We start from the raw sequence: 51,386 nt of genomic DNA, 5'->3' as shown, positions 1-51,386 counted from the left end.
GGTACACAGCATGCTGCGCGAATCGGGCACCCCGATGCGCAGCCGCGGTGGGCCCAACCACCGCACCCGGTCCCGGGTCCGGTAGTCCGGAACACTCGTCGCGACAATTCAGCCCTGGCGTACCGAGCCCTCGACCAAGTCGAGGACGGCGCTGAGGCGCTGTGGGTCTTCACCCGAGGCCACCCGAGCGACCAAGCCGTCGAGAACCAAGTCCAGGTAGCACACCAGTACGTCGCTGGGGATGTCGTCGCGCACCCGGCCGGCCTGCTTCTGTCGACGCAGCCGATCGATCGTGGCTTCCGTCAGCTCCGCCGAGCGCTCCGCCCACCCCTGACTGAACGCAGGGTCGTGGCGCAGCTTGCGGGCGATCTCCAAACGCGTGGCGAGCCAGTCGAACTGGTCGGGCGCGGTGAGCATGTCGCGCATCACCTGGATGAGACCCTCCCGCGACGCGACCGCGGCCATCCGTTCGGCGTCCTCGCGGGCCAGCTCGAAGAACAACGTGTCCTTGTCGCGGAAATGGTGGAAGATCGCACCCCGCGACAAGCCGATCGCTTGTTCCAGGCGGCGCACCGTCGCCTGCTCATAGCCGTATTCGGCGAAGCAGCGACGGGCACCGTCGAGGATCTGACGGCGACGGGCCGCCAGATGGTCCTGGCTGACCTTGGGCACAGGCGTTCCGCTAGTTCGATCGGAGCATGTTGCGCAGCACGTACTGCAGGATGCCGCCGTTGCGGTAGTAGTCGGCTTCACCCGGCGTGTCGATCCGTACCACGGCGTCGAACTCCACCGCCTCCTTGCCATCCCCAGCGGCCTTGACATGCACGGTCTTTGGCGTCTTGCCGTCGTTGAGCGCCTCGATGCCGGTGATGTCGAATACCTCAGTGCCGTCGAGACCCAACGATTCGGCGGTCTTGGCTTGAGGGAATTGCAGCGGGATCACGCCCATGCCGATCAGGTTGGACCGGTGGATGCGCTCAAACGACTCGGCGATCACCGCCCGCACACCCAGCAGCCGGGTGCCCTTGGCCGCCCAGTCGCGCGACGAGCCCGATCCGTATTCCTTGCCACCCAGCACGACCAGCGGAATGTCTTGAGCCGCATAGTTTTGCGCAGCGTCGTAGATAAACGCCTGCGGCGCGTCGGGCTGGGTGAAGTCGCGCGTGTACCCACCCGAGACATCGTCGAGCAGCAGGTTGCGCAATCGGATGTTGGCGAACGTGCCACGGATCATCACCTCGTGGTTGCCGCGCCGCGACCCAAAGGAGTTGTAGTCCTTGCGCTCGACGCCGTGCTCGTCGAGGTACTGCGCTGCTGGGGTGCCCGGCTTGATGCTGCCAGCGGGCGAGATGTGGTCGGTGGTCACCGAGTCGCCGAGCAACGCCAGCACCCGCGCACCGGCGATGTCGCTGACCGGCTCTGGGTCGGCGGGCATCCCGTCGAAGTACGGCGGCTTGCGCACATAGGTCGAGTCGGCGGCCCAGTCAAAGGTGTTGCCGCTGGGGGTGGGCAGGTTGCGCCACCGCTCGTCGCCCTTGAACACATCGGCATAGTTCGTGATGAACATCTCTTGGTTGATCGCCGTCGCGATGGTGTCCGAGACGTCTTTCTGCGACGGCCAGATGTCTTTGAGGAAGACGTCCTTGCCTTCATCGTCCTTGCCCAGCGGTTGCGACTCGAAATCGAAGTCCATCGAGCCAGCCAGCGCGTAGGCGACCACCAGCGGCGGCGAAGCCAGATAGTTCATCTTCACGTCCGGGTTGATCCGACCCTCGAAATTGCGGTTGCCGGACAGCACCGCGGCCACCGATAGGTCGTTGTCGTTGACCGCCTTCGAGATCTCGTCGGGCAGCGGTCCGGAGTTGCCGATGCAGGTGGTGCAGCCGTAGCCGACAAGGTAGAAGCCGAGCTTCTCCAAATACGGCCACACCCCGGCCTTTTCGTAGTAGTCGCTGACGACTTGTGAGCCCGGCGCCATCGTGGTCTTCACCCAGGGCTTGGAGGTCAGCCCCTTCTCGACGGCATTGCGTGCCAGCAGCGCCGCGCCGAGCATCACTTCGGGGTTGGAGGTGTTGGTGCACGACGTGACCGCAGCGATCACCACCGCGCCATGGTCGAGTACGAATTCGCCGAGTTCATCGGATTTCACCGTCACGGGGCTGCTCACCCGGCCCTTGGCGTGCTTTGCGGCCGACTGGACCGGTTTGTGGTCGTCGGCGTGGCCGTTGCTCAGTGCACCCGGGTCGCTGGCCGGGAACGTCTCGTCGACCGCCTCGTCGAGCTTGGAGTAGTCCGTCTTGTCCGGGTCGTCGCCGACGTAAGTGGGGATCTGCTCGCGGAACGTGGACTTGGCTTCTACCAACGGGATCCGGTCCTGCGGCCGCTTCGGTCCCGCGATCGAGGGGACCACCTCGGATAGGTCGAGCTCCAGATACTCGGAGAACTCCGGCTCGTGCTCGGCGTCGTGCCACAAGCCCTGTTCTTTGGCGTAGGCCTCGACCAAAGCGAGTTGCTCCTCTTTGCGGCCGGTGAATCGCAGGTAGTCGATCGTTTCCTGGTCAATCGGGAAAATCGCCGCGGTGGAACCGAATTCGGGACTCATGTTGCCCAGCGTCGCGCGGTTCGCCAGCGGTACTTCAGCCACACCCTTGCCGTAGAACTCAACGAACTTGCCGACCACACCGTGCTTGCGCAGCATCTCGGTGACGGTGAGCACCACGTCGGTGGCCGTCACACCGGGCTGGATCTCACCGGTGAGCTTGAAGCCGACCACCCGCGGGATGAGCATCGACACCGGCTGACCGAGCATCGCGGCTTCGGCTTCGATTCCGCCGACGCCCCAACCCAATACGCCAAGGCCGTTGACCATCGTGGTGTGCGAGTCGGTACCGACACAAGTGTCCGGGTATGCCACGCCGTCGCGTTCCATGACCACATGTGCCAGGTATTCGATGTTGACCTGGTGCACGATGCCGGTGCCCGGAGGCACCACTTTGAAGTCGGCGAAGGCGCCCTGCCCCCATCGGAGGAATTGGTAGCGCTCGCCATTGCGCTGGTATTCGATCTCGACATTGCGCTCGAATGCGTCGGCGCGGCCGAAGAGATCCGCGATCACCGAGTGATCGATCACCAGGTCGGCCGGCGCCAATGGGTTGACCTTCTCGGCATCGCCGCCCAGATCCCCGATGGCCTCCCGCATGGTGGCCAAGTCGACGATGCATGGCACGCCGGTGAAGTCCTGCATGACGACACGGGCAGGCGTGTACTGGATTTCGATGCTGGGCTCGGCCGACGCGTCCCAGTTCGCGATCGCCTGGATGTGGTCCTTGGTGATGTTGCTGCCGTCCTCGTTGCGCAGCAGGTTTTCGGCGAGCACTTTGAGGCTGTAGGGGAGTTTCTCCGTGCCGGGCACGGCGTCAAGGCGATAGATCTGGTAGCTGTTGTCGCCGACCGTCAGGGTGTTGCGCGCTCCGAATGAATTCACCGAATCTTTGTTGGTCACATCAACTCCCGAGATGTAGTTGCGCTCGCCGACGGGCCGTGTCGACGGAGCCAGTCTAACAGTACGCTTGTCCTGTATTTCAGCCAGCCCACCCTATGCCTCGCGAGACTGCAACCATTGCGACGGGCCTCGGCGTGTTGTCGCAGCCGTCGCAATGTCGTGGTGATGCGGCCCGGGCACGGCCCGCGTCCTTGCCGCGGTACCGTCTTGGACCGTGACCACCCTGCACGCGCCGCTCTATATCCCGGGCGAGATTTGCGGCGCCATCGGTGCCGATCCGGCGACGCCGCCCGAGCAATGCCTGGCGACCGTGCAAGACCAGGTCACCGCGCACAACATCAGCGCGCCGCCCGCCGTCACTCCGGCGCTACTGAAGGTGATCGAGCAAGCGCACAAGGATGGAATCGACCTCAAGATCGTCGTCCTCGACCACAATCCCGGAAACGACACACCGCTTCGCGACATCGCGACCAGGGTTGGCGCCCAACACACCGATGCCACCGTGTTGGTGCTCAGTCCGAACTTCGTCGGCACCTACAGCACGCACTTCCCGCGGGCCACGCTGGAGATCGGCGAAGACCACGCCAAGACCGGCAACCCAGTGGTGTCGGCGCAGAATTTCTTGCACCAGCTCGACACGCCGCAGTTTCCCTGGACCGCTTTTACGATCGTCCTGCTTATCGGAGTGCTGGCGGCGGTCATCGGCACCCGAATCGTGCAACTGCGGATGAGGCGGTCAGCAACATCTGCAAATGACGCTGAAGCACCCGCCGAAGAAGCTGGCCAAAGCGTCTAACTCGCAATATTCGGCTCGTGTTGCATAGCGGCGTCACCGCTACTGCCGCTACGGGCAAACCAGCGATGTCACTGTTGGGTCACAGTTGTCGGAAGAACACACTTGTAATTTGTTACTAAAGTTTCCATTGGGTCAGATGTGACTTACGGTGCAAAGGATGCTTTTGATTTAAATCGCGCTTCCAGTGATTACTGGGGCCGACGCCGTCCGCCCGCGTTGAGCCATAGGAGATCCAAGTCGTATGAGACGCAACTGCCGCGGCTCGTCTGTTCGACTGGCCGCCAGGCTCACCCGGCGCGTCGTTCCGGTCGCGCTGAGCGTGGCAATGGCGCTGTGCATCCCCGGGCTCGCGAATGCCGACCCCGGCGCCGAGCCGAACACTATGGCCAAACTGATCGCCGACGTCGCTTTGGCCAACCAGCGTCTGCAGGACCTCGGCGCCCGAATTCAGACCGAGGAGGAGAGCGTCAACAAGGCTGTCGTCGATGTCGAAACCGCGCGCGACAATGCCGCGGCCGCACAACAGAACGTTGAGGCCAGCCAACAGGCGGTCAGGGACGCCAATGCCGCAATCGCTGTCGCCCAGAAGCGATTTGATCGTTTCGCGGTTGCCAGCTACGTCAACGGTCCGTCAGACAGCTACCTCAAAGCGACCAGCCCCGAGGACATCATCGCGACCGCTGCCGCGGGCCAGACCCTGGCGGTCAGTTCTCGGCAGGCGATGGACAACTTGCAGCGGTCCCGCACCGAGCAGGTGAATAAGGAGTCCGCCGCGCGGCTGGCCAAGCAGAAAGCCGACAAGGCTGTCCTCGACGCCCAATCCAGCCAGAACGCAGCGGTGGCGGCCTTGACCGACGTGCATCGCAAATTTGGCGAACAGCAACAAGAAATCACCCGACTGGCCGACGAACGTCATGCGGCCCAAGCCAGACTCGACGCCGCCCGCAATTGGTCGGCACCCGCGGGCGGACCGGGTGCCGGGCCGCGGGCGGCGTCGTCCTCAGGCGACCGGTGGGATCCGGCGGCCCCCGGGGCGCCCAGCCGGCCGCAGGGCAACGGCGGCAATTGGGACGGCGAATGGGACCCCACCCTGCCGATGGTGCCCAGCGCCAACGTTCCGGGTGACCCGATCGCGGTCCTCAACAAGGTCCTCGGGATTTCGGCGACCTCCTCGCAGGTCACCGCCAACATGGGGCATAAGTTCCTGCAGCAGATAGGCCTCATCGCGCCCGACGCCCCCGATTCGGGCATCACCAACGGCCGGATCCCCCGGGTGTATGGCCGCCAAGCATCGGAGTATGTGATTCGTCGCGGGCTTTCGCAGTTGGGTGTGCCGTATTCGTGGGGTGGGGGCAATGCCGCCGGACCGAGTAACGGGATTGGATCCGGCTCCGGCACAAACGGTTTCGACTGCTCGGGTCTGGTGCTCTATTCGTTCGCCGGGGTGGGGATCAAGTTGCCGCACTACTCGGGTTCGCAGTACAACATGGGCCGCAAGATCCCGTCGTCGCAGATGCGCCGGGGTGACGTGATCTTTTACGGCCCCGGCGGCAGCCAGCACGTGACGATCTACCTCGGTCAGGGGCAGATGCTCGAGGCGCCCGACGTCGGGTTGAAAGTCCGGGTCGCACCGGTTCGCACCAGCGGTATGACGCCCTATGTAGTCCGCTACATCGAGTACTGACGCGTGAAGGGATCTATGCGCCGCTGGTTGATAAATGCCAGGGGGTTACGCCGGGCCGGTCCGGTCTGGCCGGTTCTTGCTGCGGTCGCTCTGTTGATCGGTCTGGCTGGTCCGGCGAATGCCGAGGACGGCGGGTGGGATCCCACCCTGCCGCCGCTGGTCAGTGCGGGTGCACCGGGCGACCCGGTCGCCATCGCTAACCAATCGCTGCAGGCCACCGCCAACGCCACCCAGACCACGCTTGATTTAGGACGCCAGTTCCTCGGCGGCCTCGGCATCAACCTCGGAGGTGGCGGCGCCGGCGCCGGCGCCAGTGCCAACGGCATACCGCGGGTCTACGGGCGCCAAGCCGTCGAGTACGTGATCCGTCGGGGATCGTCACAGATGGGCGTGCCGTATTCGTGGGGCGGCGGCACCCTGAATGGCCCCAGCAAAGGCGTGGACTCCGGTGCCGGCACCGTCGGCTTCGACTGCTCGGGACTGGTTCGGTACAGCTTCGCCGGGGCCGGCGTGCTGATTCCGAGGTTCTCGGGTGACCAGTACAACGCCGGTCGCCACATACCTCCGTCGCAGGCCAAGCGCGGTGACCTCATCTTCTACGGCCCGGGCGGCAGCCAGCACGTCACCATCTACTTGGGCAACGGTCAGATGCTGGAGGCGTCAGGCAGCGCCGGCAAAGTCACCGTCAGCCCGGTGCGGAAAGCCGGGATGACGCCCATGTTGACCCGGATCATTGAATACTGACGCGTGGCCTGCGTCGTCGCTAAGCGGTAGTCACGTCGACGGAATCCCAGTGGCCTGGAATAGTTGAGCCAGGGCACGCCGCTGCCCCGCGATGTTCGTCGTGCGAGCAGTCGTTTTTGATCGAACTTTGGAGGATTGAGCCGTGGAGGGTAATCGATGACATCAGCAGGCGGGCCGCCCCCGGGCGCCGGCGATTACTCGGGTCCGGGCGGCCACCCGACCGCCCCTGCGCACGCCTCGCCGTCCGGCGGCGGCAATGGGCTGGCTGCCGAGGTGCACACCCTGGAACGCGCCATCTTCGAAGTCAAGCGGATCATCGTGGGCCAAGACCAGCTCGTGGAGCGGATGCTCGTCGGCCTGCTGTCGAAGGGCCATGTGCTGCTCGAGGGTGTGCCCGGCGTGGCCAAGACGCTGGCCGTGGAAACGTTCGCGCGGGTGGTCGGCGGGACGTTCGCACGCATCCAGTTCACGCCTGACCTGGTGCCCACCGATATCGTCGGTACCCGCATCTACCGGCAGGGCAAGGAGGAGTTCGACACCGAGCTCGGCCCTGTGGTGGTCAACTTCCTGCTCGCCGACGAAATCAACCGGGCCCCTGCGAAGGTGCAGTCGGCGCTGCTGGAGGTCATGCAGGAGCGCCAGGTCTCGATCGGCGGCAAGAGATTCCCGCTGCCCAACCCGTTCCTGGTGATGGCGACGCAGAACCCGATCGAGCATGAGGGTGTCTACCCGCTGCCGGAGGCACAGCGGGACCGCTTCCTGTTCAAGATCAATGTCGGCTACCCCACTCCCGAAGAGGAGCGGGAGATCATCTACCGGATGGGCGTGCGGCCGCCGGAGCCCAAGCAGATCCTCAACACCGGTGATCTGCTGCGGCTGCAGGACATCGCCGCGAACAACTTCGTTCACCACGCGCTGGTGGACTATGTGGTGCGCGTCGTCACCGCGACCCGTCATCCCGAGCAGCTCGGTATGAACGACGTCAAGAGCTGGGTCTCGTTCGGTGCTTCGCCTCGCGCGTCGCTGGGCATCATCGCCGGCGCGCGCTCGCTGGCGTTGGTGCGCGGCCGCGACTACGTGATCCCCCAAGACATTGTTGAGGTCATTCCCGACGTGCTACGGCACCGGTTGGTGCTGACCTATGACGCGCTGGCCGACGAAGTCTCACCGGAGATGATCATCACCCGGATCCTGCAGACCGTCGGGATGCCGCAGGTGAATGCCGTTCCGCAACAGGGTCATTCGGTACCTCCGGTGATGCAAACCGCGGCGGCGGCCAGCGGTCGGTGACCGATTTAGATTCGGCCGCGGAGAAGCCCGCGGGCACGCACCCGCCGTCGTTTCAGCGTGGGCAGATCGATGACCCGAAGCTGTCGGCGGCGCTGCGCCAACTGGAGCTCACGGTCAAACGCAAGCTCGACGGTGTGCTGCACGGCGATCACCTCGGCCTGATCCCGGGTCCGGGATCTGAGCCGGGGGAGTCCCGCGAGTACCAGCCCGGCGACGACGTCCGCCGGATGGACTGGGCTGTCACCGCGCGCACGATGCACCCGCACGTCCGGCAGATGATCGCCGACCGCGAGCTGGAGACCTGGATGGTGGTCGACATGTCGGCCAGCTTGGACTTCGGTACGACGGTCTGTGAGAAGCGCGACCTAGCGGTGGCGGCCGCGGCCGCGATCACGTTCCTCAACAGCGGTGGTGGAAACCGGCTCGGCGCCTTGATTGCCAACGGCGAGAAGATAACTCGTGTCCCAGCCCGCTCTGGACGCCAGCACGAGCAGACGATGTTGCGCACCATCGCCACCATGCCCAAGGCGCCGGTAGGGGTGCGCGGCGACTTGGCGGTGGCCATCGATGCGCTGCGCCGTCCGGAACGCCGCCGCGGCATGGCCGTGATCATCAGCGACTTCCTCGGCCCGATCAACTGGATGCGTCCGTTGCGGGCGATCGCTGCGCGCCATGAGGTGCTGGGCATCGAGGTGCTCGATCCCCGTGACGTCGAGTTGCCCGACGTCGGCGACGTGGTCTTGCAAGACGCCGAATCCGGTGTCACCCGCGAGTTCACCATCGACGAGCAGCTGCGTGACGACTTCGCCAAGGCGGCCGCGGCTCATCGCGCCGACGTGGACCGCACCATGCGCAGCTGCGGAGCGCCGCTGTTGTCGCTGCGCACCGACCGGGATTGGATTGCCGACATCGTCCGCTTCGTCGAATCCCGCCGGCGCGGGGCACTGGCGGGTCGCCAGTGACCTCAGCGCCCACACAAATCAAGACGGGTCGCCTATGACACTGCCGTTGCTCGGGCCGATGACGCTGTCGGGTTTCGCCCACGCATGGTTTTTTCTGTTCCTGCTTGTCGTATTGGCGCTGCTGGCGCTGTACATCATCGTCCAGGTGGCCCGGCATCGCCGGATGCTGCGGTTCGCCAACATGGAACTGTTGGAAAGTGTGGCGCCCAAGCAGCCCACCCGGTGGCGTCACCTTTCGGCTATCTTGCTGCTGTCGGCGCTGGTGCTGTTCACGATCGCGATGGCTGGACCCACCCACGATGTGCGAATCCCGCGCAACCGTGCGGTCGTCATGCTGGTCATCGACGTCTCGCAGTCCATGCGGGCCACCGACGTCGAACCCAACCGGATGGCCGCCGCCGAAGCGGCTGCCAAGGAGTTCGCGGGGGAGCTGACCCCGGGCATCAACCTCGGGTTGATTGCCTACGCCGGAACGGCGACGGTTCTGGTGCAGCCGACGACCAACCGGGACGCGACCAAAGCGGCTCTGGGCAAGTTGCAGTTTGCTGACCGCACCGCTACGGGGGAGGGCATTTTCACGGCGCTGCAGGCCATCGCCACCGTGGGCGCGGTGATCGGCGGCGGCGACACTCCGCCGCCGGCGCGGATCGTGTTGTTCTCCGACGGTAAGGAGACAATGCCGACCAACCCGGACAACCCCAAGGGTGCCTTCACTGCGGCGCGCACTGCCAAGGACCAAGGTGTGCCGATCTCCACGATCTCGTTCGGTACCCCATATGGCTTCGTGGAAATTAACGGCCAACGCCAGCCGGTGCCCGTCGACGACAGCACGATGAAGAAGGTGGCCGAGCTGTCTGGCGGCAACCATTACGGCGCTTCCAATCTGCAGGAGCTCAAGCAGGTCTACGCGTCGCTGCAGCAGCAGATCGGTTACGAGACGATCCGCGGCGACGCCAGCGTGGGATGGCTGCGGCTGGGTTCGCTGGTCTTGGCGCTGGCCGGCCTCGCGGCTCTGCTGATCAACCGGCGCCTGCCGACCTGATCCTTGCGTTTGTCCGCGAGCGGAACGCCAGGGCGAAAATCCGACTCGGGTTTTCGCCGTGGCGTTACAGTCGTCGCGCTCGTGCGGCGGCTACGCGGCGGATGACGTCGTCGGGATGGTCCTCGCTGACGACCCGGACCACGAGCCAGCCATACCGCTGATCCAGCATCTCGAGCCGGCGGATGTCTTTCACGTATTGGTAGCGGCTCGACCGATGTTGATCACCGTCATACTCGACTGCCACCTTGATGTCCTCCCAACCCATGTCCAAATACGCTTCCACCCAACCCCATTCGTTCCGAACCGCGATCTGGGTGTGCGGCCGCGGAAACCCCGCGCGCAGCAGCAAGAGGCGCAGCCAGGTCTCCTTCGGCGACTGCGCCCCGCCGTCCACCAGCTCGACGGCGGTTCGGGCGGCCCTGATGCCTCGGCGGCCCTGATAGCGATCGACCAGTAACTCAACGTCGGCCGGCTTCAACTCGGTCGCCTGGGCGAGCGCATCGACCGCGGCAACGGCGACGCCCAACGGGTATCGCCTGGCCAGGTCCAGCGCAGTCCTGGCCGGTGTGGTGAGGGGCATGCCGTCCACGACGCCGATCTCGTCGTCAGCGATGCGCTCCGCCCAGACCCGTACGCCCGCGGCGGGACGGCGGTTGGCATCGATGATTGTGGCGGGCAGGGCCGGATCGATCCATTTGGCACCATGCATAGCAGCGGCGGAGAAGCCGGCGAGGACACCGCGGCGTCGTGAGCGCAGCCAACACGCTTTGGCACGCAACACCGGCGTCAGCTGCGCATCTCTAGATACATACACGTCCTGGTGCAGCGCGATGTAGCGACTTCGTAGCTCATAACGGGATAGCTGGTGCGCGGCCAGGGCCTCAGTACCGCGGAACGGGTCGGTCATGACGGAAGTCTGCCGAAGCACCCCGACAACGACCGTGAGCGTAACGCCAGGGCGCAATCCGGCCGGGTTTTTCGCCGTGGCGTTACGCTCGTCACCCGTAGCTCGGGGCAGATTTCAGCCCCGCCGCACCTAGGCGATAAGTTGGCCGGGTGACTGACGTAGCCACCGAGCCCGCCGCCGACGGCGGCAAACCCGCGTTCGTATCCCGATCTGTCCTGGTGACGGGCGGAAACCGGGGGATCGGTCTGGCGATCGCACAGCGGCTGGCCGCCGACGGCCACAAGGTAGCTGTCACGCACCGCGGATCCGGGGCGCCCGAAGGGCTGTTCGGTGTCGAGTGTGACGTCACCGACAACGAAGCCGTCGACCGAGCGTTCAAAGCCGTCGAGGAGCACCAGGGTGCGGTCGAGGTGGTGGTGTCCAACGCCGGCGTTTCCGCAGACGCGTTTCTCATCCGGATGACAGAAGAGAGATTCGAAAAGGTCATCAACGCCAACCTCACCGGGGCGTTTAGGGTGGTCCAGCGCGCATCGCGCAGCATGCAGCGAAAGCGGTTCGGCCGGCTGATCTTCATCGGTTCGGTGTCGGGCACCTGGGGCATCGGCAACCAGGCCAACTACGCAGCCTCCAAGGCTGGTGTGATCGGCATGGCCCGTTCGATCGCCCGGGAGCTGTCCAAGGTCAACGTGACCGCGAATGTGGTGGCCCCGGGCTACATCGACACCGATATGACCCGTGCGCTGGATGACCGGATTCAGGCGGGGGCACTGGAATTCATTCCGGCGAAGCGGGTGGGCACCGCCGCCGAGGTCGCCGGCGTGGTCAGCTTCCTGGCGTCCGAGGATGCCTCCTACATCTCCGGTGCGGTCATCCCGGTCGACGGCGGCATGGGTATGGGCCACTGATTTCAACCACGGCATAAAGGACGGACATGGCAGGACTGCTCGACGGCAAACGGATTCTGGTCAGCGGGATCATCACCGACTCGTCGATTGCGTTTCACATCGCCAAGGCGGCCCAGGAAGCGGGGGCGCAGTTGGTGCTGACCGGATTTGACCGGTTGCGCTTGATTCAGCGCATCGCCGACCGGCTGCCGGAGAAGGCGCCGCTGATCGAACTCGACGTGCAGAACGAGGAGCATCTGAATTCGCTCGCCGAGCGGGTGACGGCCGAGATCGGCGCGGGCAACAAGCTCGACGGTGTAGTGCACTCGATCGGCTTCATGCCGCAGACGGGAATGGGCATCAACCCGTTCTTCGATGCACCGTATGAGGATGTCTCCAAAGGCATTCACATCTCGGCGTATTCGTACGCCTCGCTGGCGAAGGCGCTGCTGCCGATCATGAACTCCGGCGGCTCGATTGTTGGTATGGATTTCGACCCGACCCGGGCGATGCCCGCCTACAACTGGATGACGGTGGCCAAGAGCGCGCTGGAATCGGTTAACCGGTTCGTGGCGCGCGAGGCCGGCAAGTTCGGCGTCCGCTCCAATCTGGTTGCCGCGGGCCCGATCCGGACGCTGGCGATGAGCGCGATTGTGGGTGGCGCGCTCGGCGACGAGGCCGGCGCCCAGATGCAGCTGCTCGAAGAGGGCTGGGATCAGCGTGCCCCGATCGGCTGGAATATGAAGGATCCCACACCGGTCGCCAAGACGGTGTGTGCCCTGCTGTCGGAATGGCTGCCGGCGACCACCGGGACGATCATCTACGCCGATGGCGGCGCTAGCACCCAATTACTCTAGACGGCAATGGAATTCGACGCGGTCCTGCTGCTGTCGTTCGGTGGGCCGGAAGGGCCTGAGCAGGTAAGGCCTTTCCTGGAGAACGTCACTCGCGGTCGCAATGTGCCACCCGAGCGCCTTGATGCCGTCGCCGAGCACTACCTGCATTTCGGCGGGGTGTCGCCGATCAACAGGATAAACCGGGCGCTGGTCGCCCAACTGCAAGCGGAGTCGGAATTGCCAGTCTATTTCGGCAACCGCAACTGGGAACCGTACGTCGAAGACACCGTCGCGACCATGCGCGACAACGGTGTTCAACGCGCGGCGGTGTTCACTACGTCGGCGTGGAGCGGTTATTCAAGCTGCACCCAGTACGTCGAGGACATCGCCCGGGCGCGCCGAGCGGTCGGCCCTGGTGCGCCCGAACTGGTCAAACTGCGGCCCTACTTCGATCACCCGAGCTTCGTACAGATTTTCGCTGACACCATCGGCGCGGCCTCCGGCGCCCTGCCCGCCGAGCTGTCCGCCGACGCGCGGCTGGTATTCACCGCGCATTCCGTCCCGGTGGCCGCCGACCAGCGCTGCGGTCCGCAGCTGTACAGCCGCCAAGTCGCTTACGCCGCACGGCTGGTCGCAGCGGAAGCCGGGTACCACGATTTCGACCTGGCCTGGCAGTCGCGATCGGGTCCGCCGCAAGTTCCATGGCTGGAACCCGATGTCGCCGACCATCTTTCAGCATTGGTCGCAACGGGGGTCAAAGCCGTGATCGTCTGCCCGATAGGGTTTGTTGCCGATCACATCGAGGTGGTGTGGGATCTCGATCAGGAGTTGCGATCTCAGGCCGAGGCGGCAGGCATTGTGTTGGTACGGGCTGCAACGCCTAATGCGCACCCGCGCTTCGCGCGGATGGCGGTGGACCTGATCGACGAATTGCGGTATGGCCGAGCGCCTGCCCGGGTCAGCGGACCCGATCCGGTGCCGGGCTGCGCGGCCAGCACCAACGGCGAGCCGTGCGGTCCGCCGCACTGTGTCGCCGAGGAACCCACTGACCGATCGGTGAGCTAGCCGCGCCAGGCGGCGCACAGAATCGCGCTGAGCGCGGCCATTCTCGCCGATCGCACCACAGCGGCCAGCGGACGCAGCGCGTCGGTGGCGATCTGGGCCTCCGACAACGACTGCGTCCCGATCCGGGTCAGCCCCGCGCTGACCGTGATGATCGCGTCGACGTGTGCGGCGTTCTCCAGCACCCGCAAGGCACGCGACGGCGCAGGCTCGGGAACTTGGTGGTGTCGCGTGGATTCCAACAGCTGCTCGACCAGCCCGCGCGGATCGTCGATGTCGGCGCCGGTGGACCCCAGCCCGATTGCGGTGAGCGCGTCGGCGGCTGAACGCACCGCAAGCCGGAGGGCGTATTCGGCCTGGCCCAGCTCGGTATCGTCGACGACCGGAGCCTCCGGCAGTGAATAGACGGTCCAGGACAGCGCACATAATTCGGGCACCACGTGTTCGTCGTCAGAGTCGTCGTACCCGAATTCGGGCACCAGCCCGACGGCGACGTCGGGATCGTCCGGATTGCTGACAATCACCGCTTCGCCCGCGGCCAACGCGTCACGTTCGAACTGGGTGCCCGCCGCCAGCCCGCGGACATCGCCGGGAACCGGCAACACCACCTTGATCGAAGGTGCGCCCCTCGACGGCCGACCGGCAGCGGTGCGCAGCGTCTGTAGCAGCGACACCACGCCCGCGTCGTTCACGTCCGGCCACGGCAAGCCGGTGTGGCCCGCGGCGACAGAATCGTACGCGGTAACCGATTGTATTGGCGCCCAACAAGATAACGCGTCGAGGACGTCGTCGGGCGCGGCCTTGCCGGCAAGCCAGGCGTTGGCCCAGACCGAGAGCGTTGCGCTGGGGCACCACATGGTTTCGCAGTCTAGTTGTTCGCCGTGAGCAAGGCTGATCACGCGATATCCTGACGGCATGTCTGCGGCTGTGATCTGGTTGATCGTGGCGTTCGGGCTGGCCGGCGCGGAGGCGCTGACCGGCGACATGTTCATGCTGATGCTCAGCGGGGGTGCGCTGGCTGCGGCCGGATCAAGTTGGCTGCTGGACTTGCCGATATGGACCGATGGGGCCGTGTTCCTGGTAGTTTCGGTGCTTCTGCTGGTACTGGTCCGGCCCGCGTTGCGGCGGCGTCTGACCCCTGCGAAGGGCCTTCCGACGGGTGTTAAGGCGCTGGAGGGCAAGAGCGCACTGGTCCTCGACCGGGTCGCCCGAGATGAGGGTCAGGTGAAAGTGGACGGCCAGGTTTGGACGGCGCGGCCGATGAATGAAGGCGACGTCTTTGAACCCGGCGATCGGGTGACCGTCATGCATATCGACGGTGCCACCGCGGTGGTCTGGAAAAACACGTAAGCCCTCTTGAGCAATAGGAGGAACTGTGGTTGCTGGTCTGGTATTTCTTGCTGTTCTGGTGGTGTTCGCGGTCATCGTGGTGGCCAAGTCGGTGGCGCTGATCCCACAGGCGGAAGCGGCGGTGATCGAACGGCTGGGCCGATATAGCCGCACAATCAGCGGGCAGCTAACCCTGCTGATTCCGTTCATAGACCGGGTCCGCGCCCGGGTGGATTTGCGCGAACGCGTGGTGTCATTTCCGCCGCAGCCGGTGATCACCGAGGATAACCTGACCCTCAACATCGACACCGTGGTCTATTTCCAGGTCACCAGCCCGCAGGCCGCGGTCTACGAGATCAGCAACTACATCGTGGGTGTCGAGCAGCTCACCACCACCACGCTGCGCAACGTCGTCGGTGGGATGACTTTGGAGCAGACCCTGACGTCCCGCGACCAGATCAACCAACAACTGCGCGGTGTGCTCGATGAGGCCACTGGCCGTTGGGGACTGCGGGTGGCACGCGTCGAGCTGCGCAGTATCGACCCGCCGCCGTCGATCCAGGCGTCGATGGAAAAGCAGATGAAGGCCGACCGGGAGAAGCGGGCGATAATCTTGACCGCCGAGGGCGCCCGGCAGGCGGCGATCACACAGGCCGAGGGGGAGAAGCAGTCGCAGATCCTCGCCGCCGAAGGCGCCAAGCAGGCTGCGATCCTGGCGGCCGAGGCCGACCGGCAGTCCCGGATGTTGCGGGCGCAGGGCGAACGGGCCGCGGCCTACTTCCAGGCGCAGGGCCAGGCCAAGGCGATCGAGAAGACGTTCGCCGCGATCAAGGCCGGCCGGCCCACCCCGGAGATGCTGGCTTACCAGTACCTGCAGGTCTTGCCGCAGATGGCGCAGGGCGAAGCCAACAAGGTGTGGCTGGTGCCCAGCGACTTCGGCACGGCGTTGCAGGGATTCACCAAGCTGCTGGGCGCTCCCGGCTCCGACGGGGTGTTCAGGTATCAGCCATCGCCGGTCGATGACGCGCCCAAGCACTCCGCCGACGATGACGACGCCGAGGTCGCCGACTGGTTCTCCACTGAAACCGACCCGGCGATTCTCCAGGCGGTGGCCAAGGCCGAGGCAGACGCGCGCACGCCGGTCGAGGGCACCTTGCCGCCACCGTCGCAGCTGAATCAGTGACGTGGGCGCATTGACTTCGCCGAAAACCTATGCGGCGCTTGCCGCTTTTCAGGCCGGTGATGCGGTCGCCTGCGCGATCCCGCTGCCGCAAATCACCAAAGCCCTTGACCAGTACGGTGTTCCACCGAACATCCGGTGGATCCTTCCGGTCGCAAAGGCCGCCTCGGTGATCGGCTTACTGTCGGCTGGCCGAATTCCGGCATTGGCGCGATTGACTACGGCGATGCTGACGGTGTACTTCGTGCTCGCAGTGGGCGCCCACATTCGCGTCCGCGACCGAATCGTCAATACCCTTCCGGCGGCGTCATTTCTGGCCACCTACGCGGTGCTGACAGCCAAGGGCCCGAACGACGATTAACTACAGTCGCAGCTCGACGATCGGCAGCGGTGTATCGGTCTCGGTGATCGGGCTGCCGAGGGTGCGCTCCAGCACGGGCCGAAATCGCTCCCAGGCCTGCGGATGCGCTGCGATGTACGCGCCAAGCGCGCGGTCTGCTTCTGGCGGGTTCAGAATCCGCGCGGTGGCCGGCACGGGCGCGCGGCTTCCGGTATAGACCCGTACCCGCGGGTTGGCCTTGATGTTGCGGAACCACTGGGCTTTGGCGCCGAAGCCGGACGCGACGACGTAGCTGTCCGGCGTGGGATGGTCGACGACCTCGAGGACGACATGGCGCCGGACGCCGGATTTGCGGCCGATGTGCTCCAACATCAGCAGTCGCGAACCGAACACTGCACCAGCGCGCGCTTTAAAGATCCAGATCGGAGCCCGCATCAGCGGGCGCGAACGCAGGATGCGCGCGCCCACTGCGGCGAGCCGCGACGGCGGACGTGTGGTGGACATAATGCCTCCTTGTTGTCGGTGCTTCTCGCGGGATTGATGACTCAAGCATTGCCGCGTGGACGTAGTGGGTATGTCCCCTCCCGATGAACAATGCACGCGGCGGAACAGGTACCCGCCGCGGTCGCCGCCGCAAATGGACTCGCGCCGACATTCGGGTCGTCGACGCAGGCGTGGCGCGCCATGCAATCGCGGGTACCGCGGTCGGCAACTTCATGGAGTGGTACGACTTCGGGGTCTACGGCTATATCGCCACCACGATTGCGCAGGTGTTCTATCCCGGCAACAGCGTCAGCGCCGTTCACCTCATCGCCACGTTCGGGACGTTGGCGGCGGCATACGTCGTGCGTCCGCTCGGCGGGTTCATCTTCGGTCCGCTCGGTGACCGCATCGGGCGCAAGCGGGTGCTGATGATCACGATCATGTTGATGACGGTAGGCACCACGACGAGCGGTCTGCTGCCCGGCTACAGCGTCATCGGCATCTGGGCGCCGATCCTGCTTGTCGTCGCGCGGGTCTTCCAAGGCCTGTCGACCGGCGGTGAGTACGTCGGGGCGATGACCTACTTGGGTGAGCAGGTCCCCGACCGCAAGCGGGGCATGATGGTCGGGTTCTTGCCGATGGGCAACCTGGTTGGGTTCGTGCTTGCCGGGCTAATGGTGACCGGGCTGCAAACCTGGCTGCCGAGCCACGACATGCTGATGTGGGGCTGGCGGATTCCGCTCTTGCTCAGCGCGCCATTCGGCGTTGTGGCCATCTATCTACGGCTGCGCCTCGCGGAATCCGCGGCCTACCAGAACGTCGGCGTCGGCGCGGGTGCACCGAATCGGCATGGCCTGCAACCGTTTTGGCGTACGCTGGTCCAGCAGTGGAAAGCCATGCTGATTTGCGCGGCTCTGGTGGTCACGTCCAGCTCGGCGGACTTCATGCTCACCGGATACTTGCCGACCTACCTCAAGGTGGTCGTGCGCGTCGGCCACGCCGCCGCGCTCGTGATGATTACCGCAACGTTGATGTTTCTCATGGTCGTTCTGGTGTTCGTCGCCTGGCTGTCCGACCACATCGGCGTCAAACCGATAATGTGGACCGGCTGCGGCCTGCTGATAGCGGCATCGATTCCGGCATTCCTGCTCATCCATTCCGGCGGCGGCTATCTGGTGATCTTCATCGGTGTGCTGTTGATCGGGTTGATGGAACTGTGCTTCGACGCAACTTCCCCGGCCATGCTGCCGGCGCTGTTTCCCACCGAGGTGCGCTACGGGGCGCTGGCCATTGCCTACAACATCTCCTTATCGGCGGTTGGCGGCTCCACCCCGCTGATCGCCCAATCGCTAGTGTCCGGGACCGGCAACGCGATGATGCCGGCATACATGCTGATCGTCGCGGGGCTGGTGGGGGCGGTGACGCTCCCGTTCACGCCAGAGGTGGCAGGTCGGCGGCTACCGGGATCAGCGCCCGCGGTGGAGACGGACCAGGAGGCCCGCGAATTGGTTGCCGACGACTAGCGACATCAGGGCTTCGGGGTTGCCGGGTGGCACTGCGGTGGGTATGCCGGTTGTCCGCCGCCGCCTCTGGGACTGCCGGGTCCGACGCGCCCGTATGGCCAGCATGGCCGATGGGCCGGCGCCGGCGGCTGAGTCGGAGTTGGTTGGCAGTCCGCGCATGGCGGGGTCGGGTCCAACGGGACGGCCCCGGCTGGTGCGGACGTCAGCGCAGAGATGCTGAGCCCGGCGGCGACGGCGACCGCGGCGGCCAGGCCTCTCAGGTACATCTCGTCGCCTCCCAGGCTTTCACCACGCGGACGCCGGCTCCGCGGCTGTATCGGTTTCCGCTACGGGTGCACCCTTATGCCGCCGGTGGTGCCAGATCTCGTAAGCCAATAGTGCAATCCCGACGATGCCGGTGCCCAGCGACACCAGAAGCAGCAGCGGGCTGACGTGGCCGGTGAGCGCGTCGCCGAGGATCACCACGGCCGCGGTGCCGGGCAGCACACCGGCCAGTGTCGCCAATGAGTAGGGCAACACCCGGATCGCCGACGCGCCGGCGGCATAGTTCAGCACTGAGAACGGCACCGCGGGAATCAATCGAAGCGACATCACCGAAATCCAGCCGCGGTCGCGCAGCCGGGCGTCGACGGTCTCCACTGCCTGGTGGCGGACCAGGGGACTGAGTTGCCAGCCGGCGGCACGGACCAACACCAGCGCGAGCACGGCGCTGGCCGTGCTGGCCACCACCGCCAGCGTTACGCCGAGCACCGGGCCGAACAGCAGACCGGCGGCCAACGTGAAAGCAGTCCGTGGGAATGGCAACACCGTCACCATGATGTGGGCAGCCAGAAAGGCCAGCGGGAACCATGGACCCGTCTTCGTCGCCCAGTCCCGCAGCTGTACCGCCGTGGGCAGCGGAACCAGTAGCGCCACCGCGACCAAGACCGCCGCTACCGATGCGGTCACCACCATCCGCCGCTTGGACACCTGGTGTGCCGTCGCAACGACTGCAGCGGCCAGGCCGCGCAGCGCGTCAGCAAATCTCCCGGTGGCGTGCGTCGTCACAAGGCTCAAGAGTACGGGTCGCGGCCTCCGGCGACGTCTACCGCAGTGACAGAAATCTCAACGGACAAATAACGACAACAGCTTCTTGCCCAACGGCATTGCCGCGCTATTTTCGGTGCAAACCGTGACGTGTGGGCCGGCCCGCCGGCGCAGTTCTCGCTGCAGCCTGTCATGCAGGGTGGAGCTCGCCGCCGCGCAACCATGGCAGGCGCCCAACATCCGAACGGTCACGGTGTGACCGACCACCGACACCAACTCGATGGACCCACCGTGCGATTCGGCAAGCGCGCCGATTGGTCCAGCGAGCAGCTCTGCGGCGATCGCGGCCAGCTGGCCGGTGTCGTCCGAGGCGTCGACCCGCCAACCCGCCGGGTCCAGCAGTGCGTCGGTGAGCGCTTCGCGGACGTCATCGCCGAGCTCGCGCCAACGGTTGCCGGCGCTGAGTGTGATCAGCGCTTCGCCTGTGCGGATGACGATCTCGTCGATCACCCCGCCGTCCAGCAAGGCGCCGAGGCGTCCAGGGGCCTGGCGGACGGGGCCGGCGGGCGGCAGCCGGTCGGCGGCGATCACCCAGCGCAGCTGTTGGGGGTCGGCGGTGGCCGTGGCTTGAATCGGGATCATGCGCCTAGGCCTACCGCAATCGACCGGGCAACAAACGCCATCACCCACGCCAGCGCAAACATGTAGGAAAACGCGAAGGCCGGCCACCGCCACGAGTTGGTTTCGCGGCGCATCACCGCGACCGTCGACATGCACTGCAACGCAAACATGAAATAGACCATCAGCGCGATGACGGTCGGCGCCGTGAACACCCGATGGCCGTGATCGTCCGTCATGGTTGCCAACGCTTCGCGCGGGTTGGCCGGGTTGGTGGCCGCCGACACCTGGCCCAGGGTGGAGACGAACACTTCGCGCGCCGAAAGCGAGCCGACCAACGCGACATTGGTGCGCCAATCGAAGCCCAGCGGTTGGAACACCGGTGCAACAGCTTTGCCGACATCGGCGCCGTAACTGTGGTTCATGACGTAGGCGCCTGCATCGGTCGAGGACAGGCCCTGGGTCTCGGCCTCGCGGAGCGGCAGATTGAGCAGCGCCCACAAGATCAAGGAAGTGCCCAGGATGATGGTCCCCGCCTTGCGCAAGAACACCTTGGCCGCACCCCACATCGCGGCCAGCAGCACCGTCGGCGACGGGAATCGATAGGGCGGCAGCTCCATCGTGAACGGCAACAGATCACCACGCAGAATCGTCGACTTGACCAGCGACGCGGCGATCAGCGAAGAGGCGCCGCCGCCCAGATAGAGCAGAAACATCGTGACACCCTGGGCGCTCAGCCCCCACCAGTGCGTTTGCGGTGACACCAGCAGACCGACCAACAGCGTGTACACCGGCAGCCGCGCCGAGCACGTCATCAACGGCGCCGTGACGATGGTGGCAATCCGGTCGCGCGACGACGGCAACGTCCGGGTGGCCATAATCCCCGGGATCGCGCAGGCGAAGGACGACAGCATCGCGACGAAGGCGCGGCCCTCCAGCCCCGTCTTGGCCATCACCCGATCCATCAAGAACGCTGCCCGCGACATGTAGCCGATGTTCTCCAGCAGCGCGATCAGCAAGAACAGCAACACGATCTGCGGGATGAACTGCAGCACAGTGCCGACCCCGCCGATAATCCCCTGGCCAAGCAGCCCGCGGAGGACGGGATTACCGATGTGCTCGGCCACCTGCTGGCCCAGCCAGGTCAGCCCGCCGCTGATGCCGTCCCGCAGCGGCGCAGCGATGGTGAACAGGGCTTGGAAGAAGCAGAACATCACCGCAAAAAACGCCACCGTGCCCCAGAGCGGGTGCAGCAGCACCCGGTCGATCCGGGCGGTGCGCCGATCCGGTTGCGGCGCAACGTAGTCGGCCGCGTCAAGCACCGACCGTCCCCAGGCGTCGACGGCGTCTTGGTCGGCTGGGGGGAGCACCGGCGGGCGTTGCCACCGGTCGAAGGCCCCCAACTGTGCCCGCAGCGCGTCGATGCCCGAACCGCGGTGCGCGACGACTGCCGCTACCGGGATGCCCAGTGCCGTCGACAACGCGTCGGCGTCGATACTGCCGCCGCGAGAAGCTAATTCGTCGCTCATGGTCAGCGCCAGCAAGCACGGCAGATCTAGCCGTAGCACCTGGCCCACCAGCATGATCGAGCGACGCAGTGTGGTGGCGTCAGTGACCAGGATCAGGGCGTCGGGGCGGTCGACCTCGGCGTATTCGCCGGTCAGCAGGTCGGTCACCACCTGCTCGTCGGGGCTGATCGGGTCGAGGCTGTAGGTGCCAGGCAGATCTTCCACGGCGATCGTCACGCCGTCGACTTTGGTGGCGCCGACGCTGCGCCCGACGGTGACGCCCGGATAGTTGCCGGTCTTGGCGCGCAACCCGGTCAGGTGATTAAAAACACTGGTCTTGCCGGCGTTCGGGCTGCCGACCAGGGCCACCCGCCGAGCACCGGCGACGGCGACCGGTGTGGCAGCGGCGTCATGGCATGCGGTCATCGGTCCGGTTCGGGGACGACAACGATCAGTTGCGCTTCCCGGCGGCGCAGGCACAGTTCGGTATCTTGAACCCGGTAAATGGTTGGATCGCCCAGCGGCGCGCGACGGATCACGTCGACTTGGGCCGAAGCTCGAAAACCTAACTGCCCCAGCCGATTTGCTATTACAGCAGTGGTATGTGGCAGCGTGCCCACTACCGTTGCCCGCTGGCCGGGCGGCAACTGGGCAAGCACGATCTCCGACGTGGATTGATCGCGTGTGCGCCGGGTCCGAGTCCGCATTATCGACCTAACGTTAACCGCTCTTACCGAAGTAAGGTACACCTAACTTACGCAGGCCGTCGGTGCTTCCCGGGCGTCCACCGGTCGCCTTTTGGGCGTCGCTGGACGTCAATTAGCCTGGTGATCACGTGGCAGGCCCAGCGTTGGAGCCGCCACATGCTGCGACAAAGGAGCCGCCGGTGTCAGTCGATGTGTCCGCTGCGCCCGCCGACCCCGCCCAGGGGCGCGCCCGATGGCGCACGGCGGTGGCCGGGGTGCTGGCCAAGAGCAAGAAGGGGGACGCCAGGGACATAGAGGCGCTGGGGCCCGAACCCGAGCAGCTGCTCGACAGCCCGACATATGAGGGCTTCGCGATCCGCCCGCTCTACACCGCCCTGGACGAACTGCCGGAGCCACCGCTGCCGGGCGAGTGGCCCTACCTGCGCGGTGGCGATGCGCTGCGGGACGTCAAGTCCGGATGGAAGGTCGCCGAGGCGCTTCCGGCCACCCCGGTAGCTGGAGTCGCAGCAAAAGACGTCAACGCAGCGGTGCTTGCCGGGCTGGCCGAAGGGGTCGGCGCGCTGCTGATTCGAGTGGGGGAGTCCGGTGTGGCCCCCGGGCAACTGGCGAAGGTGCTCGACGGCGTCTATCTGAGCATGGCGCCGGTGATCCTCGACGCCGGTGTCGACTACCAGGCGGCGTGCGACGCCCTGCTGGCGTTGGTGGCCGAGGTGGAGCCCGACCAGCGCGCGACGCTTTCCGTCGACCTGGGTGCAGACCCGCTGACCGCCTCGCTCAGCGACCGTCCGACCCCTCCGCTGCGGGAAGTCGTCGGCGTCGCCAAGCGGGTGGCCGGCAGCCGTGGTGTGCGGGCAATCACCGTCGACGGGCCCGCCTTCCACAATCTGGGAGCCAACGCCACGTGGGAACTCGCCGGCAGTGTCGCGGCCGCGGTGGCCTACCTTCGGGTGCTCACCGAGTCAGGCCTACCGGTCGCCCACGCTCTGCGTCAGATCAGTTTCCGCCTGGCTGCCGACGACGACCAGTTCATGACGACAGCCAAAGTGCGGGCCTTGCGCCAACTGTGGGCGCGGGTTGCTGAGGTCGCCGGCGAGCCAGAAGGCGGCGCGGCGGTCGTGCACGCCGAGACGTCGTTGCCGATGATGACCCAGCGCGACCCGTGGGTGAACATGCTGCGAACCACATTGGCCGCGTTCGGCGCTGGCGTCGGCGGCGCCGACACCGTGCTGGTGTTCCCGTTCGATGTGGCAATTCCAGACGGCTTCCCGGGCATGGCGACCAGTTTCGCGCGCCGGATGGCCCGCAACATTCAGCTGCTGCTGCTCGAAGAGGCGCACGTCGGCCGGATTCTGGATCCGGCGGGCGGATCGTGGTTCGTCGAGGACCTGACCGAACAGCTGGCCCAGCAGGCCTGGCAGCATTTCCAGGCCATCGAAAAGCACGGCGGGTTCGTCGACGCGCGCGACTACATCGCCGACCAGATCGGCGAGATCGCGGCACGGCGCGCCGACGACGTCGCGCATCGTCAGACTGCCATCACCGGCGTCAACGAATACCCGAACTTGAGCGAACCTGCGCTGCCGCAAAATAATTCGCAGCATTCACCGCTCGCGGCCGGCCATCTGATGCGCTATGCCGCCGCGATCGAAGCGCTGCGGGACCGCTCCGATGCCTACCTGGCCCGCACCGGTTCACGACCGCAGGTGCTGCTGTTGCCGCTGGGCCCGCTGGCCGAGCACAACATCAGGGCCACGTTCGCGGCGAACCTGTTGGCTTCCGGCGGCATTGAGGCGGTCAACCCGGGAACAGTCGACGCCAACGGTGTTGCTAAGGCGGTTGCTGATGCCGGTTCGCCCGCGGTGGCGGTTATCTGCGGCACCGACAACCGCTACCACAGCGAGGCGGCGGTGATCGTCGAGGCGGCCCGCCGCGAAGGAATCTCACGCATCTGCCTGGCCGGCCCGCAAAAAGCGGTAGCGGAGACAGACGCCAACCAGCAACCCGACGAGTTTCTGACCATGAAAATCAATGCGGTAGAAACTCTTTCCAGCCTGCTAACCCGGTTAGGGGCGTAGCGACAATGACGACCAGCGCGCCTGCTGTTGGCAGCTTCTCCGATATCCCATTGCACAGCGAACGCACCGTGCCGGCGTCGACCGAAGCCGCAGTCGAAAAGTACGTTGCCGCAGCGGCGGCCGCGCACGGGTACACGCCCGACCAGCTGGTCTGGCACACGCCGGAGGACATTGCGGTCAAACCGGTGTACATCGCCGCCGATCGCTCCGCTGTCGAGGCTGAAGGCTATCCGCTGAACACATTTCCCGGCGAGCCGCCGTTCCTGCGCGGGCCTTACCCGACGATGTATGTCAACCAGCCGTGGACAATCCGCCAGTACGCAGGTTTTTCCACTGCCGCGGAGTCCAACGCGTTCTACCGTCGCAACCTCGCCGCCGGGCAGAAGGGTCTGTCGGTCGCCTTCGACCTGGCTACCCACCGCGGCTACGACTCCGACCATCCTCGCGTTCAAGGTGACGTCGGAATGGCAGGTGTGGCAATCGATTCCATTCTCGATATGCGGCAGCTGTTCGACGGCATCGACTTGTCCACGGTATCGGTGTCGATGACCATGAACGGCGCTGTACTGCCGATCCTGGCGCTGTACGTCGTCGCCGCCGAGGAGCAGGGGGTGCCGCCGGAAAAACTGGCCGGCACCATCCAGAACGACATCCTCAAAGAGTTCATGGTGCGCAACACCTATATCTATCCGCCTAAGCCGTCGATGCGCATCATCTCCGACATCTTTGCCTACACCAGTGCAAAGATGCCGAAATTCAATTCCATCTCCATTTCCGGTTATCACATCCAAGAAGCAGGTGCCACGGCGGATCTGGAGCTGGCCTACACCTTGGCCGACGGTGTCGACTACATCAGGGCTGGGCTGGACGCCGAGCTGGACATCGACAAGTTCGCGCCGCGGCTGTCCTTCTTCTGGGGCATCGGGATGAACTTCTTTATGGAAGTGGCCAAACTGCGGGCAGGTCGGCTGCTGTGGAGCGAGCTGGTCGCTCAATTCAACCCGAAGAGCCCCAAATCCCTGTCGCTGCGCACACATTCGCAGACCTCCGGCTGGTCGCTAACCGCTCAAGACGCCTTCAACAACGTCGCTCGCACCTGCATCGAGGCGATGGCCGCAACCCAGGGCCACACCCAGTCGCTGCACACCAACGCACTCGACGAGGCGCTGGCGCTACCCACCGACTTCTCCGCCCGTATTGCCCGCAACACCCAGCTCGTACTGCAGCAAGAGTCGGGCACCACCAGGCCAATTGACCCCTGGGCCGGCTCCTATTACGTCGAGTGGCTGACCTACCAGCTCGCGCAACGAGCACGTGCCCATATCGCCGAGGTCGCCGAGCACGGTGGTATGGCGCAGGCCATCAGCGACGGTATTCCCAAGCTGCGCATCGAGGAAGCGGCCGCGCGTACTCAGGCCCGCATCGACTCCGGGACCCAACCCGTGATCGGGGTGAACAAATACCAGGTCGAAGAGGATCAAGAGGTCGAGGTACTCAAGGTCGAGAACAGCCGGGTGCGTGCCGAGCAGCTGGCCAAACTCCAAGAGCTGCGGGCAAACCGGGACAAACAGGCCGTCGAGTCCGCGCTGGCCGAGTTGTCCCGGGCTGCTGCTGCGCACGGGCGCGCCGGGGCGGACGGGCTGGCCAACAACCTGCTGGCGCTGGCTATCAACGCCGCACGGGCCAAGGCCACGGTCGGCGAGATCTCCGATGCACTCGAGAAGGTATACGGGCGACACCAAGCCGAGATCCGTACCATCGCCGGGGTCTACCGCGACGAAGCTGGAAAGGCCGGCAACATGGTCACCGCGACTGAACTCGTCGAGAAGTTCGCCGAGGCCGACGGCCGTCGTCCCAGAATTCTGGTGGCCAAGATGGGCCAGGACGGCCACGATCGCGGGCAGAAGGTGATCGCAACGGCGTTCGCCGACATCGGCTTTGACGTCGACGTCGGGTCGTTGTTCTCGACGCCCGACGAGGTAGCACGCCAGGCCGCCGACAACGACGTGCACGTGGTCGGGGTGTCCTCGTTGGCAGCCGGCCACCTGACCCTGGTTCCCGCGCTGCGAGACGCACTGGCCGGAGTAGGTCGGCCCGACATCATGATCGTGGTGGGCGGAGTCATCCCGCCTGGCGACTTCGACGAGCTGTACGCCGCCGGCGCCACCGCGATCTTCCCGCCTGGCACCGTGATCGCTGACGCCGCAATCGATCTGCTGAAGAAGCTGGCAGAGCGCCGCGGGTACACCCTCTAGCCACATGGAGACTGAGAACGGCGACAGCGTTGACGAACTCGCCGCAGCTGTTTGCGGCGGCGACCGTGCGGCGCTGCCGCGCGCCATCACGCTGGTCGAATCCACCCGCGCCGACCATCGCGAGCTGGCACAGCAGCTGCTACTGGCGCTGATGCCGGCGGCCGGAAACGCCCATCACGTGGGCATCACCGGGGTGCCCGGCGTCGGCAAATCGACCACCATCGAGGCGCTCGGCATGGACCTGATCGGTCGTGGCCATCGGGTGGCGGTGCTGGCCGTCGACCCGTCGTCGACTCGCACCGGCGGATCGATCTTGGGCGACAAGACCCGGATGCCGCAGCTGGCAAGCCATCCCGACGCCTACATCCGCCCGTCGCCGACATCGGGCACACTCGGCGGAGTGGCCAAAGCCACCCGGGAAACCATCGTGTTGTTGGAGGCCGCCGGGTTCGACGTGATCCTGGTGGAGACTGTCGGTGTCGGCCAATCCGAGGTGGCGGTGTCCAACATGGTCGACACCTTCATCTTCCTGACGCTGGCGCGCACCGGTGATCAATTGCAGGGCATCAAGAAAGGCGTCCTGGAACTCGCCGACATCGTCGTGGTGAACAAAGCCGACGGCGAGCACCTTGGTGAGGCACGCTCGGCCGCGCGCGAACTTTCCGGAGCGATCCGGCTAATCTATCCGCGCGAAACACTCTGGCGTCCACCGGTTCTTACCATGAGCGCGTTGGAAGGTACTGGATTAGAAGAGCTATGGGAAACCGTCGAGCGACATCGGAAGGTGCTCAGCGAGGCGGGTGAGTTCGAGGCGCGCCGGCGTACCCAGCAGGTCGACTGGACGTGGCAGATGGTCCGGGACACAGTCCTGGACCGGGTACTCTCCAACCCCGCGGTGCGCAAAGCCCGCGCGGAGGTCGAGCGCCAGGTCCTGGCTGGGGAATTGACGCCGGCACTGGCGGCTCAGCAAATACTTAGGCTCAGCTCGATAACGGATAGGTAAATCTTGAGTTGTTTGCGAGCGGCAACGGTAAATTCGACAGTATGACCCTCGAAGTGGTGGGCAATCGCCGGTCGGTGCTGCCGCGCGGTGTTCATGGCGCAGCCGATCCGCACTTTGCTTGCGCGGTGCGCAGCTTCGCCGGGCTGTTCCCGGGACGCCGATTCGGTGGCGGTGCGATGGCGGTCTATCTCCACGGCGAACCGGTGGTGGACGTCTGGACCGGATGGGCGGATCGGCGCGGACGGGTGCCATGGTCGGCAGACACCGCCGCCACGGTGTTCTCGGCGACAAAAGGCATGGCGTCGACCGTTATTCATCGGCTCGTTGACCGCGGATTGATCGACTACGACGCGCCGGTCGCCGAGTACTGGCGGGAGTTCGGTGCCAATGGCAAAGCGAACATCACCGTCCGCCAGGTGATGCGGCACCGAGCCGGTCTGTCGGCGTTGCACGGCGCCAGCAAGGAAGACTTGCTGAATCACGAAGTGATGGAAGAGCGTCTTGCGGCAGCACCGGCGGGATACTCGTTCGACAAACCGGCGTATCACGCGCTGACTTACGGCTGGCTGATGTCGGGCCTGGCCCGGGCGGTCACCGGCCAGGGTATGCGCGAGCTGATCCGCCAGGAGCTGGCGGAGCCGCTGGACACCGACGGCTTGCATCTGGGCCGTCCGCCCGTCGAATCACCAACCCGCCCAGCGCAGATCATCATGCCGCAGAGCGCGATCGCCAATCCGATATTCAACGCGGTAGCACCGAAAATCGCTGCGCTGCCACTGTCTGGCGGATTCGGCTCCATGTATTTCCCGGGCATGAAAGCCTTTGTGCAAGGCGATATCCCGATGATGGACGCTGAGATGCCGGCCGCCAACGGAGTGGCGACCGCGCGTGGACTGGCTCGGATGTACGGCGCGATCGCCAACGGCGGCCAAATCGACGGTACCCAGTTCCTGTCCCGTGAGCTGGTGGCAGGCCTGACGGGACGAAAGAGCCTGCGGCTGGACCGTAACATCTTGGTGCCGATGGCCTTTCACCTCGGGTATCACAGCGTGCCGTTCAACGCGATGCCTGGATTCGGTCATATCGGGCTAGGCGGCTCGCTCGGTTGGGCCGATCCCGCAAGCGGCCTGGCGGTCGGATACGTGCACAACCGGCTGCTGTCGCCGCTCGTTTTGGTCGATCACGCGGGATTCGTCTTGACGAACAGCTTGATCCGGCGGGCCGCCACCGAGGCCCGGAATCACGGGCTGGAAAGGGTGGCCGACTTCGGCTCGCCCTACCCCGAGCCCGGAGCCGTTGCCGGCTAACCGGTTTACCAAGCACTCTTCAGCTGGAAACCGACCTTCAAGGTCACCTGGAAATGCGTGCGGCCCGGCCCTGGCGAACCGTTGCAAGCCGGGCCGCGTCGTTACGACATCGCAGCACTACAATTCATTGGGAACTCAACATTTGGCGGGCGCAGCGGCGACCAATGAAGGTAAAGAGATACCTGTGAGCGGTTCTTTCATTTCGGATGTGCTGCGTGAGCGTGCCGGTTTCAGGCCGAATGGCACTGCCTTCACGTTCGTTGACTACGAGCAGGATTGGGCCGGTGTTACCAAAAGCCTTACCTGGTCTCAGGCGTATCGGCGAACCTTAAACGTTGCACATGAGCTCGGCCTTCGCGCGTCGACTGGCGACCGGGCGGTGATATTGGCACCACAGGGGCTCGACTACATCGCCGCGTTTCTGGGAGCGTTGCAGGCCGGGCTCATCGCAGTTCCGCTTTCGGCTCCTATGAGCGGCGCCCACGATGAGCGGGTTGATTCGATCCTGCATGACACATCGCCGTCGGTCATTTTAACGACCTCCTCGGTCGTCAGCGATGTCCGCAAGTACGCCCAACCACACAACGGTGAATCCGGTCCATCAGTCATCGAGGTTGATTCGCTGGACCTGGACTACTCCCGAGCAGCGCCGCGCAGGCTCAATACTCCACCCGCTACTGCCTACTTGCAATACACGTCTGGGTCGACCCGTCGGCCCGCCGGGGTCATGATCTCGCACCGGAATCTTCTGGCCAACTTTAAACAGATCATGTCCGACTACTTTCTGGAGTATGGAAAGGTTGCTCCGCCGGGCACCGCTACTGTGTCGTGGCTGCCGTTCTATCATGATCTGGGTTTGATCTTAGGAATTTGCGCACCGATTCTGGCCGGCGTCCCGGGTGTGTTCACGAGTCCAGTGGCGTTTTTGCAGCGTCCAGCCCGTTGGATGCAATTGGTTGCCAGCAGTGGTCATGTGTTTTCCGCGGCGCCGAACTTCGCTTTCGACTTGGCGGCACGGAAAACCACCGACGAGGACATGGCCGGGCTGGATCTCGGGGACGTGCTAATCATCCAAAACGGTGCCGAGCGAGTGCAGCCCACGACGCTGCGGCGCTTTACTGAGCGGTTCGCCAAGTTCAATCTCCGCGACACGGTGATACGGCCATCGTATGGGCTTGCAGAAGCAACGGTCTACGTGGCGACCCGGGCACCGGCTCAGCCGCCACGAATCGTGCACTTCGAATCGGACAAACTGTCCGCCGGCCGCGCGAAGCGCTGCGAAAGCGGAGACGGTAGGCCGCTCATCAGTTACGGCGCACCGCGGTCGCAGACAATCCGCATCGTCGATCCCGATACCTGTATCGAGTGTCCCCCAGAAACCGTCGGTGAGATCTGGGTGCATGGCGCGAACGTCGCGACGGGCTATTGGCAGAGACCTCAAGAGACGGAAAGCACCTTCGGCGCAAGGCTTCTCACTTCGTCCACTGGCACGCCGCAAGAGCCATGGCTACGTACCGGGGACTCGGGCTTCTTCTTCGATGGCGAGTTGTTCATCATCGGCCGCAACAAGGACCTGTTGATCGTCTATGGGCGCAACCACTCTCCTGACGACATCGAAGCGACGGTCTGGGAGATCACGCGGGGACGTTGCGCGGCGATATCGGTCACGGATGAGGACACGGAGAAGCTGGTCGCGATCATCGAGTTCACGATGCGTGCGGACTCCGACGAGGTCGCGATGGACAAGCTCGTCAGCGTCAAAGGCGAAGTTAGCTCGGCGATTTCAAACTTGCACGGTCTCGCTGTCGCGGATCTCGTTCTGGTAGCACCTGGTTCGATTCCTATCACCACCAGTGGCAAGGTCAGGCGGGCTGCGTGCGCCGAGCAGTACCGGCAAAATCAATTCACCCGCTTGGATGCTTAAGCGCGCCGCGAATAAGGCTTCCGCGAGGAAACTTGCCTGGCAAGTTGTGCAAGTCGCGTTGATGTCGAGCCCCGCGCCAACCACTTAGTCAAAAGATGTAGCCGCCGACAGCCCATGCCCGTTTCGCCGGTCGCTCAATCACCTTGGTGGGCTTGCCGTCCTTAAATAGGGCGTCCTGGCGCACCACACCCCTGCGGACCGCGTCGCCCCACGCCCTCGCCGGCCCAATGCCGTAGGAACGCCAGGGGCACAGATCATCCATGATTACCACCGTTTCGCGGGTGCATAGCGCGCACACGTTGGCCAGGTCAGCCACGGCGACCTCGTACTCATGCCCGCCGTCGATGAACACCAGATCGAACCGCGAATCGGGATTGCGACGGGCGTATTCCGGCACGCTCTCGCGGGAGTCTCCGTAGATCAGCGTATGCCGGCCGGGGAATTTGCTGTCGATCAACTTCTTAGCCGTCCGCACCGACGCATGCTCGTTCAGGTCAAACGCAACGACATGGGTGTGGGGGTGGGCGTTGAGGAAGGCGTAGCTTGAGGTGCCGGTATTGAATCCGATTTCTGCAATCCGGCGCGCGTTTGTGCGCTGCACGATGGACATCAGGAAGCGCAGTTGTCGTGCGGAACTCGTTCCCTCCATCGGGAATCGCCCTCGCAGCCACAGATACCGCAGGATCTCCCACTGAATCCCTCGCGCGCCCTGCACTGACGTTAACCTCTCTCCAGCCGTGACCGAGCAGCAAGCAAATCAACGATTAAAGTCTCGGTCATCCGTTCCGTCCCTAGCTTCACCGAGTCGGCCTCGCTTAGACGCTGTTGGCGCCGGGGAGAATTCGTCAATCGATCTCGCCCGCCAGGCCGAACTCAGCCAGCATATGCGCGGCAACCTCACGCAAAGGGGGCTTTATGTTCTCGACACCAGGTTGATAGCCGATGATGGTGGCGGCGATCTTGCCGTCCACCTCAGATGCTTCCTATCCCGCTGGTCAGTAGGAAGACTCCCGTCACCGCGGCGATGGCGGGGGGGAGCTGCCGACGGTGAGCACGCATCCAGTCGTGTGCGTGCAGCATGACCGCGTAGGTCCTCTCCGGTGTCACCAGGTGGCTGACGAGCGGGATCTCGACGGCTGCAAGCACCACAACGGTGAACATCATTGCTGCGCTGATCTGCGTAACCATAGGGGCGCCCGAGGTCAGGATGGCGGCGATTGCGATCTGATACTCGACGTGCGGCGGCGCTGATCCGAAGCCGGCCACAAACGGCACCCACAGACACCCGCCTACCAGCGCACCGCGGGCGCGCGTCGACAGCCGGGAAAATGCGTTCGCTGGGCTCGGCTCCGATACCAGAACCGGCGAATCACCGCTGGGTATCGCCACCGTCGCTCGCTGACGCAATCGCGCGGACAGTAGCGCGGCGATCAGCAGCGCGCACGCACCAATGACGATTCCGACATACCCGCTCTTAAGGGCTGCAAACGCAGACGCCACGTGTTGGGTAACCATAAGTGCGAAGTCGTGCAGCAGCATTACTGAACCGAGGGCGATGGCGGTGCCCGATGCCATACCGCCGAGCCAGAACACGAGCAAGTTGACCAGGGGCCGTGGCCGCGAAATCAAGAGTGCGACGATGGCGAGGCGCGTTGGGTCTGGCGCCACCACAAGCGCAAGCGCCAGCACCGTACCCCATATCATCGGCGGAGCCCGTCTTCTAGTAGATCGGCGGCGGTGGTAACGCTGGCGGCGGGTTTGGTCATGTGGGTCGCGACCTCGCGGGCTCGGGTGAGGTATTGCGGGGCGAGGATGGCGCGGAGGTCGGCAACCAGGGTCTCCCGGGTGGTGCTCGACAATCGCCGAGCGGAGCCGACTTTCAGCCGTTTGATTTGCGCTGCCCAGATTGGTTGATCGGCCCCCATCCACAGGATCAGGGTGGGGATTCCGGCGCGTATTCCGGCGGCGGTGGTGCCCGCGCCGCCTTTGTGGACGACGGCGCGGCAGGTGGGAAAGATGGCCGCGTGGTTGACGTCGCTCACGATTTTTACGTGGTCGACATGGGGGATGTGGCGAAAGTCGCTGCCGCCCGAGCAGATCAGGGCTCGTTCGTCTAGCTGCGCGCAGGCGCTGCTGATCAGTTCTACTGTGCTGGCGGGAGATTCGAGCGGCATGCTGCCAAAGCCGAAGTAGATCGGTGGTGTTCCAGCGGCAATCCATGAGAAGACGTCGTCGTCGTTATCCGTCGGCAACTCCATTGTCAGCACGCCGGTAAAGGGTCTTCGGCCAGCCCAATCCGCCCACTCCGCTGCCAGCCCGGGGAAGCAGAACTCGTCGTAGGCCTGGATCTCGAGCGATCCGCGTTCGGCGATCCGTCGCGGTGACGGGCCTGTTGTCTTGGGCAGGCCCAATTCAGCGCGCTGCGTGTCCTCGGCCTGCTTCGTCATGCCCCGATATATCCACCAGGCCATCGTCATTGCTGAGCGCATCAGCGGTGAGGGCAGCCCCGGAATGAGCTGGCCGTTCACGCACATCGGGAAGTAGTGCAGTGCGGCCAGCGGAATGTCGTAATACTCCGCGACATTGGCGGCGACCTCCTGGAAAGGCGCGCCCGTCACTAGCAGGTCGGCCCCGTCCGCCAGCGACGTCAGGGTCTTGCTCATCTCCGCAAAACCCCGTGTGGCGAACTCTATAGCTTCGCGGACTGCGTGCACCAACTTGATCGGATGGTGGATCTTCCAGAAGTTGCGGGCGAAATCCTTCGGCTCCAGTTGCCACTGCGGCCCGGAGGCGACTGCCGCAAGGCCGGCCGATTCGACGAAGCCAACCAGGTCCGGCGGGACCGCCATGACCACTTCGTGGCCGCGGCGCAGAAGCTCCAGGCCAACGGCGGCGCAGGGCTCGACATCGCCGCGAAGTCCATGGGCTGCCAACGCAAATTTCATTGGCGGAGCCTGTCTTCTAGTAGATCGGCGGCGGTGGTAACGCTGGCGGCGGGTTTGGTCATGTGGGTGGCGACCTCTCGGGCTTGGGTGAGGTGGTGCGGGGCGAGGATGGCGCGGAGATCGGACACCAGCGATTCCCAGGTGGTGCTCGAGAAGCGCCGGGCGGAGCCGACTTTCAGCCGTTTGATTTGCGCTGCCCAGATTTGGTAGACCTGGCCCGTTACTAGCAGTTCGGCCCAGTCCGGCAGCGACGTCAGCCTAGGGCTCGCCGCTGCCCAGTCCCGGGTGGCGATCTCGCTGTCTGCGTGCACCCACTTCATCGGATGCCAGCGACGCTCTGCGGAGGTGCAACAGCAGTGCAGCCCTCCGCGACGCTGGTAAACGCCGATTTCATGGCCCTTACATAACGGCTAACCGATTCGCTGGCGATCGGGTTCTTCGGGAACACCACCACCAATTGGGTCTCGTTTTCAAGCCGAATCACCCGGATATTGATTCGACCCAGGAGAATTCTGCCGTCGCCGTAGAGCCCGGCATTCAATCCGTCCAATTGAGAGTTGGCGACTGCAGAAAGGGGAGGGATACCAGCCTCGAGGTAGAACATCAAGGGAGCGCCCCATTCAGCTTTCCTCAGCCACGGCGCCAATTCCAGTACCCGATCGAGCGGCACGTCCGCCAGATCTCTACCCGAATCAAAGGATGCCTGCGCGGCTCTGGCCGTCGCACCGAAAGACGACGCGACAGGAACGGTCATCGGCACGTAGCCTATGAACCAGCCTGTTGTCACGAAATCTGCCGGAGTGCGCCGAATATCAATGGGAACAACTCCGTAATACGTTTCAGCGCCCGTCAATTCGTATTCGGCAAGCGCTGTGCACGCGAACACGCCGCCGCAGAACCGAGCCCCGACGGATAGGCAAACGGATTCGAATTCGAGAGTCTGTCGCTTGTCCAGCAGCTGTGCGCCGATGACGTCGCACGGCACGAATGGGTCACCGAGTGGCAGCGGCCAGTCGGGAAGGGTTCCGTCGTTGTTCTCGAAGAATTCGATCCATTCCCTTACCTCCGCGGACTCTAAGGTCAGCGCGGACGTGTGCCGGCGCTGCCGGACGCAGTAAGCGTGATAGCTGCTGGTCTCCGGCAGCGAGATGGGAGCGCCACCTCTCGTCACGGTGGCATACATGACATGGATCTCCGCGTATGCCAAGCTGAAAAACATTGCGTCGGTGTGGAGATGGTCGATGGATACGCAGAATGTGAAGTGGTCGGCGCGCTGAATGATTGCGAAGCGGAAGCAATCCCATTGGAGCGGACCCGGGGTAGCCAGTAGATGGCTTCGCAATTCTGCGGGCGTTATCTCGCCGTACTTGGTCGGGACGAGGTTGATGTCGCTGGCTTCGGCGATGGTCCGATGGACGATGTGTTCGCGATCGGTGTCGTCGAACCAACTGCGGTAGGTGTCGTGGCGACGAAGGTGAGCGTTGATGACATACGTCATGGCACGGATATCGCATCGGCCGGGTATGGACCAGGTTGCAATGACCAACCGTGACATATCCAGACCCCGGGCGGCGTACGCGCGATAGTCACGAAGGTGCTGGGCTTGCGTATAACTCGCCGGGACAGCGGTTATCGGCGCTTGCCGGACTTTCGCGAGGGTCGCAGGCGATGGCTGCCATGACACGAATGAGCCGGGTTCGGGCGCCCAATCGTGGATTGTTCCCACTTCCACTTTCGCGACTTCTATCACTCGTCCTCCGAGTCCTTCAGCAATTGCAGCTCACCGAGACCTGTTACGCCGGAGCGCCTTCGAGGTCCGCCAATGCTCCGCACAGGTAGTCGGCCAGACCTCGAATGGTGGTGATATCTGTGGAGCCCACGCGGATGCCTGTTTCCATCTCGATGCGCGTGCGCAGTTGGAGGTAGCCAAGCGAGTCAAGTCCGCACTCGGACACCGGACGATCCGGGTCGATGGAACGCCGCAGAATGAGGCTGACTTGCTCACCCACCAGATGCCGCAGCCGGGTCGGCCACTCTTCCCGCGCCAACGCCGTGAGTTCGGCGCGGAATTTATCTGTGTCCGTGCGGCTTTGCCCCGTGGGTTTGAAGAGTTCAGCGAACGGGCTGCGTTGCCCAAGCGCCACTAACCACCGCATTCCGATGAACGGCATATAGCCGGTGCAGGTGCGGTCGTGCCGTAACAGCGACTCGAAAGCGTAGGCGCCGTCGTTGGGTGTGATCATCGCGGCGCCATTGCTTTCTGCCAGCGACGCGGTGCGCCCGATCTCACTCCATGCTCCCCATGCGATCGCGCTGGCCGGAAGGCCCTGAGCCCGGCGCCACCGAGTGAATGCGTCTAGCCAGCTGTTGGCCGCCGCGTATGCGCCCTGACCAGGCGAGCCCACCAGCGCGGCTGCCGAGGAGAATGAGCAGAACCAGTCGAGCGGCTGGTTGGTGGTTGCCCGGTGCAGATGCCAAGCGCCGTACACCTTTGGCGCCCAGTCGCGATCGATGAGCTCATCGGTGATGTTGGGCAGCGTGGCGCCCTCGACCGCCCCTGCGGCGTGCAATACCCCGCGCAACGGGAGTCCGTTGGCGGTCGCCACGGCCACCAAGCGTTCGGCTGTCTCGCGCTCGGTGATGTCGCCGCACGCCACCACGACGTCGGCGCCGATTGCGCGGATGAGCTCGATTGTCTCCAGTGCCTTTAAATTCGGTTGAGAGCGGGAGGTCAACACAATGCGCCCGCAGCCCGCCGTGGCCATCTTCTCGGTGAGGAAGAGCCCAAGCGCGCCCAAGCCCCCGGTGATCAGATAGGCGCCGTCACGACGGAAAATCGGAGCCTGCTCCGGTGGCAGTACCGCAGTGCGAGACCCGGCCTGCGGGACGTCGAGCACAAGTTTGCCGGTGTGCTCGGCCGCGCTCATGACCCTGATCGCGGTGGCCGCTTCGACTAGTGGGTAGTCGGTGTGCTTCGCGGGAGGCAATTCTCCATCAGCTACTAGCCGGAACACTGTGCGCAGCAGATCCCCGACGCGTTGGGGGCGGCCGATCGACAGCATCGCCAGGTCGACATAGTGGAACGTGAGGTTGCGGTGGGACGGGAAGAGCTCCAGCCGGGTGTTGCCATAGACGTCGCGTTTGCCGATCTCGACGAACTGTCCGCCGATGGCCAGCAACTCGATTCCGGCGCGTAGTGCTGTGCCGGTTGAGCAGTTGAGCACGATATCCATGCCGTAGCCGTCGGTATCGCGGCGCATCTGTTCGCCGAAGTCCACGCTCCGCGAATCGTAAACATGCTGGATCCCCATGTTGCGCAACAGCTGTCGACGCTGGTGGCTGCCAGCGGTGGCGAAGATTTCGGCTCCTGCCGCGCGGGCCATCGCTACGGCTGCCTGGCCTACGCCGCCGGTCGCCGAGTGGATCAAGACCCGGTCGCCCGAGGCAATCCTGGCCTGATCGTGCAGGGCATACCAGGCGGTGGCATACGCGGTACCCACTGCGACCGCCTGATGGTCGGTCAGGCCGGTGGGCAGCGTGACGGCCAGCCGGGCGTCGCACGTGACAAACGTGGCCCAACAGCCGTTTCCGGAAAAGCCGCCGACACGATCACCGACGTGGTGGTTGCTCACGTCCGGCCCGACCGCCGTGACGACGCCGGCGAAATCCATACCCAGCTCTGGTTGCTGTCCGTCAATGCTGGGGGAGCGGCTCGTCGCGACAAGCACATCGGAGAAGTTGACGCTGGATGCGCTTACCGCGACCTCGATCTGCCCCGCCCCCGGCTGAACGCGGTGAAATGCGGCCAGTTCCATTGTGTCCAGGTGCCCGGGCGTTCGAATTCGCAGGCGTGCACCGTCGCGCCCGTGGTTGACCACCGTGGTTCGTCGTTCCTCGGGACGAAGCGGAGCGCGACAAAGGCGGGCGGTGTACCACTCCCGGTTACGCCAAGCGGTCTCGTCCTCTTCGGATCCGCTGAGCAGTTGCCGCGCAAGCTGTTCGGCGTCGATAGCTTCGTCCATGTCGATTTGGGTGGCAAGCAAATGCGGATGTTCGGCGCCGATCGCCCGCATCAAACCGCGCAGCCCAGCCTGCGCCAGGTTGGCCACGTCGTCGGGTAGCACGGATTGGGCATTCCTGGTTGCGAGGTACAAGCGAGGCGCGCCGCCGGGGACCTCCGCCAATTCGCGGGCGATGCGCACCAGATGCCGCACGTATTCGCCGCCCTGGAACGCAATGTGCTCGTCGGGGTCGCCGTTCTTCGGTTCCGTCAGGACCACTAGTCCTTCGAATCGAGCGGCTCGGAGCTGGCTGCGCAACGCTTCGCCATTCGACGAGTGGTCGGCGTGCTGCGGCCAGCACACGGAAGTGCATTGCGCACCATTGAGTTTCAACGCATCGGTCAACTGGGTTGCCAGTGCATCCGCGGTTGTGGAAGTGCTGACGAGAAGCCACGCTCCTGCATCGGTGTGCGCCAACTCAGGCAGCGCCTGCTGCTGCCACTCTATGGTGAGCAGCCGCTCGTTCAGCACACGATCGCGCTCGTTGCTTTGCGAGATCCCCAGGCCCATCTGCAGCCCGCGTACGGTCAACAGCACCGCCCCGTGCTCGTCCAAGACGTCGAGGTCAGCCTCAACCTCCGCGTCCGCGACTCTGGTCAGTTGCGAGTAGCAGTAGCGCGCGTCGCTGGTGGAACCGTATACCCGCAGCCGACGGACGCTCAGCGGCAGCAGCAGACCGCCATTGCAAACGTCAACGACACTGGGGTGAGCCGCCACCGAGTGAAAGCAGGCATTTAGCAGCGCAGGGTGCACTGCGTAGCTGCGCCGAAAGCGGATCGAGCCAGGCAGCCTGACCTCGGCCAGCACTGTGGCACCGGTTCCGTCGGCGATGCGGGCGGCGGCTAGTCCGGTGAAGGCAGGACCCAACTGGATACCGCGCTGATCCCACCATTTTCGAAGCTCGGCTCCATGCACAGTGCGCGGGTGCGCCGCCAGCAGAGCGGCCACGTCGTGCGCGGGCGGTCGGTCATCGTCCCCGACGGCGTAAAGGACTGCGGCGGCCCGCCGCACGTGCTCCCCATCCCGGTCAGTCTCCACCGCGAAGTTGACGACGGCCGGCGAGGCCATCGACGCGGCGGCGCCGACGGTGGTCCGCGCATCCAGCAGAAGATCGTGCTCGAAGCGGATGTCACGGACCTCGGACTCCTCGCCAAGAACCGCGCGGGCCGCACCCAGTGCCATCTCACAGTAGGCCGCTCTCGGAAGGACAGCGGCGTTGCAAATCTGGTGATCGCCCAGCCACGGTTGCGCGGCAGTGCCGACCTCGGCCTGCCACACGTGCCGTTCCGGTTGCTCCTGCAGGCGCACATGCTGCCCCAACAACGGATGAACTGAAACGGTTGAACCGCTGCGTGTTTGGGATTCCTGACCGTCCCGGTTTAGAAAAAGCCGACGGTGCGTCCAGGTCGGCAGCGGTGCGTCCACCATCTGCCCCGCCGGGTACAGCACCGAAAAGTCCACCGCCGCGCCCGCGTTGTGCAGCTCCGTCAGAAAGTCGCGCAGCCCGTGCGATAGCGCTTGGTTGCGGCGCATGCCGGCCAGTGCGGCCAGTGGCATATCCAGGCTGCGGGCGGTCTGCTGGAGAGCGTGGGTAAGCAGGGGGTGGGGTGCCAGTTCTGCGAAAACCCGATGCCCATCCTCCAATGCGGCCTGCACAGCCGCTGCGAACCGCACTGTATGGCGCAGATTGTCGGCCCAGTAGAAGCCATCGCACACCGGCGATTCTCGCGGGTCGAACTGCGTCGCGGAGTAATAGGGAACGTCTGGCGTCATCGGGTTCAGCCCTGCCAAGACATCTGAAACCTCGTCGAGAATCGGCTCTACCTGGGGGGAGTGGGTTGCGACGTCGACGGCGATCTCGCGGGCCATCACATCACGCCGCTCCCACGCTGCTATCAGATCGCGGACCGTCTCGGTGGCGCCGCCGATCATTGTGGACTGCGGCGAGGCCACCACTGCCACCGCGACGTCATCAACGCAGCGAGCCACCAGCTCCGAAAGCACTTGATCGGCCGGTAGTTCCACCGATGCCATGGCCCCGGTGCCGGCGATGTGGGTCATCAGCCGCGAACGGCGGCAGATCACCCGCACCCCGTCTTCCAGCGACAAGGCGCCGGCAACGACAGCCGCCGCAGCCTCCCCGAGGGAGTGGCCAATAACTGCGCCCGGGCGTACCCCGTGTGCCTTCATGGTGGCGGCCAGGGCGACCTGCATGGTGAACAGCGTCGGCTGGATCCGGTCAATACCGGTCACGATCCGGGGTGCCGACATCGCCTCGGTCACCGAGAATCCGGATTCGTGGGCGATCAGCGGCTCCGCCGCGGCGACGGTCGCGGCGAACGCGGGCTCGTTCGCGAGCAGGTCAGCGCCCATCGCCGTCCACTGCGAACCCTGCCCGGAGAACACCCACACCGGACCCCGATCATCGCGCCCGACCGTGGCCTGATGCGGAGTATCAATGTCGGCGACCTCGCGCAACGCCTGGGTCAGCTCGGGCAAGGTGCTGGCGATAACGGTGGTTCGGACCGGTCGGTGGGCGCGCCGCCGCGCCAGCGTGTAGCCCAGGTCCGCCAACGCGACGTCCTCGTGTGCGTCCACCCAGTCGGCCAGCCGGCCGGCAGTGCGGCGCAGTTCGTCGGCCGACGTGGACGATAGCGGGAACAGCAGTGGTGCCGTTGTCGGCGATTCGGCTGAGACATCCTCGGGCGCAGTGGCTTCGGGGGCCTGTTCCAGGACGGCGTGCACGTTGGTTCCCGAGAACCCGTAAGACGACACCGCCGCCCGTCGAGGCCCTTGGCGACCGTTCTCTGCTGGCCACGGCGTATTCGTTTGCGGTACAAAGAGGTTGGTCTCGATCTGAGCGAACTCATCCGGCATCCGGGTGAAATGGAGATTGCGCGGAATGACACCATGCCGGACGGCGAGGACGGCCTTCATCAGCCCAAGCGCTCCGGCGGCCGACTGGGTGTGTCCGAAGTTGGTCTTCACCGATGCGAGCGCGCACGGGCCGTCGACGCCGTACACCTTGGCAAGGCTCGCGTATTCGATGGGGTCACCCACCGGGGTGCCAGCGCCGTGTGCCTCGACCATGCCTACGCTGCGGGGATCCACCTCCGCCGCGGCCAACGCCGCACGGTAGGCCGCGACCTGTGCAGGCCCCGACGGTGTCACGATATTCACCGTGTGGCCATTCTGATTGGCGGCCGTGCCGCGTATCACAGCGAGGATCCGGTCGCCACTGGCAAGCGCGTCGGGTAACCGTTTAAGCAGCATCACGACGCAACCCTCGCCGGCCACAAATCCGTCGGCGGCCACGTCAAACGCATGGCAGCGTCCGGTCGGAGACAGCATGCCGATGGCCGAGCCAGAAGCGGCCTTGCGGGGTTCAAGCATCACCGAAGCGCCGCCTGCCAGCACGGTGTCGCTTTCGCCGTCGTGCAGGCTGCGGCAGGCAAGGTGGATAGCCGCGAGGCCAGACGAGCATGCGGTGTCCACCGTCATCGCCGGACCGTGCAGTCCCATGGCGTAGGCGATCCGCCCCGACCCCATGGCGAAGCTGTTACCGAGATATCCGTACGGTCCCTCCAGGGCCTGGGCATCGGCATGCACGAACTGGTAGTCGGCATGCATTAATCCCACGAAGACGCCGGTTCGCAAGTCGGCTAGTTTCTCCCGGGTGAAACCGCCGTGCTCCATGGCCTCCCACGAAGTTTCCAGCAGCAAGCGGTGCTGCGGATCCATCGCAGTCGCTTCTTTCTCGCTGATTCCGAAGAACTCGGGATCGAAGTCGGCGACGTTGTCCAGAAACGCGCCCCACTTGCACACCGACCGACCGAGCACGCCCGGCTTGGGGTCGTAGTAGTCGTCGGCGTCCCATCGGTCGGGTGGAATCTCGGTGACCAGGTCATCGCCGCGCAGCAACGCGCGCCATAATTGGTCCGGCGATTCGATGCCTCCGGGAAGCCGGCAAGCCATCCCGATGATGGCAATCGGAGTAGCGGGCGTGCTGTTCATATGGAGCAAAGAATAGGCCGAATCTGAGTGCGGAGAGATGGAAATGGCTATCTTCGAGGCGAAATGACGACCGCGCCCAGGAAGCGGCAGCAGAGCGGGTGTGCTTGGCGCCTGCGTCGAGATGTAAAACCCCGGCGAGCTCAGCAGTTACTTACTGTCAACACGGCAGTTACACAGGGTATGAAATCAAGGCTTTTGTGCACGTCAGAGGACCTTTATGCCTGCCCCGCTATTATTCAACACGCGTATATCATTGAAAGATATGCCGGCACGATTGTTACCTAATTGTGGTATTTTATTCGCAGGTTTAAATTGTAAATACTAGCTATTTTATAACTATTCTGAAAATTGCAATGCGGCCCAGTTACAATCACAATTTCCACCATTTTATAAGCCTCTTCTATGTTTCTCCTTCGCGGCGGTATTAGGCGTCACGACTGGCGTAATTATGCGCCCGATTTCCGATTGGCTCTGGGTGCGTCATTTCTGCCGAGCACTGACGGTGAGCTATAGGTCCGGCGCGATGTCGACTGGCTGGAATGGCGCCATTGGGAGCTGCAGGCTCGCGGGATTACGCGAAAGACGTTGAGCAACAGCGATATAACCGTAGCCTGCGCACGCCCGCAAGCGTCCACTGGCCGCTCTACGCAAGCGGCCCAGCTCTAGCTTGACGGCCAGCTAAGGGCTCTCCTCGTGTGCGAGATATAGGAGCGCCACGCTAGCGCAGACTTCGATGCCGAGTTCTGGATCAGGCATCCAGATGACGGACGTCTATTCCAACGATACGGCCCGTGATGGCCCTTGCTGATCCTTGGGGTTCGTCCCCGCGGACCGCGAGCCAGGGCTGTGCGGCGGACGGGGCAGAATGCCAATAGCTGGCCACGGGTTCGATGGCGTACCGGTGCCCGATACGCTGATCCCATCTTTGCTTTGCGACCTTGTTCAACCCACTTGTGCCGGGATTCCTCCGGCCAGTTCACGAAGTGCTGACACCTTGACCGAACCCAGTGGAGAAGCCCGCGTTCCCCGTTTGCCGCTCGCTGAGGCCAAGGCCGCCGCCGACGAGGCGGGCGTGCCCGATTACATGGCTGAGCTCGCCATCTTCCAGGTGCTGCTGAACCACCCCAAGCTGGCCTGCGCCCTCAACGATCTGCTGGCCATCATGCTGTGGCGCGGAAGGCTGGACTCCCGGCTGCGCGAACTGCTGATCATGCGCATCGGCTGGCTGACCGCCTCCGATTACGAATGGACACAGCACTGGCGGGTCGCGCAGGGTCTCGGGGTCAGCGCCGATGACCTGTTCGGCGTGCGGGATTGGCAGGCCCACGCGGCATTCGGGCCCGCGGAGCGGGCAGTGTTGTCGGCCACCGACGACGTGGTGCGCGACGGCGCGGTGAGCAGCGAAAGCTGGGCGGCGTGTCAACGCGAACTCGGCACCGATCCAGCTCTGCTGGTGGAGCTTGTCACCGCGATCGGCGCGTGGCGCATGGTCGCGTCGATCCTGCACAGCCTGCAGGTTCCGCTGGAAGACGGTTTAGCGAGCTGGCCACCGGACGGCCAGGCTCCGACGACGTGAAGAAGAGCTCAATCGCGATTGACACGTCAGTCCTTGACTCATAGGTTCCCGGCATGCGCACCCGAGTCGCCGAGATGCTCGGCGTGGAGTTCCCGATTTGTGCGTTCAGCCACTGCCGCGACGTGGTGGCCGCCGTTTCCAACGCCGGTGGATTCGGCGTCCTCGGCGCCGTCGCGCACAGCCCGGAGCGGCTGGAAACCGAGCTGACCTGGATCGAGGAGCAGACCGGCGGCAAGCCGTACGGCGTCGATCTGCTGCTCCCCCCGAAATATGTGGGCGCGGAGCGCGGTGGCATCGGTGCTGGGCAAGTCCAGGCGCTGCTGCCCGAGGAGCACCGGGCCTTCGTCGACGACCTACTGACGCGTTACGGCATCCCGGTGCCCACCGACGAACACCGTCTGCCGCCCGGCGAGCTCAACATCTCGCCCAAGGGCTACGAACCGCTGCTCGACGTCGCCTTCGCCCACCGCATCCGGCTGATTGCCAGCGCGCTCGGCCCGCCGCCGCCCGACCTGGTCCAACGGGCCCATGACAACGATGTGCTGGTGGCCGCGCTCGCCGGCACCACCCAGCACGCACAGCGGCACGCCGCAGCCGGGGTAGACCTGATTGTCGCCCAGGGAACCGAGGCCGGCGGGCACACCGGCGAGGTGGCGACGATGGTGCTGGTCCCCGAGGTGGTCGATGCGGTGGCCCCGCTGCCGGTGCTGGCCGCGGGCGGGATCGCCCGCGGTCGCCAGATCGCCGCGGCGTTGGCGTTGGGCGCCGAAGGCGTGTGGTGCGGGTCGGTCTGGCTGACGACCGAAGAAGCCGAGACGTTGCCGATCGTGAAGGACAAATTCCTGGCCGCGACCTCGTCGGACACCGTGCGATCACGGTCGCTGACCGGCAAGCCCGCGCGCATGCTGCGCACTGCCTGGACCGACGAGTGGGAGCGGCCCGGCAGCCCCGACCCGCTCGGTATGCCGCTGCAGTCGGCGCTGATCGGCGACCCGCAATTGCGCATCAATCGGGCCGCCGGCCACCCCGACTCCAGGGCCCGTGAGTTGGCCACCTACTTCGTCGGCCAAGTTGTCGGTTCGCTGGACAAGGTGCAGCCGGCGGGAGCAGTGGTGCTGGACATGGTCTCCGAGTTCATCGATGCGGTAGGACGTCTCGACGAGTTGACCGATCGGTGATGGAGGCCACCCGCGCGCTGGGTTTGCGCGCCGACGCCGCCGATCTCGTCGTCTCGCCGGTCATCAAGGGGTTGCGTCCGCAAACAATTACGAACTCATAACGGCTGGTCAGGTGCCTAACGGCGCTCAGGAAGTTTTTAGGCGTGGCGAATTGACCCGGGCGCGATGTTCGTGCATAGTCGACGGGGTAAGCACCTCGTTAGGTGAGGCGTCTACACGGATATAGGCCACTGACCCCGAACGTCGAGAGACGCCCAGGGTCAGGACAGCTCCTCCCGGCTTAAGGGTTGAGCCCAAGTGGCTTCCGGAGTTTCCGGATACGGCGTGTAGTGCCAAATCTCTGACGAGTGGGGTGCGGTTCCCGAGGTCATCGGGTTTCCCATGCTCCTGCTTGCGTGTGAATTGTGCGGTTATCCGCACGTGGCGCGACCGCGAGGAGGTGAGGGACGAATGAGTTCCAGTTCTAGTCCGGATCGATATCCGGACTCTGTGTCGTCCCGATCCGGCCTCCGGCGCGTGGCTGCAAGCTGAGCCTTTCTCTGGCCTAGGCAGCACATCGCCTCATCGGAAGCCAATTCGGACAGACATCGAATCCCGTTATGCCCGTTTGACTTTCCGCTAGGAGGCGATCATGACCGCGGTACTCTTTGACGAAGTGGTAACGGCGGCGCCCGCACGCCGGCTCAGGGCAGTGCCTGCCCCGACGCCGACCGCAGTGCCGGCGCCCAAGCGGACCTCCCGGCGGCCCGAACAACAGCTGGTCGGCGGCGACCCGTTGGTCACCGGCGCCGCTCGGTTGCTCTGCGTTCCGTTGCGTCAGCTCTACGCCGCGCTGTGGCGCGCCGGCGTGTTAGAGGTTGGCGCCTAACAAAACTGTGCTCCCGGCACTTGAGGTGGTTTGCCCCTCGGTGCCGGGAGCGTCGGCATTATTGCTGGGCTGCAATGAACGCCGATAGCCCGTTTTGATAGGCGATCAGGCTGTGTCGCCACCCGACCTGGACCGGCCCGCCGCTGTCGACGGTGATCTGGGCGCCAACATGCACGTATGGAGGCGGCGGGACGTACGGCACAATATCGAGAAAATTCACTACCCGAAAACAGCTTTCGATCGCGGCGTTGAACGCAGTGACAAAGTCAGGCAAGCCGACCCGCGGGCCGGCGAACGTGATCAGCCGGGGTTCAATCTTGTTCGGCGGCATATCCCGGAATACGTCTGGCGCCGCGAGTACGGCTAGCGCCGCTCCCAGGCTGTGCCCGGTGATCAGGATCTCATCGCAGCCCGCTGTCGCGGTGGCCAAGTTTGTGGCGATGCTGTTCCGAACGAGTTGGTACACGTCCTGAAAGCCGGCGTGCACCTGCCCGAATCCGCTGACCGGGCGATAGTCGTCGGGGATGGCGTCGAGGTCCGCGAGCCAATCCTCGACGTCGGCAGTGCCGCGAAATGACACGAATGCGCTGCGGGTGGCCGGGTTACGGCCCATCAGCCCGAAGATGTTGGTGTTTTTGGTCATCGCAGCCACGGCGGGGTGCTGGTTCGTCATCGCGGTGAGCACCACGGCATCAGCCTGGATCAAACTGGTCTGGGCGTAACCGGGTGGCAGGACGGCCTGACTACCGCTCATCACCGTGTACGCCGCCTCCGCCAGCGGCAGAACCACATCGCGGGCAAACGTCGCGTCGAACGCCACAGCCGCAGTCTAGGAAGGCCGCGGTCTAGTTTCGGGGATCCTCAGCCGGCGTGCCCCGCGGTAGCGTGGACATGCGATCCGCTCAGACCTGGTGCGAAGGGAGCGCGTCATGGCGACCGATCTAACGCTCTATCTCGACGACGAGCCCGGCGAGCTGGCCCTGATCGGCGATGTGTTGGGCAAGGCGGGCGTCAATATCGCTGGTCTGTGCGCCCTGACCAGCGGTGGAGGACAGGCAGAGGTGCACATCCTGGTGCACGATGCCACCTCCGCATTCGAGGCGCTGCAGAGCGCCGGAATCAAAATCGTCGAGGAGCAAGAGGTGATCGTGCTGGACATCAAAGACCGTCCCGGCGCGCTCGGCGAAGTTGTCCACAAACTCGGCGCCGCGAAGATCAACCTGGAAACCGCCTATCTCGCCACCAACACCCGGCTGGTGCTCGGCGCGGCCAATCTCGCCGATGCCAAGGCCGCGCTGGCCTGAAGCCGATTTGCTTGTGCCCGTAGAATCTCCCGCAGCGGCGTCGATCCGGCTATCACCGGGGAGCCTTCGGAAGAACAGGCTCAGTACCTAGAGGTACAGCTCAAGTAGACCCGAACGGGTAGGCCCGTCACAGCCGTCAACGAGCGGCCGCGCCCCGGCGCGGCAATGCGGGGTGGTACCGCGGCGCTTGCGCACCTGCGCGACGTCGTCCCCGGGCCTAACAACTCTGCCAGCGGCACCGCGTGCCGCATGGCACTGTGGCACGAGGGAGACGACGCGCGCAGTGACCGAGAACGCCTATCCCAAGCTGGCCGGCGGTGCACCCGACTTGCCGGCGCTGGAGCTCGAGGTCCTCGACTACTGGACGAGCGACGAGACCTTTCGGGCCAGCATCGCGCGGCGGGCTGACGCCCCGGAGTATGTGTTCTACGACGGCCCGCCGTTCGCCAACGGTCTACCGCACTATGGGCATCTGCTCACCGGCTACGTCAAAGACATCGTGCCGCGGTATCGCACCATGCGCGGCTACAAGGTGGAACGCCGCTTCGGCTGGGACACCCACGGGCTCCCGGCCGAACTCGAGGTCGAGCGGCAGCTCGGGATAACCGACAAGTCCCAGATCGACTCGATGGGTGTCGCCGCGTTCAACGAAGCCTGCCGCGAATCGGTGTTGCGCTACACCGACGAGTGGCAGGCCTATGTGACTCGTCAGGCCCGCTGGGTGGACTTCGCCAACGACTACAAGACGCTCGATCTGTCCTACATGGAATCGGTGATCTGGGCGTTCAAACAGTTGTGGGATAAGGGCTTAGCCTACGAGGGTTACCGGGTGCTGCCGTACTGCTGGCGCGACGAGACCCCACTGTCCAACCACGAGCTACGGATGGACGACGACGTCTACCAGAGTCGGCAGGACCCGGCGATCACCGTCGGATTCACCGTGCCGGACGGTGAGTTAGCCGGCGCGCATCTGTTGGTGTGGACGACGACCCCGTGGACGCTGCCGTCCAACCAGGCCGTCGCGGTCAACCCCGACGTCACCTACCTGCAGGTGCGGGCGGGGGAGCACCGCCTGGTTTTGGCCGAGGCTCGACTGGCCGCCTATTCACGAGAATTGGGCGATGAGCCGGAGGTGCTTGGCACCTACCGCGGCAGTGATCTGGTGGGCTTGCGCTATTTGCCCCCGTTTCCGTATTTTATGGACTCGCCCAACGCTTTTCAGGTGCTCGGCGCTGACTTTGTGACCACTGACGACGGCACTGGCATCGTGCACCTGGCGCCCGCCTACGGCGAGGACGACAAGGAAACCGGCGACAAAGCCGGCATCGTTCCGGTGACCCCCGTCGACTCCAAGGGCAGATTCGACGCGACGGTCGCCGACTACCAGGGCCAGCACGTCTTCCAAGCCAACCCGCAGATCATCCGGGACCTGAAAAACCACAGCGGCCCTGCTGCGGCCAACGGTGCGGTCCTGATCCGCCACGAAACCTATGAGCACCCCTACCCACACTGCTGGCGCTGCCGCAATCCGCTGATCTACCGGGCGGTGTCGTCGTGGTTTGTCAATGTCAGCGAGTTCCGGGACCGGATGGTCGAACTGAATCAGCAGATCACCTGGTATCCCGAGCACGTCAAAGACGGTCAGTTCGGCAAGTGGTTGCAGGGCGCCCGCGACTGGTCAATCTCGCGAAACCGGTACTGGGGCACGCCTATTCCGGTCTGGCTCTCCGATGATCCGGCCTATCCCCGGATCGACGTCTACGGCAGCCTCGACGAGCTGGAGCGCGACTTTGGCGTGCGGCCGGACAACCTGCACCGGCCGTATATCGACGAGCTCACCCGGCCCAACCCCGACGACCCCACCGGGCGGTCGACGATGCGGCGCATCGCCGACGTTTTCGACGTGTGGTTCGACTCGGGGTCCATGCCTTACGCGCAGGTGCACTATCCGTTCGAGAACCGCGACTGGTTTGAGACGCACTACCCGGGCGACTTTATCGTCGAGTACATCGGGCAGACCCGCGGCTGGTTCTACACACTGCATGTGCTGGCCACCGCGCTGTTCGACCGACCTGCCTTCAAAACCTGTGTGGCGCACGGGATCGTGCTGGGTAGCGACGGCCAGAAAATGAGCAAATCGCTGCGCAACTATCCCGACGTTAGCGAGGTGTTCGACCGCGACGGGTCCGATGCCATGCGCTGGTTTTTGATGGCCTCGCCAATCCTGCGCGGCGGGAATTTGATCGTCACCGAGCAGGGTATCCGTGACGGGGTGCGCCAGGTTCTGCTGCCGTTCTGGAACGCGTACAGCTTCTTGGCCCTCTACGCGCCCAAAGTCGGTACGTGGCGCATTAATTCGTCGAATGTGCTGGATCGTTACATCCTGGCCAAATTGGCGGTGTTGCGCGACGACCTCACCGCTGGGCTCGACGTCTGCGATATCTCCGGGGCATGTGAGCAACTGCGTCAGTTCACTGAGGCGTTGACGAATTGGTACGTGCGACGGTCTCGCTCGCGGTTCTGGGAAGAGGATCCGGATGCGATCGATACCCTGCACACCGTGCTGGAAGTAACCGCGAGGCTGGCCGCACCGTTGCTGCCATTGACCACCGAGATCATCTGGCGAGGTGTTACCGCCGAGCGGTCGGTGCACCTCACCGATTGGCCGGAAGCCGGGGTGCTGCCCGCCGACGCTGGGTTGGTCGCCGCGATGGATCAGGTGCGCGAGGTGTGCTCGGTGGCCTCATCGCTACGCAAGGCGAAGAAGTTGCGGGTGCGGCTGCCGCTGCAGAAACTCACGGTGGCCGTGGACAATCCACAGCGGCTGGAACCATTTGCCGATCTGATCGCCGACGAGCTCAACGTCAAGGAGGTTGAACTCACCGAGGACATCGACACCTACGGTCGTTTCGAGCTGACCGTCAACGCCCGGGTCGCCGGTCCGCGACTCGGCAAGGACGTGCAGGCGGCGATCACAGCGGTCAAGGCCGGCGAGGGCGTCGTCAACGCCGACGGGACACTGACCGCGGGGCCGGCGGTGCTGCAACCCGACGAATACAGCTCCCGGCTGGTGGCCGCTGATCCCGAGTACACCGCCCCGCTGCCCGACGGTACTGGGCTGGTGGTGTTGGACGCCACGGTGACGCCTGAGCTCGAGGCCGAGGGTTGGGCGAAGGACCGCATCCGCGAGCTGCAGGAGTTGCGGAAATCGACCGGGCTGGACGTCTCGGACCGGATCAGCGTGGTGATGTCGGTGCCGCCGCAGCGCGCCGACTGGGCCAGCACCCATCGCGACCTGATCGCCGGGGAAATCCTGGCGACCAGCTTCGAGTTCGGCGAACCGGCGGATGGTGTGGAGATCGGCGACGGCGTGCGGGTCGCGATCGCCAAAGCCTAGAGGTTTCGCAGCACGCGGCGCGCGTGCGGCCAGAACGGCATGCCGGCAACGATCGTGCCGCCCGCGGCGATGAGCCCGATCGCGGCGTCGACGCTTTCGCGACCCTCGGTTGCCCAATAGACGTCCTTGAGGTCGAGCAGCAGCGCCAACTCGTCGACGATCATCGCATTCGCCGACCCGAAGGCGATCGCGGCTGCGGGATGACGCCGTTGCCGCTCGGTTCCGCGCAGGCCCACGGCTGCCACGCTCGCCAGCATTGCGATACCGATGTTGTAGTGGTGGAAGTGCTTGCCGCCTACGCTCATTCCTCCGGCCGATGGTCCGTGTCCGGCACGGATCCAGTGTGTGAGCGCGCGCAGGCCCGCGAACGTGACGGTAAACGCCGACCAGGCCAGAACTGTCGCCTGTTCACCGGGCTCGAGCCGAGTCTCCCATTCCTCGCGTACCCGGGCCCAGGCTCCGCCGCTCTCGTCGCGCATCAGCCTGCCTTGAGCGCGCACCAGCGCAGCCGACGGTGATTGCCGTCGACATGCACATCGTCAAAACCCGCTGTGCGCAACCGGTCCGGTAATGTGTCCGGCGACACCGGGTTGCAGGTGTCGCGGAAATGCAAGATGGAGAACAGGGTTGACGCCGCGCTGTCGCTGCCGGCGAACACCCCGCCGGGCCGCAGCACGCGAAACGCTTCGGCGAACAACTGGTCCTGCAACGCCGGCGTCGGAACATGATGCAGCATGGTGAAACACACCACCGAGCTGAATTCCTCGGATGGTAAGCCGGTGTCGGTGCCGTCGCCCCGGATGATGCGGGCGCGGTCGCCGTACTTGTCTTTCAGCCGATCGGCCATCGGCTGGTCGATCTCGACCGCGGTGTAGTGCGGCGCTTTGTCGATCAGCACCCGGATGTTGGCGCCATACCCAGGCCCGATCTCCAGCACGTTGTCGCCCAACTCGACGTCGCCAAGCACCCACGGCAACAGCGCGTCTTCGACCACTTTGAAATAGCGATCGGAGCCGCAACACAACCGGTGGCAGATGTTCATGGCCATGATTTAGA

At 64.8% G+C, this 51,386-nt stretch carries 41 protein-coding genes, 2 pseudogenes and 1 riboswitch; of the genes and pseudogenes, 24 read left to right on the top strand and 19 right to left on the bottom strand.

Annotation, left to right across the window (positions count from 1 at the left end; genetic code table 11):
- Positions 1–85, top strand: a pseudogene (locus tag WB785_RS15710) (helix-turn-helix domain-containing protein); the annotation flags it as partial.
- 23 nt (positions 86–108) lie between these two features.
- Here WB785_RS15710 and WB785_RS15705 read toward each other — a convergent pair.
- Both WB785_RS15705 and acnA read right to left on the bottom strand, forming a co-directional pair.
- On the bottom strand, positions 109–672 hold the full coding sequence (locus tag WB785_RS15705; protein WP_424080246.1) for a TetR/AcrR family transcriptional regulator: 564 nt from the start codon (positions 670–672) through the stop codon (positions 109–111).
- Between the two features lie 10 nt (positions 673–682).
- The gene (gene acnA / locus WB785_RS15700) at positions 683–3,502 is read right to left on the bottom strand and encodes an aconitate hydratase AcnA (RefSeq protein WP_424080245.1); all 2,820 of its coding nucleotides are present in this window, start codon (positions 3,500–3,502) and stop codon (positions 683–685) included.
- A 253-nt stretch (positions 3,503–3,755) separates the two neighbouring features.
- Between acnA and WB785_RS15695 the strand changes: the two genes are divergently transcribed.
- The 6 genes from WB785_RS15695 to WB785_RS15670 all read left to right on the top strand — a co-directional run bounded on the left by WB785_RS15695 (position 3,756) and on the right by WB785_RS15670 (position 10,020).
- Positions 3,756–4,298, top strand: coding sequence for a DUF6676 family protein (locus WB785_RS15695; RefSeq protein WP_424080250.1), 543 nt, complete (start codon positions 3,756–3,758; stop codon positions 4,296–4,298).
- A gap of 241 nt (positions 4,299–4,539) precedes the next feature.
- Positions 4,540–5,982 (top strand): NlpC/P60 family peptidoglycan endopeptidase RipA, encoded by a 1,443-nt coding sequence (ripA, locus tag WB785_RS15690; RefSeq protein WP_424080244.1) that lies wholly within the window; start codon positions 4,540–4,542, stop codon positions 5,980–5,982.
- Between the two features lie 15 nt (positions 5,983–5,997).
- The gene (gene ripB, locus WB785_RS15685) at positions 5,998–6,726 is read left to right on the top strand and encodes an NlpC/P60 family peptidoglycan endopeptidase RipB (protein ID WP_424080243.1); all 729 of its coding nucleotides are present in this window, start codon (positions 5,998–6,000) and stop codon (positions 6,724–6,726) included.
- 156 nt (positions 6,727–6,882) lie between these two features.
- Complete coding sequence (locus WB785_RS15680) at positions 6,883–8,016, top strand: AAA family ATPase (protein WP_424080242.1); 1,134 nt, start codon at positions 6,883–6,885, stop codon at positions 8,014–8,016.
- A complete protein-coding gene (locus tag WB785_RS15675) occupies positions 8,013–8,978 on the top strand; it encodes a DUF58 domain-containing protein (RefSeq protein ID WP_424080241.1) in 966 nt (321 codons plus the stop codon). The genes WB785_RS15680 and WB785_RS15675 overlap by 4 nt, the downstream gene beginning before the upstream one ends.
- Positions 8,979–9,012: 34 nt before the next feature.
- Positions 9,013–10,020, top strand: a complete 1,008-nt coding sequence (locus WB785_RS15670; RefSeq protein ID WP_424080240.1) for a VWA domain-containing protein — start codon at positions 9,013–9,015, stop codon at positions 10,018–10,020.
- 64 nt (positions 10,021–10,084) lie between these two features.
- On the opposite strand, the gene WB785_RS15665 is transcribed toward WB785_RS15670, so the two are convergent.
- Positions 10,085–10,927, bottom strand: coding sequence for a hypothetical protein (locus WB785_RS15665; RefSeq protein ID WP_424080239.1), 843 nt, complete (start codon positions 10,925–10,927; stop codon positions 10,085–10,087).
- A 149-nt stretch (positions 10,928–11,076) separates the two neighbouring features.
- On the opposite strand from WB785_RS15665, the gene fabG1 reads away from it, so the two are divergent.
- The 3 genes from fabG1 to WB785_RS15650 are packed head-to-tail and all read left to right on the top strand — an operon-like array spanning position 11,077 to position 13,712.
- Positions 11,077–11,832 carry a 3-oxoacyl-ACP reductase FabG1 gene (fabG1, locus tag WB785_RS15660; RefSeq protein WP_424080238.1) on the top strand — a complete coding sequence of 252 codons (756 nt, stop codon included), beginning with the start codon at positions 11,077–11,079 and terminating at the stop codon, positions 11,830–11,832.
- A gap of 26 nt (positions 11,833–11,858) precedes the next feature.
- Positions 11,859–12,668, top strand: a complete 810-nt coding sequence (gene inhA, locus WB785_RS15655) for an NADH-dependent enoyl-ACP reductase InhA (RefSeq protein WP_424080237.1) — start codon at positions 11,859–11,861, stop codon at positions 12,666–12,668.
- Positions 12,669–12,674: 6 nt separating this feature from the next.
- The gene (locus tag WB785_RS15650; RefSeq protein WP_424080236.1) at positions 12,675–13,712 is read left to right on the top strand and encodes a ferrochelatase; all 1,038 of its coding nucleotides are present in this window, start codon (positions 12,675–12,677) and stop codon (positions 13,710–13,712) included.
- On the opposite strand, the gene WB785_RS15645 is transcribed toward WB785_RS15650, so the two are convergent.
- Entirely contained in the window at positions 13,709–14,566 is an 858-nt protein-coding gene (locus tag WB785_RS15645; RefSeq protein WP_424080235.1) for a hypothetical protein, read from the bottom strand. The two genes, WB785_RS15650 and WB785_RS15645, sit on opposite strands and share 4 nt — an antisense overlap.
- A gap of 58 nt (positions 14,567–14,624) precedes the next feature.
- On the opposite strand from WB785_RS15645, the gene WB785_RS15640 reads away from it, so the two are divergent.
- From WB785_RS15640 to WB785_RS15630, 3 genes are read left to right on the top strand one after another with little or no spacing between them, the layout of a single operon-like run.
- Complete coding sequence (locus WB785_RS15640; protein ID WP_424080234.1) at positions 14,625–15,059, top strand: NfeD family protein; 435 nt, start codon at positions 14,625–14,627, stop codon at positions 15,057–15,059.
- A gap of 25 nt (positions 15,060–15,084) precedes the next feature.
- Positions 15,085–16,221 (top strand): SPFH domain-containing protein, encoded by a 1,137-nt coding sequence (locus WB785_RS15635; protein ID WP_424080233.1) that lies wholly within the window; start codon positions 15,085–15,087, stop codon positions 16,219–16,221.
- A 1-nt stretch (position 16,222) separates the two neighbouring features.
- Positions 16,223–16,579 carry a DoxX family protein gene (locus tag WB785_RS15630; protein ID WP_424080232.1) on the top strand — a complete coding sequence of 119 codons (357 nt, stop codon included), beginning with the start codon at positions 16,223–16,225 and terminating at the stop codon, positions 16,577–16,579.
- On the opposite strand, the gene WB785_RS15625 is transcribed toward WB785_RS15630, so the two are convergent.
- On the bottom strand, positions 16,580–17,062 hold the full coding sequence (locus WB785_RS15625) for a nitroreductase family deazaflavin-dependent oxidoreductase (RefSeq protein WP_424080231.1): 483 nt from the start codon (positions 17,060–17,062) through the stop codon (positions 16,580–16,582).
- 83 nt (positions 17,063–17,145) lie between these two features.
- Here WB785_RS15625 and WB785_RS15620 point away from each other — a divergent pair, with 83 nt between their 5' ends.
- Positions 17,146–18,564 carry an MFS transporter gene (locus WB785_RS15620; protein ID WP_424080230.1) on the top strand — a complete coding sequence of 473 codons (1,419 nt, stop codon included), beginning with the start codon at positions 17,146–17,148 and terminating at the stop codon, positions 18,562–18,564.
- Positions 18,565–18,849: 285 nt separating this feature from the next.
- Here WB785_RS15620 and WB785_RS15615 read toward each other — a convergent pair whose 3' ends face one another.
- The 4 genes from WB785_RS15615 to WB785_RS15600 are packed head-to-tail and all read right to left on the bottom strand — an operon-like array spanning position 18,850 to position 22,423.
- Positions 18,850–19,611 (bottom strand): TVP38/TMEM64 family protein, encoded by a 762-nt coding sequence (locus WB785_RS15615; RefSeq protein WP_424080229.1) that lies wholly within the window; start codon positions 19,609–19,611, stop codon positions 18,850–18,852.
- Positions 19,612–19,668: 57 nt separating this feature from the next.
- Positions 19,669–20,232 (bottom strand): NifU family protein, encoded by a 564-nt coding sequence (locus WB785_RS15610; RefSeq protein ID WP_424080228.1) that lies wholly within the window; start codon positions 20,230–20,232, stop codon positions 19,669–19,671.
- On the bottom strand, positions 20,229–22,142 hold the full coding sequence (gene feoB, locus WB785_RS15605; RefSeq protein WP_424080227.1) for a ferrous iron transporter B: 1,914 nt from the start codon (positions 22,140–22,142) through the stop codon (positions 20,229–20,231). Before feoB ends, WB785_RS15610 begins: the two co-directional genes overlap by 4 nt.
- The gene (locus WB785_RS15600) at positions 22,139–22,423 is read right to left on the bottom strand and encodes a FeoA family protein (RefSeq protein ID WP_424080226.1); all 285 of its coding nucleotides are present in this window, start codon (positions 22,421–22,423) and stop codon (positions 22,139–22,141) included. The genes feoB and WB785_RS15600 overlap by 4 nt, the downstream gene beginning before the upstream one ends.
- A gap of 191 nt (positions 22,424–22,614) precedes the next feature.
- Here WB785_RS15600 and mutA point away from each other — a divergent pair, with 191 nt between their 5' ends.
- The 5 genes from mutA (at position 22,615) to WB785_RS15575 (ending at position 30,987) form a co-directional block, all read left to right on the top strand.
- Entirely contained in the window at positions 22,615–24,498 is a 1,884-nt protein-coding gene (mutA, locus tag WB785_RS15595) for a methylmalonyl-CoA mutase small subunit (protein WP_424080249.1), read from the top strand.
- Between the two features lie 5 nt (positions 24,499–24,503).
- On the top strand, positions 24,504–26,753 hold the full coding sequence (gene scpA / locus WB785_RS15590) for a methylmalonyl-CoA mutase (protein ID WP_424080225.1): 2,250 nt from the start codon (positions 24,504–24,506) through the stop codon (positions 26,751–26,753).
- A gap of 4 nt (positions 26,754–26,757) precedes the next feature.
- The gene (meaB, locus tag WB785_RS15585) at positions 26,758–27,756 is read left to right on the top strand and encodes a methylmalonyl Co-A mutase-associated GTPase MeaB (protein WP_424080224.1); all 999 of its coding nucleotides are present in this window, start codon (positions 26,758–26,760) and stop codon (positions 27,754–27,756) included.
- A 41-nt stretch (positions 27,757–27,797) separates the two neighbouring features.
- Positions 27,798–29,063, top strand: coding sequence for a serine hydrolase domain-containing protein (locus WB785_RS15580; RefSeq protein ID WP_424080223.1), 1,266 nt, complete (start codon positions 27,798–27,800; stop codon positions 29,061–29,063).
- 184 nt (positions 29,064–29,247) lie between these two features.
- Complete coding sequence (locus WB785_RS15575) at positions 29,248–30,987, top strand: AMP-binding protein (protein ID WP_424080248.1); 1,740 nt, start codon at positions 29,248–29,250, stop codon at positions 30,985–30,987.
- Between the two features lie 88 nt (positions 30,988–31,075).
- Here the strand turns inward: WB785_RS15575 and WB785_RS15570 are convergent, their stop codons facing one another.
- From WB785_RS15570 to pks2, 7 genes and pseudogenes are all read right to left on the bottom strand, one after another.
- The gene (locus tag WB785_RS15570; protein WP_424080222.1) at positions 31,076–31,702 is read right to left on the bottom strand and encodes a class I SAM-dependent methyltransferase; all 627 of its coding nucleotides are present in this window, start codon (positions 31,700–31,702) and stop codon (positions 31,076–31,078) included.
- 130 nt (positions 31,703–31,832) lie between these two features.
- Positions 31,833–31,958 (bottom strand): hypothetical protein, encoded by a 126-nt coding sequence (locus WB785_RS15565; protein WP_424080221.1) that lies wholly within the window; start codon positions 31,956–31,958, stop codon positions 31,833–31,835.
- A 1-nt stretch (position 31,959) separates the two neighbouring features.
- The gene (locus WB785_RS15560; RefSeq protein ID WP_424080220.1) at positions 31,960–32,691 is read right to left on the bottom strand and encodes a GAP family protein; all 732 of its coding nucleotides are present in this window, start codon (positions 32,689–32,691) and stop codon (positions 31,960–31,962) included.
- Complete coding sequence (locus WB785_RS15555; protein WP_424080219.1) at positions 32,688–33,932, bottom strand: glycosyltransferase; 1,245 nt, start codon at positions 33,930–33,932, stop codon at positions 32,688–32,690. Before WB785_RS15555 ends, WB785_RS15560 begins: the two co-directional genes overlap by 4 nt.
- Positions 33,929–34,135, bottom strand: a pseudogene (locus WB785_RS15550) (glycosyl transferase); the annotation flags it as partial. The pseudogene WB785_RS15550 and the gene WB785_RS15555, both read right to left, overlap by 4 nt.
- Positions 34,136–34,248: 113 nt before the next feature.
- Positions 34,249–35,658 carry a condensation domain-containing protein gene (locus WB785_RS15545; protein WP_424080247.1) on the bottom strand — a complete coding sequence of 470 codons (1,410 nt, stop codon included), beginning with the start codon at positions 35,656–35,658 and terminating at the stop codon, positions 34,249–34,251.
- Positions 35,659–35,725: 67 nt separating this feature from the next.
- Positions 35,726–42,007 (bottom strand): sulfolipid-1 biosynthesis phthioceranic/hydroxyphthioceranic acid synthase, encoded by a 6,282-nt coding sequence (pks2, locus tag WB785_RS15540; RefSeq protein WP_424080218.1) that lies wholly within the window; start codon positions 42,005–42,007, stop codon positions 35,726–35,728.
- A 994-nt stretch (positions 42,008–43,001) separates the two neighbouring features.
- Between pks2 and WB785_RS15535 the strand changes: the two genes are divergently transcribed.
- The 3 genes from WB785_RS15535 to WB785_RS15525 all read left to right on the top strand — a co-directional run bounded on the left by WB785_RS15535 (position 43,002) and on the right by WB785_RS15525 (position 45,629).
- Positions 43,002–43,583, top strand: a complete 582-nt coding sequence (locus WB785_RS15535) for a carboxymuconolactone decarboxylase family protein (RefSeq protein WP_424080217.1) — start codon at positions 43,002–43,004, stop codon at positions 43,581–43,583.
- 53 nt (positions 43,584–43,636) lie between these two features.
- A complete protein-coding gene (locus tag WB785_RS15530; RefSeq protein ID WP_424080216.1) occupies positions 43,637–44,761 on the top strand; it encodes an NAD(P)H-dependent flavin oxidoreductase in 1,125 nt (374 codons plus the stop codon).
- 188 nt (positions 44,762–44,949) lie between these two features.
- A riboswitch (M-box (ykoK) riboswitch) is annotated at positions 44,950–45,120 on the top strand.
- A gap of 272 nt (positions 45,121–45,392) precedes the next feature.
- Positions 45,393–45,629: an Rv1535 family protein gene (locus WB785_RS15525; RefSeq protein WP_424080215.1), complete on the top strand. Its 237-nt coding sequence runs from the start codon at positions 45,393–45,395 to the stop codon at positions 45,627–45,629.
- 58 nt (positions 45,630–45,687) lie between these two features.
- Here WB785_RS15525 and WB785_RS15520 read toward each other — a convergent pair whose 3' ends face one another.
- Positions 45,688–46,449, bottom strand: coding sequence for a lipase family protein (locus WB785_RS15520; RefSeq protein WP_424080214.1), 762 nt, complete (start codon positions 46,447–46,449; stop codon positions 45,688–45,690).
- A gap of 109 nt (positions 46,450–46,558) precedes the next feature.
- Between WB785_RS15520 and WB785_RS15515 the strand changes: the two genes are divergently transcribed.
- A complete protein-coding gene (locus WB785_RS15515; RefSeq protein ID WP_424080213.1) occupies positions 46,559–46,933 on the top strand; it encodes an amino acid-binding protein in 375 nt (124 codons plus the stop codon).
- 283 nt (positions 46,934–47,216) lie between these two features.
- Entirely contained in the window at positions 47,217–50,330 is a 3,114-nt protein-coding gene (ileS, locus tag WB785_RS15510) for an isoleucine--tRNA ligase (RefSeq protein ID WP_424080212.1), read from the top strand.
- On the opposite strand, the gene WB785_RS15505 is transcribed toward ileS, so the two are convergent.
- Both WB785_RS15505 and WB785_RS15500 read right to left on the bottom strand, forming a co-directional pair.
- Positions 50,327–50,809 (bottom strand): hypothetical protein, encoded by a 483-nt coding sequence (locus WB785_RS15505; RefSeq protein WP_424080211.1) that lies wholly within the window; start codon positions 50,807–50,809, stop codon positions 50,327–50,329. The genes ileS and WB785_RS15505 overlap by 4 nt on opposite strands.
- Positions 50,809–51,378, bottom strand: a complete 570-nt coding sequence (locus WB785_RS15500) for a class I SAM-dependent methyltransferase (RefSeq protein ID WP_424080210.1) — start codon at positions 51,376–51,378, stop codon at positions 50,809–50,811. Before WB785_RS15500 ends, WB785_RS15505 begins: the two co-directional genes overlap by 1 nt.
- Positions 51,379–51,386 lie beyond the last annotated feature (8 nt).

The organism is Mycobacterium sp. (genome assembly GCF_049585075.1).
Taxonomy (GTDB): domain Bacteria; phylum Actinomycetota; class Actinomycetes; order Mycobacteriales; family Mycobacteriaceae; genus Mycobacterium.
The sequence above is the reverse complement of the archived record's forward strand: the minus strand, read 5'-3'. Positions and strand labels throughout refer to the sequence as shown.

Bases quoted from the DNA above. Each gene is read 5' to 3' on its own strand.
- ripA (WP_424080244.1), top strand. From the start codon at position 4,540: ATGAGACGCAACTGCCGCGGCTCGTCTGTTCGACTGGCCGCCAGGCTC.
- ripB (WP_424080243.1), top strand. From the start codon at position 5,998: ATGCGCCGCTGGTTGATAAATGCCAGGGGGTTACGCCGGGCCGGTCCG.
- WB785_RS15680 (WP_424080242.1), top strand. From the start codon at position 6,883: ATGACATCAGCAGGCGGGCCGCCCCCGGGCGCCGGCGATTACTCGGGT.
- WB785_RS15670 (WP_424080240.1), top strand. From the start codon at position 9,013: ATGACACTGCCGTTGCTCGGGCCGATGACGCTGTCGGGTTTCGCCCAC.
- WB785_RS15665 (WP_424080239.1), bottom strand. From the start codon at position 10,927: ATGACCGACCCGTTCCGCGGTACTGAGGCCCTGGCCGCGCACCAGCTA.
- inhA (WP_424080237.1), top strand. From the start codon at position 11,859: ATGGCAGGACTGCTCGACGGCAAACGGATTCTGGTCAGCGGGATCATC.
- WB785_RS15650 (WP_424080236.1), top strand. From the start codon at position 12,675: ATGGAATTCGACGCGGTCCTGCTGCTGTCGTTCGGTGGGCCGGAAGGG.
- WB785_RS15645 (WP_424080235.1), bottom strand. From the start codon at position 14,566: ATGTGGTGCCCCAGCGCAACGCTCTCGGTCTGGGCCAACGCCTGGCTT.
- WB785_RS15640 (WP_424080234.1), top strand. From the start codon at position 14,625: ATGTCTGCGGCTGTGATCTGGTTGATCGTGGCGTTCGGGCTGGCCGGC.
- WB785_RS15625 (WP_424080231.1), bottom strand. From the start codon at position 17,062: ATGTCCACCACACGTCCGCCGTCGCGGCTCGCCGCAGTGGGCGCGCGC.
- WB785_RS15620 (WP_424080230.1), top strand. From the start codon at position 17,146: ATGAACAATGCACGCGGCGGAACAGGTACCCGCCGCGGTCGCCGCCGC.
- WB785_RS15610 (WP_424080228.1), bottom strand. From the start codon at position 20,232: ATGATCCCGATTCAAGCCACGGCCACCGCCGACCCCCAACAGCTGCGC.
- feoB (WP_424080227.1), bottom strand. From the start codon at position 22,142: ATGACCGCATGCCATGACGCCGCTGCCACACCGGTCGCCGTCGCCGGT.
- WB785_RS15600 (WP_424080226.1), bottom strand. From the start codon at position 22,423: ATGCGGACTCGGACCCGGCGCACACGCGATCAATCCACGTCGGAGATC.
- scpA (WP_424080225.1), top strand. From the start codon at position 24,504: ATGACGACCAGCGCGCCTGCTGTTGGCAGCTTCTCCGATATCCCATTG.
- meaB (WP_424080224.1), top strand. From the start codon at position 26,758: ATGGAGACTGAGAACGGCGACAGCGTTGACGAACTCGCCGCAGCTGTT.
- WB785_RS15580 (WP_424080223.1), top strand. From the start codon at position 27,798: ATGACCCTCGAAGTGGTGGGCAATCGCCGGTCGGTGCTGCCGCGCGGT.
- WB785_RS15560 (WP_424080220.1), bottom strand. From the start codon at position 32,691: ATGATATGGGGTACGGTGCTGGCGCTTGCGCTTGTGGTGGCGCCAGAC.
- WB785_RS15555 (WP_424080219.1), bottom strand. From the start codon at position 33,932: ATGAAATTTGCGTTGGCAGCCCATGGACTTCGCGGCGATGTCGAGCCC.
- pks2 (WP_424080218.1), bottom strand. From the start codon at position 42,007: ATGAACAGCACGCCCGCTACTCCGATTGCCATCATCGGGATGGCTTGC.
- WB785_RS15530 (WP_424080216.1), top strand. From the start codon at position 43,637: ATGCGCACCCGAGTCGCCGAGATGCTCGGCGTGGAGTTCCCGATTTGT.
- WB785_RS15525 (WP_424080215.1), top strand. From the start codon at position 45,393: ATGACCGCGGTACTCTTTGACGAAGTGGTAACGGCGGCGCCCGCACGC.
- WB785_RS15515 (WP_424080213.1), top strand. From the start codon at position 46,559: ATGGCGACCGATCTAACGCTCTATCTCGACGACGAGCCCGGCGAGCTG.
- WB785_RS15505 (WP_424080211.1), bottom strand. From the start codon at position 50,809: ATGCGCGACGAGAGCGGCGGAGCCTGGGCCCGGGTACGCGAGGAATGG.
- WB785_RS15500 (WP_424080210.1), bottom strand. From the start codon at position 51,378: ATGGCCATGAACATCTGCCACCGGTTGTGTTGCGGCTCCGATCGCTAT.